Origin of the sequence: Streptomyces paromomycinus (assembly GCF_003865155.1) — a bacterium.
Classification (GTDB): Bacteria; Actinomycetota; Actinomycetes; order Streptomycetales; family Streptomycetaceae; genus Streptomyces; species Streptomyces chrestomyceticus.
In genome coordinates this window covers 3,083,558-3,141,228 of the sequence record NZ_BHZD01000001.1, presented here as the reverse complement: position 1 = coordinate 3,141,228, position 57,671 = coordinate 3,083,558, and the positions used below count along the sequence as shown (strand labels likewise).

At 72.4% G+C, this 57,671-nt stretch carries 46 protein-coding genes (1 of these 46 cut by a window edge); 32 read left to right on the top strand and 14 right to left on the bottom strand.

What is annotated here, in order from left to right:
* The 7 genes from OEIGOIKO_RS12670 to OEIGOIKO_RS12640 all read left to right on the top strand — a co-directional run.
* A protein-coding gene (locus OEIGOIKO_RS12670; RefSeq protein WP_125054130.1) for an ABC transporter substrate-binding protein crosses the window boundary here: on the top strand, positions 1 to 1,620 show its 3' portion. Its footprint begins 129 nt before the window's first position; the window shows 1,620 of its 1,749 coding nt (coding positions 130–1,749); its start codon lies off the left edge, out of view; its stop codon occupies positions 1,618 to 1,620.
* A gap of 77 nt (positions 1,621 to 1,697) precedes the next feature.
* Positions 1,698 to 2,708 carry an ABC transporter permease gene (locus OEIGOIKO_RS12665; RefSeq protein ID WP_125054129.1) on the top strand — a complete coding sequence of 337 codons (1,011 nt, stop codon included), beginning with the start codon at positions 1,698 to 1,700 and terminating at the stop codon, positions 2,706 to 2,708.
* A 137-nt stretch (positions 2,709 to 2,845) separates the two neighbouring features.
* The gene (locus OEIGOIKO_RS12660; RefSeq protein WP_125058657.1) at positions 2,846 to 3,940 is read left to right on the top strand and encodes an ABC transporter ATP-binding protein; all 1,095 of its coding nucleotides are present in this window, start codon (positions 2,846 to 2,848) and stop codon (positions 3,938 to 3,940) included.
* On the top strand, positions 3,937 to 5,028 hold the full coding sequence (locus OEIGOIKO_RS12655; protein ID WP_125054128.1) for an ABC transporter ATP-binding protein: 1,092 nt from the start codon (positions 3,937 to 3,939) through the stop codon (positions 5,026 to 5,028). The genes OEIGOIKO_RS12660 and OEIGOIKO_RS12655 overlap by 4 nt, the downstream gene beginning before the upstream one ends.
* A 165-nt stretch (positions 5,029 to 5,193) precedes the next feature.
* Positions 5,194 to 6,033, top strand: coding sequence for a class I SAM-dependent methyltransferase (locus OEIGOIKO_RS12650; protein ID WP_125054127.1), 840 nt, complete (start codon positions 5,194 to 5,196; stop codon positions 6,031 to 6,033).
* Between the two features lie 121 nt (positions 6,034 to 6,154).
* Positions 6,155 to 7,558 (top strand): M1 family metallopeptidase, encoded by a 1,404-nt coding sequence (locus OEIGOIKO_RS12645; RefSeq protein WP_125054126.1) that lies wholly within the window; start codon positions 6,155 to 6,157, stop codon positions 7,556 to 7,558.
* 121 nt (positions 7,559 to 7,679) lie between these two features.
* Positions 7,680 to 8,741 carry an alpha/beta hydrolase gene (locus OEIGOIKO_RS12640; RefSeq protein WP_125054125.1) on the top strand — a complete coding sequence of 354 codons (1,062 nt, stop codon included), beginning with the start codon at positions 7,680 to 7,682 and terminating at the stop codon, positions 8,739 to 8,741.
* Positions 8,742 to 8,748: 7 nt separating this feature from the next.
* Here OEIGOIKO_RS12640 and OEIGOIKO_RS12635 read toward each other — a convergent pair whose 3' ends face one another.
* Entirely contained in the window at positions 8,749 to 9,042 is a 294-nt protein-coding gene (locus tag OEIGOIKO_RS12635) for a hypothetical protein (protein ID WP_125054124.1), read from the bottom strand.
* A 164-nt stretch (positions 9,043 to 9,206) separates the two neighbouring features.
* Between OEIGOIKO_RS12635 and OEIGOIKO_RS12630 the strand changes: the two genes are divergently transcribed.
* The gene (locus tag OEIGOIKO_RS12630; RefSeq protein ID WP_125054123.1) at positions 9,207 to 9,593 is read left to right on the top strand and encodes a DUF6191 domain-containing protein; all 387 of its coding nucleotides are present in this window, start codon (positions 9,207 to 9,209) and stop codon (positions 9,591 to 9,593) included.
* On the opposite strand, the gene OEIGOIKO_RS12625 is transcribed toward OEIGOIKO_RS12630, so the two are convergent.
* Entirely contained in the window at positions 9,577 to 10,194 is a 618-nt protein-coding gene (locus tag OEIGOIKO_RS12625) for a trimeric intracellular cation channel family protein (RefSeq protein ID WP_125054122.1), read from the bottom strand. The two genes, OEIGOIKO_RS12630 and OEIGOIKO_RS12625, sit on opposite strands and share 17 nt — an antisense overlap.
* Positions 10,195 to 10,319: 125 nt before the next feature.
* Here OEIGOIKO_RS12625 and OEIGOIKO_RS12620 point away from each other — a divergent pair, with 125 nt between their 5' ends.
* The 5 genes from OEIGOIKO_RS12620 to OEIGOIKO_RS12600 are packed head-to-tail and all read left to right on the top strand — an operon-like array spanning position 10,320 to position 20,377.
* Entirely contained in the window at positions 10,320 to 11,180 is an 861-nt protein-coding gene (locus OEIGOIKO_RS12620) for a thioesterase family protein (RefSeq protein ID WP_125054121.1), read from the top strand.
* A 53-nt stretch (positions 11,181 to 11,233) separates the two neighbouring features.
* On the top strand, positions 11,234 to 11,674 hold the full coding sequence (locus OEIGOIKO_RS12615) for a CU044_2847 family protein (protein ID WP_125054120.1): 441 nt from the start codon (positions 11,234 to 11,236) through the stop codon (positions 11,672 to 11,674).
* Between the two features lie 22 nt (positions 11,675 to 11,696).
* Entirely contained in the window at positions 11,697 to 14,033 is a 2,337-nt protein-coding gene (locus OEIGOIKO_RS12610) for a VMAP-C domain-containing protein (RefSeq protein ID WP_246177323.1), read from the top strand.
* Between the two features lie 57 nt (positions 14,034 to 14,090).
* Complete coding sequence (locus tag OEIGOIKO_RS12605; protein ID WP_125054118.1) at positions 14,091 to 15,110, top strand: AAA family ATPase; 1,020 nt, start codon at positions 14,091 to 14,093, stop codon at positions 15,108 to 15,110.
* Positions 15,107 to 20,377 carry an SAV_2336 N-terminal domain-related protein gene (locus OEIGOIKO_RS12600; protein WP_125054117.1) on the top strand — a complete coding sequence of 1,757 codons (5,271 nt, stop codon included), beginning with the start codon at positions 15,107 to 15,109 and terminating at the stop codon, positions 20,375 to 20,377. The genes OEIGOIKO_RS12605 and OEIGOIKO_RS12600 overlap by 4 nt, the downstream gene beginning before the upstream one ends.
* A 12-nt stretch (positions 20,378 to 20,389) precedes the next feature.
* On the opposite strand, the gene OEIGOIKO_RS12595 is transcribed toward OEIGOIKO_RS12600, so the two are convergent.
* Positions 20,390 to 21,223, bottom strand: coding sequence for an alpha/beta fold hydrolase (locus tag OEIGOIKO_RS12595; RefSeq protein ID WP_125054116.1), 834 nt, complete (start codon positions 21,221 to 21,223; stop codon positions 20,390 to 20,392).
* A 152-nt stretch (positions 21,224 to 21,375) separates the two neighbouring features.
* Here OEIGOIKO_RS12595 and OEIGOIKO_RS12590 point away from each other — a divergent pair, with 152 nt between their 5' ends.
* The gene (locus tag OEIGOIKO_RS12590) at positions 21,376 to 22,545 is read left to right on the top strand and encodes a cysteine desulfurase family protein (RefSeq protein WP_125054115.1); all 1,170 of its coding nucleotides are present in this window, start codon (positions 21,376 to 21,378) and stop codon (positions 22,543 to 22,545) included.
* A gap of 39 nt (positions 22,546 to 22,584) precedes the next feature.
* Here OEIGOIKO_RS12590 and OEIGOIKO_RS12585 read toward each other — a convergent pair whose 3' ends face one another.
* Together OEIGOIKO_RS12585 and OEIGOIKO_RS12580 are read right to left on the bottom strand one after the other, a co-directional pair.
* Positions 22,585 to 23,148: a PhoPQ-activated pathogenicity-related family protein gene (locus OEIGOIKO_RS12585; protein ID WP_246177322.1), complete on the bottom strand. Its 564-nt coding sequence runs from the start codon at positions 23,146 to 23,148 to the stop codon at positions 22,585 to 22,587.
* Between the two features lie 57 nt (positions 23,149 to 23,205).
* Positions 23,206 to 23,895, bottom strand: a complete 690-nt coding sequence (locus OEIGOIKO_RS12580) for an N-acetylmuramoyl-L-alanine amidase (RefSeq protein WP_125054114.1) — start codon at positions 23,893 to 23,895, stop codon at positions 23,206 to 23,208.
* Positions 23,896 to 23,949: 54 nt separating this feature from the next.
* On the opposite strand from OEIGOIKO_RS12580, the gene mnmA reads away from it, so the two are divergent.
* The gene (gene mnmA, locus OEIGOIKO_RS12575; RefSeq protein ID WP_125054113.1) at positions 23,950 to 25,071 is read left to right on the top strand and encodes a tRNA 2-thiouridine(34) synthase MnmA; all 1,122 of its coding nucleotides are present in this window, start codon (positions 23,950 to 23,952) and stop codon (positions 25,069 to 25,071) included.
* A gap of 51 nt (positions 25,072 to 25,122) precedes the next feature.
* On the opposite strand, the gene OEIGOIKO_RS12570 is transcribed toward mnmA, so the two are convergent.
* Positions 25,123 to 26,181, bottom strand: coding sequence for an aldo/keto reductase (locus OEIGOIKO_RS12570; RefSeq protein WP_125054112.1), 1,059 nt, complete (start codon positions 26,179 to 26,181; stop codon positions 25,123 to 25,125).
* 204 nt (positions 26,182 to 26,385) lie between these two features.
* On the opposite strand from OEIGOIKO_RS12570, the gene OEIGOIKO_RS12565 reads away from it, so the two are divergent.
* Positions 26,386 to 27,198: a VC0807 family protein gene (locus tag OEIGOIKO_RS12565; protein ID WP_125054111.1), complete on the top strand. Its 813-nt coding sequence runs from the start codon at positions 26,386 to 26,388 to the stop codon at positions 27,196 to 27,198.
* On the opposite strand, the gene murJ is transcribed toward OEIGOIKO_RS12565, so the two are convergent.
* Entirely contained in the window at positions 27,164 to 28,732 is a 1,569-nt protein-coding gene (gene murJ / locus OEIGOIKO_RS12560) for a murein biosynthesis integral membrane protein MurJ (protein ID WP_125054110.1), read from the bottom strand. The genes OEIGOIKO_RS12565 and murJ overlap by 35 nt on opposite strands.
* A 330-nt stretch (positions 28,733 to 29,062) precedes the next feature.
* Here murJ and gdhA point away from each other — a divergent pair, with 330 nt between their 5' ends.
* From gdhA to gatB, 10 genes are all read left to right on the top strand, one after another.
* Positions 29,063 to 30,445 (top strand): NADP-specific glutamate dehydrogenase, encoded by a 1,383-nt coding sequence (gdhA, locus tag OEIGOIKO_RS12555; RefSeq protein WP_125054109.1) that lies wholly within the window; start codon positions 29,063 to 29,065, stop codon positions 30,443 to 30,445.
* Positions 30,446 to 30,525: 80 nt separating this feature from the next.
* On the top strand, positions 30,526 to 31,068 hold the full coding sequence (locus OEIGOIKO_RS12550) for an LOG family protein (protein ID WP_125054108.1): 543 nt from the start codon (positions 30,526 to 30,528) through the stop codon (positions 31,066 to 31,068).
* Positions 31,069 to 31,158: 90 nt separating this feature from the next.
* Positions 31,159 to 31,848, top strand: coding sequence for an SDR family oxidoreductase (locus tag OEIGOIKO_RS12545; RefSeq protein WP_125054107.1), 690 nt, complete (start codon positions 31,159 to 31,161; stop codon positions 31,846 to 31,848).
* Positions 31,849 to 31,968: 120 nt separating this feature from the next.
* The gene (locus OEIGOIKO_RS12540; RefSeq protein WP_246177990.1) at positions 31,969 to 32,931 is read left to right on the top strand and encodes a methionine synthase; all 963 of its coding nucleotides are present in this window, start codon (positions 31,969 to 31,971) and stop codon (positions 32,929 to 32,931) included.
* A 31-nt stretch (positions 32,932 to 32,962) separates the two neighbouring features.
* Entirely contained in the window at positions 32,963 to 35,179 is a 2,217-nt protein-coding gene (gene ligA, locus OEIGOIKO_RS12535) for an NAD-dependent DNA ligase LigA (RefSeq protein WP_125054105.1), read from the top strand.
* Between the two features lie 156 nt (positions 35,180 to 35,335).
* A complete protein-coding gene (locus tag OEIGOIKO_RS12530; protein ID WP_125054104.1) occupies positions 35,336 to 37,453 on the top strand; it encodes a putative bifunctional diguanylate cyclase/phosphodiesterase in 2,118 nt (705 codons plus the stop codon).
* 306 nt (positions 37,454 to 37,759) lie between these two features.
* Positions 37,760 to 38,056, top strand: a complete 297-nt coding sequence (gatC, locus tag OEIGOIKO_RS12525) for an Asp-tRNA(Asn)/Glu-tRNA(Gln) amidotransferase subunit GatC (RefSeq protein ID WP_003984986.1) — start codon at positions 37,760 to 37,762, stop codon at positions 38,054 to 38,056.
* Between the two features lie 5 nt (positions 38,057 to 38,061).
* The gene (gene gatA / locus OEIGOIKO_RS12520; RefSeq protein WP_125054103.1) at positions 38,062 to 39,555 is read left to right on the top strand and encodes an Asp-tRNA(Asn)/Glu-tRNA(Gln) amidotransferase subunit GatA; all 1,494 of its coding nucleotides are present in this window, start codon (positions 38,062 to 38,064) and stop codon (positions 39,553 to 39,555) included.
* Positions 39,552 to 39,794, top strand: coding sequence for a hypothetical protein (locus tag OEIGOIKO_RS12515; RefSeq protein WP_030018300.1), 243 nt, complete (start codon positions 39,552 to 39,554; stop codon positions 39,792 to 39,794). The genes gatA and OEIGOIKO_RS12515 overlap by 4 nt, the downstream gene beginning before the upstream one ends.
* Before the next feature lie 24 nt (positions 39,795 to 39,818).
* Positions 39,819 to 41,327, top strand: a complete 1,509-nt coding sequence (gene gatB / locus OEIGOIKO_RS12510; protein WP_125054102.1) for an Asp-tRNA(Asn)/Glu-tRNA(Gln) amidotransferase subunit GatB — start codon at positions 39,819 to 39,821, stop codon at positions 41,325 to 41,327.
* A 77-nt stretch (positions 41,328 to 41,404) separates the two neighbouring features.
* Here the strand turns inward: gatB and OEIGOIKO_RS12505 are convergent, their stop codons facing one another.
* A complete protein-coding gene (locus OEIGOIKO_RS12505; protein WP_125054101.1) occupies positions 41,405 to 43,153 on the bottom strand; it encodes a chitinase in 1,749 nt (582 codons plus the stop codon).
* 344 nt (positions 43,154 to 43,497) lie between these two features.
* On the opposite strand from OEIGOIKO_RS12505, the gene OEIGOIKO_RS12500 reads away from it, so the two are divergent.
* The 3 genes from OEIGOIKO_RS12500 (at position 43,498) to OEIGOIKO_RS12490 (ending at position 47,829) form a co-directional block, all read left to right on the top strand.
* Positions 43,498 to 45,144 (top strand): FAD-binding protein, encoded by a 1,647-nt coding sequence (locus OEIGOIKO_RS12500; RefSeq protein ID WP_125054100.1) that lies wholly within the window; start codon positions 43,498 to 43,500, stop codon positions 45,142 to 45,144.
* Positions 45,145 to 45,463: 319 nt separating this feature from the next.
* A complete protein-coding gene (guaD, locus tag OEIGOIKO_RS12495) occupies positions 45,464 to 46,900 on the top strand; it encodes a guanine deaminase (protein ID WP_125054099.1) in 1,437 nt (478 codons plus the stop codon).
* Positions 46,897 to 47,829, top strand: coding sequence for a hypothetical protein (locus OEIGOIKO_RS12490; RefSeq protein WP_125054098.1), 933 nt, complete (start codon positions 46,897 to 46,899; stop codon positions 47,827 to 47,829). Before guaD ends, OEIGOIKO_RS12490 begins: the two co-directional genes overlap by 4 nt.
* Positions 47,830 to 47,901: 72 nt before the next feature.
* On the opposite strand, the gene OEIGOIKO_RS12485 is transcribed toward OEIGOIKO_RS12490, so the two are convergent.
* The 4 genes from OEIGOIKO_RS12485 to OEIGOIKO_RS12470 all read right to left on the bottom strand — a co-directional run bounded on the left by OEIGOIKO_RS12485 (position 47,902) and on the right by OEIGOIKO_RS12470 (position 50,374).
* Complete coding sequence (locus OEIGOIKO_RS12485) at positions 47,902 to 48,195, bottom strand: hypothetical protein (RefSeq protein WP_125054097.1); 294 nt, start codon at positions 48,193 to 48,195, stop codon at positions 47,902 to 47,904.
* 139 nt (positions 48,196 to 48,334) lie between these two features.
* A complete protein-coding gene (locus OEIGOIKO_RS12480; protein WP_125054096.1) occupies positions 48,335 to 48,610 on the bottom strand; it encodes a DUF7848 domain-containing protein in 276 nt (91 codons plus the stop codon).
* Entirely contained in the window at positions 48,607 to 48,882 is a 276-nt protein-coding gene (locus OEIGOIKO_RS12475; RefSeq protein WP_246177320.1) for a hypothetical protein, read from the bottom strand. The genes OEIGOIKO_RS12480 and OEIGOIKO_RS12475 overlap by 4 nt, the downstream gene beginning before the upstream one ends.
* A gap of 322 nt (positions 48,883 to 49,204) precedes the next feature.
* On the bottom strand, positions 49,205 to 50,374 hold the full coding sequence (locus OEIGOIKO_RS12470) for a helix-turn-helix domain-containing protein (RefSeq protein WP_125054095.1): 1,170 nt from the start codon (positions 50,372 to 50,374) through the stop codon (positions 49,205 to 49,207).
* A gap of 220 nt (positions 50,375 to 50,594) precedes the next feature.
* Between OEIGOIKO_RS12470 and OEIGOIKO_RS12465 the strand changes: the two genes are divergently transcribed.
* From OEIGOIKO_RS12465 to OEIGOIKO_RS12455, 3 genes are all read left to right on the top strand, one after another.
* Positions 50,595 to 52,733: a phosphocholine-specific phospholipase C gene (locus tag OEIGOIKO_RS12465; protein ID WP_125054094.1), complete on the top strand. Its 2,139-nt coding sequence runs from the start codon at positions 50,595 to 50,597 to the stop codon at positions 52,731 to 52,733.
* Between the two features lie 245 nt (positions 52,734 to 52,978).
* Positions 52,979 to 55,246: an MMPL family transporter gene (locus tag OEIGOIKO_RS12460; RefSeq protein ID WP_125054093.1), complete on the top strand. Its 2,268-nt coding sequence runs from the start codon at positions 52,979 to 52,981 to the stop codon at positions 55,244 to 55,246.
* Positions 55,247 to 55,423: 177 nt separating this feature from the next.
* Positions 55,424 to 56,062, top strand: coding sequence for a hypothetical protein (locus OEIGOIKO_RS12455; protein ID WP_125054092.1), 639 nt, complete (start codon positions 55,424 to 55,426; stop codon positions 56,060 to 56,062).
* A 53-nt stretch (positions 56,063 to 56,115) separates the two neighbouring features.
* Here OEIGOIKO_RS12455 and OEIGOIKO_RS12450 read toward each other — a convergent pair whose 3' ends face one another.
* Positions 56,116 to 56,298, bottom strand: coding sequence for a DUF6191 domain-containing protein (locus OEIGOIKO_RS12450; protein WP_125054091.1), 183 nt, complete (start codon positions 56,296 to 56,298; stop codon positions 56,116 to 56,118).
* Between the two features lie 117 nt (positions 56,299 to 56,415).
* Positions 56,416 to 57,591, bottom strand: coding sequence for a PQQ-dependent sugar dehydrogenase (locus OEIGOIKO_RS12445; protein ID WP_125054090.1), 1,176 nt, complete (start codon positions 57,589 to 57,591; stop codon positions 56,416 to 56,418).
* Positions 57,592 to 57,671 lie beyond the last annotated feature (80 nt).

The window sequence follows — 57,671 nt, the reverse complement described above, 5'->3', positions numbered from 1 at the left end:
AACGCCTCGGACGAGAAGGGCGGCACGCTCACGTACGCGATGAGCGACGCCCCCGAGTCCTACGACCCGGGCAACACGTACTACGCCTACGTCTGGAACTTCAGCCGTCTGTACGCGCGTCCGCTCACCACCTTCAAGCCGGGACCGGGCCCCAAGGGCAACGAGCTGGTGCCGGACCTCGCGGAGTCGATGGGCAAGTCCAGCGACGGCAACAAGACCTGGACGTACAAGATCCGCAAGGGTCTGAAGTACGACGACGGCAAGCCGATCACCTCGAAGGACGTCAAGTACGCGGTGGAGCGCAGCAACTTCGCGCGTGACGTCCTCTCGCTGGGCCCGAACTACTTCCAGACGTACCTCAAGGACAACGAGGGCGGCTACAAGGGCCCGTACAAGGACTCCAGTCCGGAGGGGCTGAAGTCCATCGAGACGCCGGACGACCAGACCATCGTCTTCCGCCTCAAGCAGCCGTTCGCGGAGTTCGACTACCTGGTCAGCGCCCCGCAGACGGCCCCGGTGCCGAAGGCCAGGGACAAGGGCGCGGACTACACCAAGAACATCGCCTCCTCGGGCAGCTACAAGTTCGACACCTATGAGGAGGGCAAGAAGGTCGTCCTCGTCCGCAACCCGCACTGGGACGCCAAGACCGATCCGCTGCGCAAGCAGCTGCCGGACAAGATCGTGCTGAACATGAAGGTCGCCCAGTCGACGATCGACAAGGACCTGAAGGCCGGCAACACGCACATCGACATGGCCGGCCGCGGGGTGGACGCCCAGACCCAGGCCCAGCTCCTGACGAGCACCAAGGAGAAGGCCAACACCGACAACGCGCTCGGCCAGCGCCTGTCGTACGTGGCGATCAACCCCAAAGTCGCGCCGTTCGACAAGGTCGAGTGCCGCCGGGCCGTGCAGTACGCGGTCGACAAGAAGGCCGTGCAGACCGCGCAGGGCGGCCCGATCCGCGGTGACGTCGCCACCACCGTGCTGCCCACCGACCTCGCCGGGTACCAGAAGTTCGACCAGTACCCGCAGAAGTACAACGGTGAGAACCTCGACCTGACCGAGGCGAAGAAGCAGTGGGAGGCGTGCGGCGCCGGCAACGTGAGCACCACCATCAGCGCCCGCAGCGACCGGCAGGACGAGGTGGACGCGGCGACCTCGGTGGTCGGCTCGCTGAAGAAGATCGGCATCGACGCCAAGATCCAGACGTACCCGAGCGGCAAGTACTTCTCGGACTACGCGGGCGTGCCGGCGTTCACCAAGAAGAACAACATCGGTCTGATGATGATGCAGTGGGGCTCGGACTACCCGACGGGCTTCGGCTACCTGAACCAGATCGTCAACGGCAAGGCGATCCAGAAGTCCGGCAACTCCAACCTCTCCGAGCTGGACGACCCGGCCATCAACAAGCTGCTCGACGAGGCCATCGCCACCAGCGACAAGGGACAGCGCGAGAAGGACTACGCGGAGATCGACAAGAAGACGATGGAGCAGGCGGTCATCGTCCCGCTGACCTACTTCAAGATCCTGCTGTACCGCTCGCCGAAGGCCACCAACCTGGTGTCCACCTCCGCCTACAGCGGTGAGTACGACTACCTCAACGTCGGCGTCAAGAAGTAGCAGCCCCGGAAGGCAGGTGAAGGCATTGGTGTCCGCGGGCCGGCCGGTCCGGTCCGCGGCACCGACGCCGCAGTCCCGTGTTCGCGTACATCATCCGCAGGTTGATCAGCGCTGTGATTCTGCTGCTGATCGTCAGCGCGGTCACCTTCGGCATCTTCTTCGTGCTGCCGAAACTGGCCGGACAGACCGCTGACCAGTTGGCCGCGCAGTACATCGGAAAGGCCCCATCGGCCGCGGACCTCGCCGCGGTGAAGGCGAATCTCGGCTTCGACAAGCCGGTCTTCGTACAGTACTGGGACTTCCTGAAGGGCATCTTCGTCGGGGTCGACTACAAGTTCGGCCCGGACGCCGCCACATGCAACGTGCCGTGCTTCGGCTACTCCTTCAAGACCCACCTGGAGGTCTGGCCGGAGATCCAGACCCGGCTCCCGGTGACCGTCTCGCTGGCCGCCGGCGCGGCCGTGATGTGGCTGGTCTCCGGCGTCGCCACCGGCGTGCTCTCCGCGCTGCGCCCCGGCTCGGTCTTCGACCGGGTCGCGATGAGCATCGCGCTGGCCGGTGTGTCGCTGCCCATGTTCTTCACCGGCGCGCTGGCGCTGGCCCTGTTCACCTACCAGTGGCCGATCATCGAGCGCAGCGACTACGTGCCGCTGTTCGAGGACCCCTTCATGTGGGCCCAGACGCTGGTGCTCCCCTGGATCACCCTGTCCTTCCTCTACTCCGCCCTCTATGCACGCCTGACCAGAGCGGGCATGTTGGAGACGCTGAGCGAGGACTACATCCGTACCGCGCGCGCCAAGGGGCTGGGCGAGCGCAAGGTCGTGGTGCGCCACGGTCTGCGTGCCGCGCTCACCCCCATCATCACGGTGTTCGGCATGGACGTGGGCCTGCTGCTCGGCGGTGCGCTCATCACCGAACAGGTCTTCTCCCTCAAGGGGGTCGGCGCGTTCGCCGTCGAGGCGATCAACGCCAACGACCTGCCGAACATCCTCGGCGTCACCTTGCTCGCCGCGTTCTTCATCGTCATTTGCAACCTGGTGGTGGACGTTCTGTACGCCGCCGTCGACCCGCGGGTGAGGCTCTCGTGACCGACTCCCCAGACTCCACCACCGGCCCCGGCCCCGGCCCCGGTCCCGTCGGCTCCGGACCCGCCGGCCCGGACACCGCCACGCCGGACACCACTGCGGACGCCGCCCCGGCCGGGCCGCCCGCCGCCGCGTCGGACCTGACGAAGACGGGCGCCGCCGTCGGCGAACCGGCCGCGGCCGGCTCGGGAGCGCCCACCGCCTTCCTCGAAGTGCGCGACCTGAAGGTGCACTTCCCCACCGACGACGGCATCGTGAAGTCCGTGGACGGCCTCTCCTTCACCCTGGAGAAGGGCCGCACCCTCGGCATCGTCGGCGAGTCCGGCTCCGGCAAGTCCGTCACCTCGCTCGCCGTCATGGGCCTGCACCGGGCCTCCCGGCAGCAGCGCGCCAAGGTGGACATGTCGGGGGAGATCTGGCTGGACGGCAAGGAGCTGGTCGGCGCCGACCCGGACGAGGTGCGCAGGCTGCGCGGCCGCGAGATGGCGATGATCTTCCAGGATCCGCTGTCCGCGCTGCACCCGTACTACACGGTCGGCAACCAGATCGTGGAGGCGTACCGGGTCCACCACGACGTCGACAAGAAGACCGCGCGCAAGCGGGCGGTCGAGATGCTGGACCGGGTGGGCATCCCGCAGCCCGACAAGCGGGTGGACGACCACCCGCACCAGTTCTCCGGCGGCATGCGCCAGCGCGCGATGATCGCCATGGCGCTGGTCAACAACCCCGAACTGCTGATCGCCGACGAGCCGACCACCGCCCTGGACGTGACGGTCCAGGCGCAGATCCTCGACCTCATCCGCGACCTCCAGAAGGAGTTCGGCTCGGCGGTCATCATCATCACCCACGACCTGGGGGTGGTCGCCGAACTGGCGGACCAGCTGCTGGTGATGTACGGCGGCCGCTGCGTCGAGCGCGGCCCGGCGGAGAAGGTCTTCTACGAGCCGCAGCACCCGTACACCTGGGGCCTGCTGGGGTCGATGCCGCGCATCGACCGCGAGCAGACCGAGCGCCTGATCCCGGTCAAGGGATCACCGCCCAGCCTGATCAACGTCCCCGGCGGCTGTGCCTTCAACCCCCGCTGCCCGTACGCGGACCTCCCCAAGGACAACGTCACCCGCACGGTCCGCCCCGAACTGCGCGAGGCCGGCGGCGGAGGACACTTCGCCGCGTGCCACCTGGCGCAGGAGGAGCGGGAGCGTATCTGGACCGAAGAGATTGCGCCGAAGCTGTGACCGAGACTGAAGAGACCGGCGTCGCCGCCGGCACGACGGACGGGACCGACGGGAGCGCGGACGCCGCGCCGCTGCTGAAGGTGCGCGGCCTGACGCGGTACTTCCCGATCACCAAGGGCCTGCTGAAGCGGCAGGTGGGCGCGGTGCAGGCGGTCGACGGCATCGACTTCGACGTCCGGCCGGGGGAGACCCTGGGCGTGGTCGGCGAATCCGGCTGCGGCAAGTCGACGATGGGCCGGCTGATCACCCGGCTGGACGAGCCGACCGGCGGCTCCATCGAGTTCGAGGGCCGGGACATCACCCATCTGTCGCCGGGGCGGTTGCGCCCGATGCGCCGCGACGTACAGATGATCTTCCAGGACCCGTACGGCTCGCTGAACCCGCGGCACACCATCGGCGGCATCGTCGGCACCCCCTTCCGCCTCCAGGGCATCGAGCCCGAGGGCGGGGTGAAGAAGGAGGTGCAGCGGCTGCTGGAGCTGGTGGGCCTGAGCCCGGAGCACTACAACCGCTATCCGCACGAGTTCTCCGGCGGCCAGCGGCAGCGCATCGGCATCGCGCGGGCGCTGGCCCTCAAGCCCAAGCTGGTGGTGGCCGACGAGCCGGTCTCCGCCCTGGACGTCTCGATCCAGGCGCAGGTCGTCAACCTGATGGACGACCTCCAGGACGAACTGGGCCTGACCTACGTCATCATCGCGCACGACCTGTCCGTCATCCGGCACGTCTCGGACCGGATCGCGGTGATGTACCTCGGCAAGATCGTGGAGCTGGCCGACCGGAAGTCGCTGTACGACACGCCGATGCACCCGTACACCAAGGCGCTGCTGTCGGCCGTTCCGGTGCCCGACCCCAAGCGGCGCACCCAGCGCGACCGCATCCTGCTCACCGGTGACGTGCCCTCGCCGATCAACCCGCCCTCGGGCTGCCGGTTCCGTACCCGCTGCTGGAAGGCGACCGAGGTGTGCTCGACCACCGAGCCGCCGCTGGTGGCGCTGCGCGGCGGCCACAAGGTGGCCTGCCACCACCCGGAGAACGTGCCGGAGAGCGTCGGCGCGGGCACCCCGGGCGCCGCGGGGAGCGGCGGCTGAGCCGGCGGACACCCAGGCGTACGGGCCGGTACGGAGCGGGCGGTAAGGCCGCCTCCGTACCGGCCTCCGCGCGTCCGGGGCCGCCCTTGACCGGCCGGTTTTGCCGACCATAGATTCAGCGGCGCCCCGGCGGCGCCCGCCGGCCGGTCCCCTGGAGGTAGTGCCTTGTCCGCGCAGCAGGAAGCCCACGACGCCGACGCCACGGCCCCCGACCCCGCACTGACCGCCTACGCGGCGGTCGCGGCGGACTACGACACCATCGTCGAGGACCCGTACCTGCTGCGCTGGGTCACCTTCTACGGCAAGCTCGTCGAGCGGTACGGGCCGGCCGGCAAGCGGCTGCTGGACGCGGGGTGCGGCACCGGACGCGGCACCCTCGCCCTGCGGGACCGCCTCGGGTACGCGGTGACCGGCTGCGACCTGTCGCCGGAGATGATCGAGGCCGCCCGCGCCAAGCCGGAGGCGGCCGGCACCCCGTTCTTCGTCGCCGACCTGCGGGACATGCCGGACCTCGGCTCCTTCGACGTGGTCACCTGCATGGGCGAGCCGCTGGCCTACCTGGCCGGCGAACAGCTCGCCACCGCCTTCGCGGGCCTGGGCCGGCAGCTCGCGGACGCAGGCATCGTCGTCTTCGACATGACCACGCTGGGCAGCTTCCGGCGCGACTACGCGGTGACCAAGGTCGTGGACCGGGACGGCCGGTTCGACGTATGGCGGGGCGGGCCCGTACCGGTCGAGCCGGACGGGGTCGTGGACGTCACCCACGACTACTTCGCGCGTACGGGTCCGGGGGGTCCGGGTGACGACACCTGGCGCCGGGTGTCCTCCCGGCACCTCTACCACCACCACTCGGACGCCACGGTGCGCCGGGAGCTGGCCGCCGGGGGGCTGCGGCTGATCGCGGCGCACGGGGTCGAGGGCCGCAAGCTGACCGACATCCCGGACGAGGATGCCTGCCGCAAGATCCTCTATGTGGCCGGAAAGCAGGAAAAGCAGTCCGATTGAGACGCCAACTGGCCAGCGTGGCATGACAAGTTGGCAAAGTTCCAAGTGAAAACCGACAGCAGAGTGCAGAGTCGGCGCGGTTGTTCACCAGACGGCATCCGTGTGTTCGAAGGGACGGCTCATGGCACTCTCCCGTTCAGCACGTCGCCCCGCTCGTCTGCTCCCGCTGGCCACCGCGGTGGCCGCCGCCTTCTCCATCGCCGCGGCCCCCGCCGCCTCGCCCGGCGCCCCGGGCGTCGGCGACCCGTACTTCCCGAACCTCGGCAACGGCGGCTTCGACGCCCTGCACTACGACCTCGGCGTCCGCTACGAGCCCGCCACCGGCCGCCTCGACGGCCGTACGGAACTGACCGCGCGCGCCACCCAGGGCCTCAGCTCCTTCCACCTCGACCTCCAGAAGCTGGCGGTCACCTCGATCGAGGTGGACGGCAGACGCGCGAAGTTCAGCCGCTCCGGCGACGAGATCACCGTCACGCCCGAGCGGCCCCTGGAAGAGGACGAACGATTCACCGTCCAGGTCGTCTACGGAGGCGTGCCGCTGCCGCTCAGCGGGCCCATCGTCTTCGGCTCCGACTACGGCTGGATGAAGACCGACGACGGAGTCTTCGTGGCCTGCGAGCCCAACGCCGCGTCCACCTGGTTCCCCTCCAGCGACCACCCCGGCGACAAGGCCACGTACGACATCCGCATCGACGCGCCCGAGGGCCTGACCGGCGTCTCCAACGGGCGGCTGGTCGACCGGTACGACGAGGACGGGCGCTCGCACTTCCACTGGCGGGAGCGCAAGCCGATGGCGACGTACCTGGCGACCGCCACCATCGGGAAGTTCGACGTCCGTACGGGCACCACCCCCGGCGGCGTCCCGATCTACGTCGCCACCGACCCGAAGCTGCCCACCGGGACCGTCGACGTCTACGGCGTCACCGCCGCCGCCACCGACTACTTCGCGCGGGTCTTCGGCCCGTACCCGTTCGAGGAGACCGGCGCGATCGTCGACGACATGCCGCAGGCGAACTTCTCCCTGGAGACCCAGACCAAGCCGGTCTACTCGGCCGTCCGCAGCGAGTCGACCATCGCCCACGAGGTCGCCCACCAGTGGTTCGGCGACTCCGTCACGCCGCGGAACTGGCAGTACATCTGGCTCAACGAGGGCTTCGCCTCGTACGCGCAGTGGCTGTGGGACGAGCACAAGGGCACCCGCACCGCGGCTGAGGCCTTCCGCGCGGCCCACGCGGCCCGGCCCGCCGAGTCGGACTTCTGGAAGGTGAAGGTCGGCGACCCGCAGCGGGACACCATGTTCGCCTCGGCGGTCTACACGCGCGGCGCGATGACGCTCCAGGTGCTGCGCGAGCGGATCGGCGACCGGGCGTTCTTCAAGCTGCTGCCCGCGTGGACGAAGCAGCACCGCTACGGCAACGCGGACACCCGGCAGTTCATCGCGCTGGCGGAGAAGATCTCCGGCCAGCGGCTCGGTGGCCTCTTCCACACCTGGCTCCACACCACCGGCAAGCCGGCGCTGCCCTGACGCACCGCGCACCGGCGGGCCCGCGCGGCGGAAACCTTCCGGCGCGCGGGCCCGCCCGCACGGCGCGGCGGATCATGTCACGTACCGTCGAAAGTGGTACGAGCGACGGAAGGGGAGGCGGATGAGCCTGACCGGAACCCCGTTCTTCGTGGTGCTGGTGATCGCGACGGTGCTCGCCGTCCTCGCCACGCTGCTGCTGTGGGGCAGAGTCCGGGGGCCGCATCCCCTGCGCTGGCTGGCCAGAATCCTCCTGATCGGCCTGTGCCAGCTCACCGCGATCTGCGTCGTCGCGGTCGCCATCAACAACAGCTACGGCCTCTACGCCTCATGGGACGACCTGCTCGGCACCGAGCAGGACGCGATCGCCATGCCGGGGCCGCCGGTCGGGCGCGCCAAGTTCAACGACGGTCCGAACGGCATCAAGGACACGTACTTCCGCGGGGCGAAGTCCCAGCTGTCCGGCCAGGTGATGGTCTGGACACCGCCGCAGTACGACGACCCGGCGTACCGGAAGACCAGGTTCCCGGTCGTGATGCTGCTGCACGGCGTGCCCGGCTCACCGCAGTCCTGGCTCGAACAGGGCGGTATGCCCGGCGACCTCCAGCAGCTAGTCGACGGCGACGCGGCGCACCCCTTCATCCTCGCCATGCCCGTCGTCAACCCCGGCAGCGTGGACACCGACTGCTCCGACACCCCGCACCGCAAGACCGCGACCTGGATGGCGACCGACGTCACGGACCTGATCCGCCACCACTTCCGTACCGCGCCGGGGCCGAAGAACTGGGGACTCCTGGGCTTCTCCACGGGCGGGTACTGCGCGGCCAAGCTGCCGCTGCAGTACCCGAAGACGTTCGGCGCGGGTGTGGCCTTCGACCCCGACCCGCTGACCGGCGACCCGGACGTGCTCACCGATCCGGCGCTGCGGCAGCGCAACAGCCCGCAGTGGCTGGTCCGGCACGCCAAGGCCGACGTGGGGCTGTTCCTGGCGACCTCGGCACAGGACCCGATCAGCCCGCCCGCCAACATCGAGCGCTTCAAGAACGCCGCCGAAGGCTCCAGGACCCGGGTCAAGACGCTGGTGCTGCCGACCGGCGGGCACAACTACGGGACGTGGACGCGGATGTATCCGGCGGCCTTCGGGTGGCTGAGCCAGGAGCTGGAGGCGCCGCGGCCGGCGGCGTAATACGGGGTCAGCGGTGCTGCCCGGTGCGGCGGACGTGCACCGTTCCGCTGTCCAGGTCCACCCGCACGGGCGGGTCCTGCGCCGGCCTGACGTTCTTGCGCACGCGTTCCTGTTCCATGGCGCGCTTGACGGCCTGGGCCCCGGGGGAGGCCTCCTGGACCAGGTCGGCGCCGATGGACGACAGACGCTTGGTCTTGCGCCAGTAGATCCAGCCCCGGGCTTCCATCGCCAGCAGCACACGGTCCGCCAGGAACACCGCGGGGATCACGAGCAAGACCGAGAACGGTAAGAACGCACTCATGGGCAGGAGCCTACGTCGATGTCCCCCCGCGCGGCGCCTCCGCCGTATGGGGGAGGCGGATCGTCCTCCGGTCCGATCCCCGTGTGCCGCGGACCCGGAACAGTGGTCCCCATGAAGATCAGCGGAACGCGTGCGACTGCGGTGCGGACGGCGGGGGGCCGCCCGTGACGGTCTGGCTCCTGTCGTTTCCGGCCTTCGCGTGTCTGCTGGCCCTGTCCGCCCTGGTGGAGAGCGCATGGCGGTGGCTCACCGGGCTGGGCGTGCTGCCGTGGCTGCGCAGGCGCTCGGGGCCTTCGCTGTCGAGCATCGCCTTCGACGAATTCACGGCGGTGGTGAACGGGAACAAGGCGGCGGAGCTGGAGCAGCGGCGGGTGGAGCTGCTGCGGCGGGACGACGAGAGCGACGGCGCACCGCCCTGCTCCCGTATCGACCTGACCGGGGGCACGGCGTTCATCGTGGTGCCGGAGGAAGCAGCCGGCCCGGGCGCTGGCCGGGACGGTGCCCGCGGGGGCCCGCGCGCCAGCCGGGCCCGCCCTAATTCCGCGGCTTGAGCTGCTGCGGGCGCGGCAGGTGGAAGCCGAAGTAGACCGCCGCCATCCGGAGCGCGAAGACCAGTCCGGCGCAGACCACGGCGGCGATGTCGGCGCGCACCTGGAGGTGGTGCAGGCCCAGGTAGGAGGCGGCGCCGGCGAGCGCCGCGATGGCGTAGACGTCCTCGCGCAGCAGCAGCGGGGGGAACTCGCCGCACAGCACGTCGCGGATCACCTCGCCCGCCACGCCGCTCATCACCGCGAGGATGATCACGGCCAGCGGCGTCGCGCCCGCCGCGATGGCGGCGCGGGCGGCGATGACGGTGACGACGGAGAGCCCGACCGCGTCGACGACCAGCAGCGACTTGCGGGGCAGCTGCCAGTACCGCAGATAGATGATGGTGCCGACGCTGACGCAGACGATCAGCGTGAGCAGGACCCAGTCGTGGGTCCAGTACAGCGGATGGTCGTCGAGGATCAGGCTGCGCAGGGTGCCGCCGGAGGTGGCGGCGGCGAAGGCGAGCACCAGGCCGCCGAACGGGTCCATGTTGGCGCGGTACGCGGCCAGCACCCCGCTCGCGGCGAAGGCCGAGATGCCGACCAGGTAGAGCACGTGAAGCATGGGCCCATGATCTCAGGCCGCCGGGGTGCGGCGCGCGGGCCGGACATGACCAGGGGCGCGGCCCGTGAGCGGTTGAAGGAAAAAGGGTCTACCGGTCAGTAACAAATCCGTGTAGCGTGCCGCGCATGGCACAGGTGACCATAGGTAACAGCGAATTCGACCGTGACACGGCGGTCGTCCGCCGGGCCCCCGGCCACTACGAGGCGGACCTCTCCGCAGGCTGGACGATCATCCACGCGGTCAACGGCGGCTACCTGCTCGCCCTGATGGGCCGCGCCCTCGGCGACGCCCTGCCGCACCCGGACCCCTTCTCGGTCACCGCGCACTACCTGACCGCCTCGGTCCCCGGCCCCGCCGTCATCCGTACCGAGGTCGTCCGCACCGGCCGCACCATGTCCACCGGTACCGCCACCCTCGTCCAGTTCGAGGAGGACGGCAGCGAGGTCGAGCGGCTGCGGGTGCTCGCCGCGTACGGCGACCTCGACACCCTCACCGACGACGTACGGACCACCGCCAAGCCGCCCGCCATCCCCCCGTACGAACACTGCCTGGGCACCGAGAACGCGCCTGGAGGGCAGCCCGCCGTCCCCGGCAGCACCGCCATCGCCGACCGCCTCACCATCCGGCTGGATCCGGCCACCTGCGGCTGGGCCGTCGGCGCGCCCTCCGGCAACGGCGAGATGCGCGGCTGGTTCGGCCTCGCCGACGGCCGCGACCCCGACCCGCTGTCGCTGCTGCTGACGGTCGACGCGCTGCCGCCCACCGCCTTCGAGATCGGCCTGACCGGCTGGGTCCCCACCGTCGAGCTGACCACCCACATCCGCCGCCGCCCGGCCCCCGGCCCGCTGCGCGTCGCCATCACCACGCGCAACCTGGCGGGCGGCTTCCTGGAGGAGGACGCGGAGGTCTGGGACAGCGCGGACCGACTCGTCGCCCAGTCCCGCCAACTCGCCCGCGCTCCCAGGTCCGCCTCCACCCTGGCCTGAACCGCTCTTCCAAAGGGGGCGCGGCGGCCCCGGTGACGTGCCAGACTGATCACATGGGGGACATGGCACTGAGCATCGACGAAGGCACCGGTGAAAAGACGGTCGTCTGGCTGCACTTGGCCCCGGCCGGTGCCCACGGTACGAACGGCGCGGCGCGGCCCGCGGAGCCCGAGAAGCCCGAGGAGGGTGACGACGCCGGACTGGAGCTGCCGGACGGCTTCGGCCACTCCCGCCCGGTCAGCGTGGACGGACGGGTCGCCCGGGCGCTGACCCGGGGCGGCGAGACGCTGGAGGGCGCCCTGCGGCCGCTGGGCGCCGTCCTGGGCAGCATCCACCGTTCGCTCGCCGCCGGCGACCACCGGCCGGACGAGGTCACGGTGGAGTTCGGCGTCACCCTCGGCTCGGACCTGAGTCTGGGGGTCTTCTCCGGCCAGGGCGAGGCCAGCTTCAAGGTCTCCGCCACCTGGAACCTCGGCAGCGGCAGCACGACCTGAGGACGGCATGGTGGTGTCCGGCGTGGATCAGCCGCTGTTCCGCTCCTTCGTCTCGGTACGCGACACCGGAAGGGCCGTGGGCGCCGGCGTCCTGCTCGCCGACGACGCCGTGCTCACCTGCGCGCACGTCGTCAACAGCGCGCTGGGCCGGAACCGTTACGACCAGACGCCGCCCGGCCCGGGCCAGGCGGTCCGCGTCCGGCTGCCGCACGTCGCGCCCGACCGGGACCTGACCGCCCGGGTGGAGCCCGCCCTGTGGAGCCCGCCGCGCGCGACGGCGGCGGCCGGCAGCGGACCCGTACCGCCCGGCGCGCACCTCCACCACGGCGACCTGGCCGTGCTCCGCCTGCCGGGCCCCGCGCCCGCCGGGGCCGAGCCCGCCCCCTTCCTCCCGCACGCCTACGGCAACGAGGTCATCGCCCTGTGGGCCAGCGGCCATCCGCTGCCCACCGTGCGCGCGGTGCCCCGGGTCTCCGCGCCGCCCTGGGTGGCGCTGGACGTGGTCGGCGGCACCGAGGTCAGGGAAGGGTTCAGCGGCGGACCGCTGTGGGACCGCGACCGGCAGGCCGTCGTCGGACTCGTGGTGGCCGATCTCCAGACCCCGGCCGGCGCCCGGCAGCCCCAGGCCGCCGCCACCCTCTACGCGATCAGCGTCCCGGCGATCGAGGCCGAGCTGCCCGAGCTGCCGCCGCCCCTGGTGCCCACCGCCCGGCGCGGCGTCCAGCAGCTGCTGGCCGTCCTGGAGACGATTCTGACCACCCCGGACGCGGTCCGCGGCTGCGAGGAGCTGCTCGCCTCCCGGCTGCTGCGGCCGTCCCTGGGCCCCGGCGCCGACCTCGACCGGCTGGTCGGCCTGGCCGTGGGCGTCCGGCGCGGCGTGCCCGAACTCCTCCAGGCCGTACGGGAGATGATGCCGGCGGGCAGCGGGCCGCAGTGGGAGCGGCTGCGCAGGGTCGCCCGCGCCGTCAGCCCCGGCGAGTCCCTGACCCGCAAGCAGCAGCGCGACCTGAACGGCCTGCTGGCGCACTGCGGCCGTACGGACCCGCGCCAGCTGCTCGCCGACGTCCTGCCGCACGCCATCGAACTGCCCGCGGTCACCGGGCTGGCCGACACCCTCGACGTCCTGGAGGGCTTCGAGGCCCAGGGCGCGCAGCCCATGCCGCCGCTGCTGCAGGGCGTGGTGCGGATCGGGGTCGACGAGAGCGAGGCGGGCGCGTACCCGGCCGAGGACCTGGCGGCCTGGACGGAGCGGACCGCCCTGCGGCTGGGCGTCGACGTGGCCGCCGTACGCCAGTACACGGCCGATGTACGGGGCTACCGCGCGGAACGGGCACGGGCCGCGGCGGAACACCACACCCGCCGGTCATCGCATCCCACGGACCACCACGCCGCCCGTAACGCGGCTCACCACGACACGCGGCCGCCCGCCGGCTGGGCGGGCGTCGGGAGCGCCGCGGTGGGCATGGCGCCGCTGGGCACGGCACCGGTGGAGGCGGGTCCGGCGGACCCGGCTCCGGTGGGCCCCGCCCCCTCGGCGAACGGCAGCCGCCCGTCCCGGTACGGGACCGAGAGCGGCGCGCGGCTGTCGGAGGTGCCGCGCGTCCAGGTGGAGCTGCTGCCCACCGCCACCGGGCGGCACTACACGTACCAGGTCTGGGCGTGGAGCGGCGGCGACGCCCCGCACCACCTCGTCCTCGCCCGGGACACCGAGGTGACCAGCGAACAGGTCGTGGACGACATCCACCGGGTGCTGGTCGAGGAGATCCGCGAGGACCCCGAACCCGCCCTCGTCGAGTTCTTCCTGCCCGCCGCCTGGCTCGGGCTGCCGGTGGACCGCTGGGAGTCCTTCGACAGCGACGAGGACGGCCCCTTCGGACTGGGGTTCACCCGCCGGGTGGTGATCCGCACCGCCCGGCGTTCGCGGGAGAGCTACGCCGGGTGGAAACGGCGCACCGCCGCCCTGGACACCGCCCGCAGCCTCGTCCTGGACCACGGCAGCACCGACCGCAAGGTGGCCCGCGCCCGCCTGGAACTGCAGCCCGAGGTGGGCACGGTGATCGTCTGCTGCGAGCCCCGGCACCACGGGGCGCTGCTGCGCCAGTGCGTCCAGGCGGGCGTCCACACGGTCCTGTGGCACCGCGAGGAGCACGGCGAGAGCGTCGCGGCGGGCCTGCTCGAACTGGTCGAGGGCGGGCACCACACCCAGCTCCCCGAGACCGTACGGCTGGAGCGGGCCAAGGCGGTCGCCGAGGCCGCGTCCACCGGCCACCGGGGACGCCAGCTCTCCCTGATGTACGACGCGCCCGACCACCGGCCACCGCAACTGGCCCCGGACGCCTGGGTACTGACCCAACCATGACCCACCGGTGACCCAGACGTGACGCAGCAGCTGAGCAAGGACGAAGGAGAACGACCCGTGGCCCGACAGAGCACACCCGACCACGGCCCGGAAGCCGGGCCGGAGCCCGAGGGCTGGTGGGTGTTCCGCGGTCCCGCGCCGCTGCCGGCGGCGCCCCCGTGGCGCTACTTCGCCGCCGCCCGCAGGCGGGCCGAGGCGCCCGCGCCGTACCTGATGGACCGCAACGAGGTGTCCGTCGTCAACGCCGCCCTGCACCTGCACCGCCCGCTGCTGGTCACCGGCCGCCCGGGCACGGGCAAGAGCTCGCTGGCCCGCGCCGTCGCCGCCGAGCTGGGACTCGGCGACGTCCTGCGCTGGTCCGTCAACTCCCGCTCCACCCTCGCCGACGCGCTCTACCGCTACGACGCGGTGGGCCGGCTGCGCGAGGCGTCGCTGCGCCGCGAGCGGGAGGCGGCCCGTACGGCGCCGCGCCGGCTCAAGGACCACCGCGGCTCCTTCACCACCGACATCGGCCACTACCTGCGGCTGGGCCCGCTCGGTACGGCGCTGGCCGCCACCGACCGGCCCCGGGTGCTGCTCGTCGACGAGCTGGACAAGTCCGACATCGACCTGCCCAACGACCTGCTGGTGGTGCTGGAGGAGGGCGAGTTCGAGATCCCGGAGCTGGCGCGGCTGTCCGAGCAGCACCAGGACGTGCACGTACTGACCGACGGCAGCCGGGAGCGGGTACGGGTGCACCGCGGCGTGGTGTCCTGCGCGCACTTCCCGGTCGTGGTGATGACGAGCAACGGCGAACGGGAGTTCCCGCCCGCCTTCCTGCGCCGCTGCGTCCGTCTGGACCTGCCCGACCCGACCCCCGAGCGGCTGCGCCAGATCGTCGCCCACAACCTGGGGCCGCAGGCGCTCACCGAGGCCGAGGACCTCATCGACGGCTTCCTCCAGCGCTCCAAGACCGAGACGCTCGCCACCGACCAGCTGCTGGCCGCCGTCCACCTGCGGATCACCGGTGCCGACCTGACCAAGGACGAGCTGCTCGCCGCGGTCATGCACCGCCTGGACGAACCCATGTCGCCATGATCGACCGGCTGCGGCAGCTCCTCGCGGGCCAGGGCTACGACCTCGACGCGGGCGAACTGCTGGACGTCCTGTGGCTGGCCCGCGCGGTGCGCGAGGGCGAGCGCCGCTCCGCGCTGCCCGCACCGGAGTCCGCGCGGGACACCGGACCGGATGCGTCCTCGGACGAGCCCGGTCAGGCGGACCCGGCGGGCGCGCCCGAAGATGCTTCCGGCGGTGGTCCGGGGGAGGCGGGCGGTACGGACGGGCCGCGCGCGGACGGTGCGCCCGGCGGCCTGCCCGGCGGCGCCCCCGCGACCGTACTTCCGTCGCAGCGTTCCCTGTACGCGATGGGCAGCGAGGGCGGCAGCGCGCTCAGCCGCCGGGCCCGGCCCGCCCGCGCGCCCGGGCGCCGCGCGCTCGCCAGGCCCCAGCACCTGTCCCGGGCCCTGCGCCCGCTGCGCAGGTTCGAGCCGCACCCGCACCGCCGCGTGACCGACGTGGAGGCCACCGTCCGGCTCGCCGCCGAGACCGCGCTGTTCGACGTCGTCTCGCGGCCCGACCAGGAACGCCGCTGGTCCGCCGTGCTGCTGGTGGACGAGGCGCCCTCGATGCAGGTGTGGAGTCAACTGGCCGGTGAGCTGCGGTCGGTGCTGGACCGGGGCGGCATCTTCCGCAGCGTGCGGGTGTGTGCCTTCGACCCGCGGGACATGGCCGTCCTGGGCCGGCTGCCGTGGGCCGCGGGCCCCACCCTGACCTTCGTCCTCACCGACGGCACGAGCCCGGGATGGCGGACTCCGGACGCGGCGCGTGCCGTACGCCGCTGGGGCCGTTACGGGCCGGTGGCGGTGCTGCACCCGCTGCCGCGGCGGCTGTGGCGGGGCACCGCGCTGGACGCCCAGCCCCGGCTGCTGACCTCCCCGGTGGAGTTCGCCGGCGCCGACCGGACCAGTGTGCTCGACCCGCTGACGGGCGAGCCGGACCCCGAGGCCGAGGAGCCGGGCACGGTGGCGCTGCCCGTCGTCCCGCTGACCCCCGGCGGGCTCGGGCAGTGGGCCGCGCTGCTGACCCGTCCCGGCGTCCCGCACCTGATCGACACGGTGCTGCTGGGCGAGGAACCGGAGCAGGACCCGCCACGGCCCGCCGGCTCCGCCGAGGACCTGGTCGCGCACTTCCGCGGCGCGTTCTCGCCCGAGTCGTACCGCCTGGCCGTACGCCTCTCCGCCATCAACCCGCTCACCGTCCCCCTGATGCAGCTGGTGCGCGCCGCCACGATGAGCGACGCCGGACCCACCCAGGTCGCCGAGATCCTCCTCGGCGGCCTGCTGGAACGCGTCGCCGCCCCGCGCGGGGCGCGGTCCCTCGGCGGGTTCGGCGGGCCGCTGGGCACCGGCTCCGGCCAGCCCGTCTACGACTTCCGGCCCGGCGTGCGCGAACTCCTCTTCAGCGGTCTCGGTACCCAGCAGTCGCTGGCCGTCGTGGAGGCGGTCGGGCGTGCCCTGGAGCCGTACATGGGCCGGCTGCCCGACTTCCCGGCCCTGGTCGCCGACGACACCGGGGAGATGCGGCTCCAGGAGTCGGCGCAGGCGTTCGCGGTGCTCGCCAGCCCGGTGCTGGAGCGGCTGGGCGGCAGTGTGCCGGGGGTGCCGGAGGCAGGCGGTACGGCTCCGGGGGCCGAGGACGGGCTCCCGGACAGCCGTGGCGGAACAGCCGAGGTGGGCACGTTCGCCGACGCCGCCTTCGTGGCGGGGGGTGAGGAGCCCGCCGCCGGGGACACGCTGCCCGCCGAAGACGGTCCGCCCGCCGAAGAGCCCTCCGGTGCGGAGCCGGAGCCCGCCGCGTACCCGTCGGGCGCCCGGCCCGCCCCCGTACTGCCCGCCGAGGAACTGCGCGAGCCGCTGCGCTTCACCGTGCTCGGGCCGGTCGGGCTGTGGCGCGGCGACCAGCGGATCGACATCGCCTCCCGCCTGGACCGGGCCCTGCTCGCGGCCCTCCTGCTGCGCCACGAAGGCGTCGCCTCCGAGGCCGAGCTGCTCAACGCGCTCTGGGGCGGCGACCCGCCGCGCAGCGCCCGTTCGATGCTGGACCACAGCATCGCGCGGCTGCGCAAGGCCCTCGGCGAGGACGAGCACGTCCTGGTCCGCGAGCGTGTCGGCTACGCTCTGCGCGCGGACGCCGGGACCGACATAGACATGGACCTGGAACGTGCCGAGGGGTACGAACGCGCCGCCCGCGCCGCCCGGGACGCGGGGGAGTGGGAGCGCGCCCGCATGCTGCTCGACGCGGCCCTCGGCCTGTGGCGCGGCGAGCCGCTGGCCGGACTGCCCGGCCCGTACGCGCAGTCCGAGCGGCTCCGGCTGACCGAGTGGCGGCACACCCTGGCCGAGGACCGCATCGAGTGCGACCTGTGGCTCGGCCGGTACGACGAGGCCCAGACCGAGCTGTCCGAACTGCTCGCCCGCTCCCCGTCCCGCCCCCGCCTGCGCGAACTGCTGGCGCTCGCCCGCGACCAGGGCCGCACGGGACGGACCGACTCCGCCCCGCGGCCCCCGCGCGAACCGCTGCGCATCACCGTGCTCGGGCCGGTGCGCATGCTGCGCGACGGGGTGGACCTGGCCACCGGCTCACCGCAGCAGCGCGCGCTCCTCGCCGTACTGGTCCTGCGCGCGGGCCGCGTCATCTCCGAGGACGACCTGATCGACGCCCTGTGGGGCGACGACCCGCCGAACGCCGCGCACGCCGCCCTGCGCACCTACGCCTCCCGGCTGCGCAAGGCCCTCGGGCCGGACGCGGACGTCCTGGTCGCCGAGGACGGCGGCTACGCGCTGCGCCGGACCGCCAGGACCGACCTCGACGTGGACCTGCGCCGGGCCGACGACCTGGTCGCCGTGGCCCGCGACGCCCGCGCGGCCCAGGACTGGGACAGCGCCAGGGACCTGCTGGACGCGGCCGTCGCCCTGTGGCGGGGCGGTCAGCCCCTGACGGGCCTGCCGGGGCCGTACCTGCGTGCGGAGTCCCGGCGGCTGGCCGACCGGCGGCGCACCCTGGTCGAGGACCGCACCGAACTGGAACTGCGCCTGGGCCGGCACGCCGCCGCGGAAGAGGCGCTGACCTGGCTGCTGTACCTGGACCCGGCCCGCGAGCGCACCCGCGAACTCCTCGCGCGCGCCCTGGCCCACGACGAGCCGGTCTCCCCGGGGCTGCGCAGCCTGCTGCGGGCCGGCCGGTACGGGCCCCGGCAGGACCGCGCGGGCGGCGGCCGGACGGCCGAGCTGGGACGGCTGGCAGATCACCTGACGCGGCAGCGGCCCACGGTACGCAACGTCGGCGTCATCTCCGGGGGTGCGGGCGTCGGCAAGACGAGCCTGGCGGCGCGGGTGGCCGACGCCGTGCAGGACCGGTTCCCGGACGGGCGGCTGTACGCGATCATGCCGGCGGACGGCGATCCGGAAGCCGCGGTACCGCGCCTGGCCGCCGTACTGCTGCGCCAACTCGGCTACCAGGACGAGGAGATCCCCGCCGACGGCGCGGAGCGGGTGGCGTTCTACCGGTCGGCGATCGGCGCGCTGCGCCTCGTCGTCGTCCTGGACGAGGTGCGCGCGATCGGGCCCTTGCTGCCCCTGCTCCCGGATGCCACGGGCGCCGCGCTGGTCGTCGGCCGCGACCGGCCGCCGGCCGGCCTGACCGGTGTCCTCTCCCTCCACCTGGAGTCCCTGAGCACCAGCGACGCGCTGGAACTCCTCGCGCTGCGGGTGGGCGAGGAACGGGTCGCGGCCCGCCGCGCGGTGGCCCGCGCGGCGCTCGAAGCGTGCGGCTGTTCGGAGGCCGCGGTCGAGGCGGTGGCGGCGGAACTGATGCTGGACGGTCCGGCGGACCGTACGGCGGCCGAAGTCATGATCAACAACACCGCGCTGCGCCTCACCCACGACCTCGCCCCGCCGGCGCTCGCCGCCTTCCGGCTGCTGGCGCTCCCGCACGGCCCCGACCTGCCGGCCGCCGCCGTGGCCGCCCTGACCGGCACCGAACCCGCCGTCGCCCAGGCGCACCTGGAGACCCTGGTGCGCACCGGCCTGCTCAAGACCCCGGCCCCCGGCCGCTACCGGCACCGTGAGGCGCTCGCCCCGCTCGCGTACGAGGAGCTGACCCGCCACACCGCGCAGGAGGACCGCGACGCCGCGCTGTCCCGGCTGCTCGACTGGTACCTCGTCACCGCCCACCGGGCGTACGGCCTGGACGCGCCCGGCGCTCTGCTGCTCGACCGGAGCGCCGCTCCCGCGGAACCCGTGACGGCCCTCCCGCTCGCGGACCGCAGGGCGGCGTCGGAATGGTGGGCGGCGGACGGGACCGGAGCGCTGGCCGTCGTCCGGCAGACGGCGGGACTGCGGTCCGGCTCCTACGTCGCCCGGTGCGCCGACACCCTGCTGCTCCTCGAACCGCTGCTGGGCACCGGGCTCTTCACGGGCCGGTACGAGCAGGCCGCGGTGGCGGTGATCGCCCGGGCCGGCACCGGACGCGACAACAAGCGCGCGGAGGCGCGGGCCCGGCTGGCCCGCGCCCGCGCCTGCCTGGCGGCCGACCGGTTCGCCGACGCGGAGGACGAGGCCCGCCGCGCATACCGGCTGGGCCTCGACGCGGGCGACCCGGTGACCAGCGGCCGGGCACCGCTGGTACGCGGCAGCACCGCGGTCGCGCTCCAGCGGCCCGACGCCGAGCAGCACTTCACGCTGGCCAGGAGCCACTGCCAGGTGCAGGGCGACCGGCTGGGCGAGGCCGCCGTACTGGTGGAGCGCTCCCGGCTGTGCGTCCGCGACCGGAAGGCGGAGCAGGGCGTCGGGCTCGCCCGGCAGGGCGTGGACATCTACCGGGCCGCGGGCCAGGGACAGCGCCTCGGTACGGGGCTGTACTTCCTCGCCGTCGCCCAGGCCGAGGCGGGCCGCCACGAGGAGGCGCTGGCCGCTCTCCAGGAGGCGCTGCCCCTCCTGAACGAGGCCGGGCAGCGGCTCTGGGCGGGCCTGGCCCAGCTGCGTACCGCCGAGTCCTGTCTGGCCACCGACTGGGCGGACGGCGCCGTACGGGCGGCGGAGGAGGCGGTACGCCTGTTCGCGGTGGCGGACGGCGGACGGCGGGCGGCCGACGGGCTGAGCCTGCTGGCGCACGCGCTGGAGGCCCAGGGCCAGCAGGCCCGGGCCCAGGAGCGCTGGAGCGAAGCGCTCAGCCTGTACGAGACGCTGAACGTGACCGGCCTGGACGGACCGCGGTTGCGGCCGCCGCTGGAGCCGGGCGGGGCGTAGGGGTACGCGGTCCTACGCCGTGAACGCCGTGAGCAGCGCCGTCAGTTCCGCGGGCGCGTCCTCCTGCACGAGGTGCCCGGCCCCGTCGACGAGACGCAGGCGGGCGCCGGGGATCATCGCCGCGAGGTCGTGGGCCAGCGTGGCGGGGTTCCACGCGTCCTGCGCACCCCAGGCGACCAGCGTCGGCACCGAGACCTTGCGGTACTCCTCCTGCGTGAGGTCCGCGGTGGCGTCCAGCCCGTTCTGCTCGATCTGCCGGTAGAAGGCGGGCTGTCCCTGCTCCGTGCACCACGGTTCGACGAGCTGCTCCAGGACGGCCGGGTGCATGCCGGGGCTGCTCGCCGACGAGATGTACTCCGTCACCAGCGCCCGGTGCAGGGCGGGAGGCAGCTGCGCGAAGACATCGGGGTGCTCGCCGAGCAGGCGGTACGTGGGGGAGCCCCAGCCGGGCAGGGTGGTCGGGCCGACGAGCGCGAGGCGCCGGTAGCGCGCGCCGTGCACCAGGTGGGCCCGCAGGGCCACGTAGCCGCCGAAGTCGTGGGCGACGACGATGGGTTCCCGGTCGGTGCGCCCCCAGTGGGTGAGCAGTTCCGTGAACACCTCCGCCTGCCGGGGCAGGGACACGTCCTGGCCTGCGGCTTTCTCGGACGCTCCGTAGCCCGGCAGATCCCAGACGTACACCTGGAACCGTTCGGACAGCGCCCGTGCGACACCCCGCCAGACGTAGGAGGAGAACGGTGTCCCGTGCAGCAGGACCAGGGGCGGTGCCCCGTCCTCGCCGAGCGTGGTCCAGCGCACTTCGCCGGAGGTACTGCGGTACGTACGGTCCAGAAGCCACTGTGTCATGACCGTAAGCGTAGACACTCCTTACTGGGGTGTCGAGGGGTGTCGAGGGGTGTGCGGGGCGGAGGCGACGGACGCCGAAAGCCGGGGAGTGCGGCCGAGCCCCCACGCGCCCGGCATGCGCCCCCGCGCCTGCTCGTAGAATCGTTCGCACCATGGTTTACCTCGACCACGCCGCCACCACCCCGATGCTCCCGGAGGCGGTGCAGGCGATGACCGCCCAGCTGACCGTCACCGGCAACGCGTCCTCGTTGCACGCCGCCGGCCGGCGGGCCCGGCGCACCGTCGAGGAGGCGCGGGAATCCCTCGCCTCCGCGCTCGGCGCGCGCCCCAGTGAGGTGGTCCTCACCGCGGGCGGCACCGAAGCCGACAACCTCGCGGTCAAGGGCCTGTACTGGGCCCGCCGGGACGCCGACCCGGCCCGTACCCGCGTCCTCGCCAGCCCCGTCGAGCACCACGCCGTCCTGGACGCCGTGGAGTGGCTCGCCGAGCACGAGGGCGCGCGGGTCGAGTGGCTGCCCGTCGACGGGTACGGACGGGTGCACGCCGACGCCTTCCGCGCGGCGGTCGCCCGCAATCCCGACGACGTCGCGCTGGCCACCGTCATGTGGGCCAACAACGAGATCGGCACGGTCATGCCGGTCCGGGAACTGGCCGAAGTCGCGGCGGAGTTCGGCATTCCGCTGCACGCCGACGCGGTCCAGGCGTTCGGGCAGCTGGAGGTCGACTTCGCGGCCTCCGGCCTGGCCGCGATGACCGTCTCCGCGCACAAGATCGGCGGACCGTACGGCGTCGGCGCGCTGCTGCTGCGCCGCGAGTACGCGCCCGTACCCGTCCTGCACGGCGGCGGCCAGGAGCGGCAGGTGCGCTCCGGCACGCTGGACACCCCCGGCATCGCCGCGTTCGCCGCCGCCGCGCGGTACGCCGTCGAGCACCGCGAGGAGTTCGCCCGCGACATCGGCGCCCTGCGCGACGACCTGGTCAAGGCCGTACGGGCCGCCGCCCCGGACGCCGTCCTCGGCGGCGACCCCGACCCGGCGGGCCGCCTCCCCGCCAACGCGCACTTCTCCTTCCCCGGCTGCGAGGGCGACTCCCTGCTCCTCCTCCTGGACGCCCAGGGCATCGCCTGCTCCACCGGCTCCGCCTGCACCGCGGGTGTCGCCCAGCCCAGCCACGTCCTGCTCGCCGCGGGCATGGACGCCGACCTCGCGCGCGGCACGCTGCGCTTCTCCCTCGGCCACACGACCACCGAGGCGGACGTGGCGGCGGTGGCGGAGGCGATCGGTCCGGTGGTGGAACGGGCGCGGAGCGCCGGGCTGAGCTGAGGGCCGGGTTTGCGGGCCGAGGTCCGGACCTCGGGCCCGTCAGATCAGGTCGAGCGCGGCCTGGAGCAGCAGCCGCCAGGTCGGCTCGGCGCCGGTGCCGAAGGCCGCGGCGAGGGTGTAGCCGATCGCGGCGTCCTCCCGCAGCGGCGGTGCCACGTCCGGATGCCAGTCGGCCCAGACGTGGCCGGTGCCGTCCGAGGAGAAGTCCGCGATCCGGCGGCCCTCCTTGACCAGCCGGCTTCCGTTGGGCGAGTCCGGGAGGAGCCGGTAGACGGCGCCGCCGTAGATCACCTCCACCCGGTGGGAGCGCCGGGTCAGCCGCCCCTTGGCAGGGGTGAGGTGCGCGGGACGGCCGTCGACGGACAGATGGAGGTACGCGCCCGCGCGGGTGCCGACCGGCACGTGCGCGGCGGCCGGTGCGCCCGGCGCGCGCCGCAGCTCGGCCGTCGCCACCCGGTCGCCCCGCACCGTGAGCAGGCCGGCGTCACCGACCAGGTCCAGCTGGACACGGCCGAAGACGCGGTCCTCGGCGAGGCCGGGCCGCCGCCCGGTGGCTGTGTTCCGGCCGGTCGGCCGGGTGACCGGGGCTCTGTCGTACGCCATGAGGGGTCCGTTCCACGAGGGGCGCCGCGTGGCGCCCGGACGCCCCGGCGGCCCGCGTCACGCCCCCGGCGTGGGGGCCGGCCGGCGCAGCTCGGCGCGCACCAGGTCCAGGTACAGCTTCCAGTTCCAGTGTGGTCCGGGATCGGTGTGATCGGTGCCCGGTACCTCCACATGGCCCACGATGTGCTGCCGGTCGGCGGGGAAGCCGTAGCGGCGGCAGATCCCGGCGGTCAGCCGCGCCGATGATGCGTACATGGCGGCCGTGAAGGAGGCCGGGCGGTCCACGAAGCCCTCGTGCTCGATGCCGATGCTGCGCTCGTTGTACGCGCGGTTGCCCGCGTGGTACGCCACGTCCAGCTCGCGGACCGTCTGCGCCACCGCGCCGTCCTTGCGCACCACGTAGTGCGCCGCCGCGCCGTGCAGCGGGCTCTGGAAGACCCGCAGGGCGTCCGTGTAGCCGCCCTGGACGACGTGGATGACGACCCGGTCGATGGTGTAGTCGTCCGGGCGGTCGGCCTGCCGCCAGTTCGCCGGGGCGGCCGGGACCCAGCGCGCGCCGCCGTAGTCCACGGCCCCGTCGGTGCGCGGCTTCTTGCGGCCGGGCAGCCGCCACCACCAGCGCAGCAGGTCGTCGTGGACCGCGTACGCGGCGGCGCCCGCCAGGGCCGTGCCCGCGCCGCCGAGCAGCAGGGCCCGTCTGCTGAAGCCCTGGCCGGCTGATCGCCCGGATTCCCCCGCGTCTCCCATGCGCTGCACAACGCTTGGGAGCCTGTCGGTGGTTCCGTCTACCCTGGAAGGGTTATGACGACTGACGCTCCCCGCCGCCTCCGCGTGCTCGCCGCCATGTCCGGCGGTGTCGACTCCGCCGTCGCCGCCGCCCGTGCCGCCGAGGCGGGCCACGACGTGACCGGCGTGCACCTCGCGCTCTCCGAGAACCCGAAATCCTTCCGCACCGGAGCCCGGGGCTGCTGCACGATCGAGGACTCGCACGACGCGCGCCGCGCCGCCGACGTCATCGGCATCCCGTTCTACGTGTGGGACCTCGCCGAGCGCTTCCGTGAGGACGTCGTCGAGGACTTCTTCGCCGAGTACGAGGCCGGCCGCACCCCCAACCCCTGCCTGCGCTGCAACGAGAAGATCAAGTTCGCCGCGCTGCTGGACAAGGCGCTCGCCCTCGGCTTCGACGCGGTCTGCACCGGCCACTACGCCACCGTCGTGGAGCACCCGGACGGCAGCCGTGAGCTGCACCGCGCCTCCGACATGGCCAAGGACCAGTCGTACGTCCTCGGGGTCCTCGACGACCAGCAGCTCGCGCACGCCATGTTCCCCCTCGGCGACACCCTCACCACCAAGGCCGAAATCCGTGCGGAGGCCGCCCGGCGCGGCCTGTTCGTCGCCAAGAAGCCGGACAGCCACGACATCTGCTTCATCGCCGACGGCGACACCCAGGCGTTCCTCGCCAAGCGGCTCGGCACGGCCGAGGGCGACATCGTCGACGAGTCCGGCGCGAAGCTCGGCACCCACGAGGGCGCGTACGGCTTCACCATCGGCCAGCGCAAGGGTCTGCGCATCGGCACCCCCGCCCCGGACGGCAAGCCGCGCTACGTCCTCGACATCTCCCCGGTCGACAACACGGTCACCGTCGGCCCCGCCGAGGCCCTGGACGTGACCGCGCTCACCGCCGTCCGCCCCCGCTGGTGCGGCGCCGCGCCGTCCGGCCCCGGCACCTACACCGCGCAGCTGCGCGCCCACGGCGGCGAGACCGAGGTCACCGCCGAGCTGGTAGACGGCGAGCTGCGCGTCGCCTTCGCCGAGCCGGTCCGCGGCGTGGCTCCCGGCCAGGCCGTCGTGCTGTACGACGGCACCCGGGTGGTCGGCTCGGCGACGATCGCGACGACGGACCGGGCGCGCGCGGTCGCGTAGCGACCATGGCGCTCACCGCGCGCCGCGCGGTGAGCGCCATGGGCCGCCGGGTCAGAGCACCCCGCGCACCGACCGCCGGTAGCCGGACCGCCGGTCCTCGATGGCGGTCCAGCGGTCGCCGTACACGTTCTGGGTGATCCCGGGGTCCGCCAGGAAGTCGTGCGGGAAGCCCAGCGGTACGGCGCTCACCTCGTCCAGCCGCCGCAGCGCGGCCGCGTCCAGCTCGACGTCCACACTCGCGAGGTTGTCGGCGAGCTGGCTCTCCTTGGTGGCGGCGATGACCGGGATGACGTTCCCGGGCTGCTGCCGCAGCCAGGCCAGCGCCACCTGGGCCGGGCTCCAGCCGCCCTGCTCGGCGATCTCCAGCACCGCCGAGATCGTCGCCTCCTCGTTGTCCGGGGTGCCGCCGACGTTCCCGACGACGTCCAGCCGGCCGCCCTCGCCGCGCCGGTACTTGCCGGTCAGCTTCCCGGCCGCCAGCGGGGCCCACGCCAGGACGGCCAGGTCGAAGGCGCGCGCCTGGGGCAGCAGCTCGCGCTCCGGCGTGCGCTCCAGGAGGCTGTAGCGCAGCTGCGAGCCCGCGAACGCGGTCCAGCCGCGCAGCTCGGCCAGGGTGTTCGCCTGCGCGATCTCCCAGGCGGGCCAGTCGGACACCCCGACGTACAGCACCTTGCCCGACCGTACGACGTCGTCCAGCGCCCGCATGGTCTCCTCGACGGGCGTGAAGTGGTCCCGCGCGTGCACCCAGAGCACGTCGAGGTGGTCGGTGCGCAGCCGGGCGAGGCTCTGCTCCACCGACCGCACCAGGCTCTTGCGGTGGCTGCCCGCGGCGTTGGGGTCGCCCGCGCGGAACGCGCAGGTGTACTTGCTGGCGAGCACGAAGCGGTCCCGGCGGCCTTCGAGGAGCTTGCCGAGGATCTTCTCGGAGCTGCCGTCGGTGTAGTTGTTGGCGGTGTCGATGAAGTTGCCGCCCGCGTCGTCGTACGCGTCGACGATCCGCGCGCTGGTGTCCTCGGGGGCGCCCCAGCCCCAGTCCGAGCCGATGGTCATCGTTCCCAGGCTCAGTTCGCTCACCCGCAGACCGGTCCTGCCGAACAGTGTGTACCGCACGAAGAGTTCCCCTTCAGTGGTCGGGTCGTGCGTCAGACGCTAAGAGCTGGAGGGCGCTTCAACGCAAGCACCGGGCCGGGCGCTCGCACGCGGCCTGACAAATGTCACGGCGATGTGGTTACACCCGGGCCTGCCGGGACGCGGGGGCGCGCGGCGAGGCTGTAAGCGCAAGGACGGACGGGCGCACAGCGACACGGAGGACCCATGAACAGCCAGGCCCCGCACGGCACGACGGCCGCGACCGGCACCGGTACCGGCACCGGTACCGGCACCGGTGAGGCGGCCGGGCCCGACAAGGCCGCCGGGTCCGGCAAGAAGCTGGAGGGCCCCCGGGCGCTGCTCCTGGACGCCGGTGTCCCGATCGCGTCGTACTACGTCCTGACCGGGGTCTTCGGTCTGAGCACCCTGGCCGCACTGGCCTGGAGCGGCGCCCTGCCCGCCGCGCGTTCCGTGTGGAGCCTGGTCAGGGAGCGCCGTTTCAACGCCATGGCGACGGTGATGACGGTGACCAACGTCGTCGGTCTGCTGCTGAGCCTGATGGCGGGTGACGAGCGGCTGATGCTGGCCAAGGACAGTGCCGTCAGCAGCACCTTCGGCCTGGCGGTGCTGGTGTCCGCGCTCATCGGACGGCCGATGCTGGTGCCGACGCTCAAGCCGTGGCTGACCCGGGGTGACGCGGCCAAGGGCGCCGCGTGGGACCGGCTGACGGCCCGGTCGGCGCGGTTCCGCCGGGTGCAGAACCGGCACTCCGCCGTGTGGGGCGCCGCCCTGCTGGGCGAGTGCGTGGCGCGGATGATCGGCGCGTTCACGCTGCCGGTGGACACCATGGTGTGGCTGGGGACGGTGATGCTGGTCGTGGCCATCGTCGTCGCCACTGTGGTCAGCGGGGTGGTCGGCGTCCAGATGATGGAGCGGATGCTGGCGGCCGAGGTGGCGGCGGACACGGCGGCCGGAGCGGCGGTCACCGCCCCGGCCGGTTCCGTCAGCGCAGCCCCGGCAGGGACCGCAGCTCGCTGATCCGCAGGGCGCGCGCCAGCAGCAGGAAGAGCAGCGCCATGGTCGCCGCCCCGGCGGCCAGGGCCAGCGCCGTGGACCAGAAGGCGTCCCCGGTGGCACCGGCACAGGCGTGTGCCGCCGCCCAGCCCACCGCCCCGGAGGCCAGCGCGGCACCGGTGAGCTTGCCGTACGTACGGCTCAGCCGGTGCCCGTCCAGCCGCCCTTCCAGGCGGCGGCGCAGCAGGTACGCGCTGGCCAGCAGACCGACGCCGTACGCAACGGCGTACGCGGCGGCCATGCCGACGACCGCCCACCGGGCCGGCAGCAGCAGGTGGCAGGCGGTGGCGAGCGCGATGTTCGCACCGGAGATGCAGGCGGCCATCAGGAACGGTGTACGGGTGTCCTCGAAGGCGTAGAAGCCGCGCAGCAGCAGCGACTGGGCGGAGAACGGGATCAGACCCAGCCCGAGTGCCTGGAGCATCTGCCCCAGCGGCACGGCGGATTCGGCACTGGCGGCGCCGTGCGCGTACAGCAGCTGTGCCATCTCCGGGCCGAAGGCCACGAAGAACACGGCGGCCGGGACGATGACCGTGCCACTGATTCGCAGCGCGCGGGAGAGGTCGTTCCGCAGGTCGTCCAGGCGCTGTTCGGCGACCGCCCGGGTCATCCGGGGCAGCAGCGCGGTGATCAGCGAGACGGTGACGATCGACTGCGGCAGTCCCCAGATGTTCTGGGCGTAGGTGTACGAGGAGAAGCCGACGCCGGCCTTGGGCAGTTCCTGGTCGGCGGCCGTCGCGTAGTGCGTGACGACGGTCATCGAGACCAGGTTGACCAGCACGAACAGCAGCGTCCAGCGCGCCGCGTCGGCACTCTTGCGCAGCCCGGTGCCGCGCCAGTCGAAGCGCGGCCGGAAGCGGAAGCCCGCCTCGCGCGCGTAGGGGATCAGGGCGAGCGCCTGCAGGGCGATGCCGATCGTGGTGCCCACACCCAGCATCCGCACCTGCGCGTCGGTGATGTCCGCCACCGTCTCCGGAACGGTCAGCAGGCCCACGTACGCACCGAACATGGCGATCAGCACGACGTTGTTGAGCACCGGCGTCCACATCATCGCGCCGAACTTCCCGCGCGCGTTGAGCACCTGCCCCAGGATGCCGTACACCCCGTAGAAGAAGATCTGCGGCAGCAGGAACCGGGCGAAGACGACGGTCAGTTCGTAGGCGGCGTGATTCTCCGGCGTGTCCGTCGTGTACAGGCTGACGATCTCGGGCGCGGCCCACACCGCGAGCAGTGTGCCGACACCGAGGACGGACAGGACGAGCGTGACCAGCCGCTGTTCGTGCGCCCGGCCGCCGTCCGGGTGCTCCGCCCGGGCCCGTACGAGCTGCGGCACGAGCACGGCGTTGAGCGCGCCGCCGATCAGCAGTGTGTACAGGCTCATCGGGACGAGGTTGGCGGTGTTGTACGTGGTGGCCAGCAGGCCCGTACCGAGGGCGGCGGCCTGGAGGACGCCCCGGAACAGGCCCGTCGCGCGGGAGACGACCGTGCCCGCGGCCATCAGGAGGGAGGAGCGGCGCAGGCCGCCGGAGGCAGGCCCGTCACCCTTCGCCGTTCTTCGCTCTGTTTGTCCGTGACTGCCCGCCCCTGCTGTTAATTCCGTCTCGGCCCTTGAATGCGCATCGGGACGCGTTTCCTCCACCATGGCCGCAACCTAAACCCAAAGGTTTACGCATCGCGACTTCCGCCCCGGTGGCCCCCGGCGGCCCGCGGGCCCCTAGGCTCGGCGGTAGCGACGGGACGCACAGGGGCCGCCCGGCCGGGTGCGGCGCCGTGCGCGTGGTCCCGGTCGACCGGTGGTCCTTCGTCGGCGACGAAGGGGAGAGAAGACATGTCGACAGTTCATGCCGGTATCGGTACGGCCGGACGGAACTCAGCGGTCTCGCTGGAAGCGCTGCACCAGGAGCTGATCCGGCGCAACCCCGGGGAACCGGAATTCCACCAGGCCGCCCTCGAAGTGCTGCAGACCCTCGCCCCGGCGCTGGCGGCCCGCCCCGAGTACGCCGAGGCCAAGATCCTGGAGCGGATCTGCGAACCCGAGCGCCAGATCCTCTTCCGCGTGCCGTGGCAGGACGACTCCGGAGCCGTCCACATCAACCGCGGCTTCCGGGTGGAGTTCAACAGCGCCCTCGGGCCCTACAAGGGCGGGCTGCGCTTCCACCCCTCCGTCAACCTCGGCATCGTCAAGTTCCTCGGCTTCGAGCAGATCTTCAAGAACGCCCTCACCGGACTGAACATCGGCGGCGGCAAGGGCGGCAGCGACTTCGACCCGCGCGGCCGCTCCGACGCCGAGGTGATGCGGTTCTGCCAGTCCTTCATGACCGAACTCCACCGCCACCTGGGCGAGCACACCGACGTACCGGCGGGCGACATCGGCGTCGGCGGCCGGGAGATCGGCTACCTCTTCGGCCAGTACCGGCGGATCACCAACCGCTGGGAGGCCGGGGTGCTGACCGGCAAGGGGCTCGGCTGGGGCGGCTCCACGGTCCGTACGGAGGCCACCGGCTACGGCAATGTGCTCTTCACCGCCGAGATGCTGCGGCAGCGCGGTGAGGACCTGGACGGCCAGCAGGTCGTCGTCTCCGGCTCGGGCAACGTCGCCGTCTACACGATCGAGAAGGCCCAGGCACTCGGCGCGAATGTGCTGACCTGCTCGGACTCCGGCGGCTACGTGGTCGACGAGAAGGGCATCGACCTCGGTCTGCTCAAGCAGGTCAAGGAGACCGAGCGGGGCCGCGTGCAGGACTACGCGGACCGGCGCGGCGCCTCCGCCCGGTACGTGCCCGGCGGCCGGGTCTGGGACGTGGCCTGCGACGTCGCGCTGCCCTCCGCGACCCAGAACGAACTGGACGCCGACGCCGCGCGCATCCTCGTGCGCAACGGCGTCAAGGCCGTCTCCGAAGGCGCCAACATGCCGACGACGCCCGGCGCGGTGGCCCTCTTCCAGGAGGCGGGCGTGGCCTTCGGTCCCGGCAAGGCGGCCAACGCGGGCGGCGTGGCCACCAGCGCCCTGGAGATGCGGCAGAACTCCGGCCGCGAGTCCTGGGACTTCGAGCGCACCGAGGGCGAGCTGGCGGCGATCATGCGCGGTATCCACGACACCTGCTACGAGACCGCGGAGCGTTACGGCCTGCCGGGCGACTACGTCACGGGCGCGAACGTCGCGGGCTTCGAGCGGGTGGCGGAGGCGATGCTGGCGCAGGGGCTGATCTGACGGGCTGACCCGGGGGGCGGTCCGAGGGCCCGCCCCCGGCGTCCGGCCCGCTGTCGGTGGCGGCTCGTAGAGTGGCCGTCATGAACATCTGTGTCTTCTGCTCCGCCGCCGACCTCGACGCCCGCTACACCGCACCCGCCCGCGAGTTCGCCGAGCTGATCGGCAAGGGCGGCCACGCCATGGTGTGGGGCGGCTCGGACAGCGGACTGATGAAGGTCATGGCGGACGGCGTGGAGGCGGCGGGCGGCCGGCTCGTCGGCGTCTCCGTGGACTTCCTCGCGCACAAGGTGCGTCCCGGGGTGGACGACATGGTGGTCACCAAGGACCTCGCCGAGCGGAAGGCCGAGCTGCTGGCGCGCGCCGACGCGATCGTCATCATGGTCGGCGGCACCGGCACGCTCGACGAGGCCACCGAGATCCTGGAGCTGAAGAAGCACGGCCTGCACACCAAGCCCGTGGTGCTCCTGAACGCCGCCGGTTTCTACGACGGCCTCAAGGAGCAGTTCCAGCGCATGGACAAGGAGGGCTTCCTGCCGCTGCCGCTCACGGAGCTGGTCTTCTTCGCGGAGGACGGCGCCGGGGCGCTGGCGTACCTGGAGGAGCAGGCGGGCGTCCAGGGCTGAGCCCGGGACCGGCGCCGGAGCGGAATGAACCATTCCGCTCCGCGCGGACGCGCCCGCGCCGCCCCGGTCGGCGTCGTTAGGATCGGGACCATGGGTACGCACTTGATCACGGGCGCAGGATCGGGCATCGGAGCGGCGGTCGCGCGGCGGCTCGCCGACCGCGGCGAGGAGCTCTGGCTGCTGGCGCGCGACGCCGGCCGCGCCAAGGAGCTGGCCGGGCAGTTCCCCGGCGCCCGCACGGTGGTCGGCGACCTCGCCACCCCCGAGAAGCTGGACTGGGCCTTCGGCAAGCAGTCGCTCCCCGACCGGCTGGACTCCCTGATGCACATCGCGGGCGTCGTCGAGCTGGGTTCCATCGGCGACCTCGGCCCCAAGGCGTGGCAGCGCACCATCGCCGCCAACCTCCTCGCGCCCGCCGAGCTGACCCGCCAGTTCCTCCCGCAGCTGCGGACCGCCAAGGGCCACGTGATTTTCGTCAACTCGGGCGCCGGCCTGAACGCGGGCCCCCAGTGGGGCGCGTACGCCGCCAGCAAGCACGGCCTGAAGGCGCTGGCCGACTCGCTGCGGGCCGAGGAGCACGGCAACGGCGTCCGGGTGACGTCCGTCTACCCGGGCCGCACCGCCACCCCGATGCAGGAGAGCGTCTTCCGCCAGGAGGGCCGGGAGTACGACGCGAGCCAGTGGATCGACCCGGAGTCGGTGGCCACGACCATGCTGACCGCGCTCGACCTCCCGCGTGACGCGGAGATCAACGACCTGACGGTCCGCCCGGGTCGGTAGCCCCGCCCACCCGGCCCGCCACGGCCGACGGCCACTTACCCTCGACAGGTGACCGAGAACAACGCCCCCACCCGCCTCGCCGGCCACGCCGGCACCGGCACGGCCACCGGTATCGGTTCGATGCCCGGCGGCGACGCCCGCGAGGCCGCCAAGACCGTCACCGGCTCGCTGGAGTCCCTGCCGTACCTGCCGGAGCTGCCCGCCCGGGGGCCCGGCGCCGACATGATCGGCCGGACCGCCGGGCTGCTCGTCGACGTGTACGCGCACGTGGAGCCGAGCGGCTGGCGGATCAGCGACCGGCCGGGCCGGGACACCCGGCGCGCCCGTTCCTGGATGGGCGAGGACCTGGACGCGCTGGAGGAGTTCACCCAGGAGTACGAGGGTGACCTGAAGGTCTCGGCGGTCGGCCCGTGGACCCTGGCCGCCGCGCTGGAACTGCGCAACGGCGAGGCGGCCCTCAGCGACCCCGGCGCCTGCCGGGACCTGACGGCGTCGCTGGCCGAGGGGCTGCGCGCGCACCTCGCCGACGTACGGCGGCGGGTGCCCGGCGCGCGTCCGGTGCTCCAGCTGGACGAGCCGTCGCTGACCGCCGTCCTCCAGGGCCGGATCAAGTCCGCGAGCGGCTACCGCACGCACCGCGCCGTGGACCGGGCCGTCGTGGAGGGCGCCCTGCGCGACCTGGTCGGCGTGGCCGGGGAGGCGGGCGCGCCGGTGGTCGTCCACTCCTGCGCCCCCGGCGTCCCGTTCGCCCTGCTGCGGCGCGCCGGCGCGCACGGCATCTCGTTCGATTTCGGACTGCTCACCGAGCGTGAGGAAGAAGCGATCGGCGAGGCGGTCGAGGGCGGTACGACGCTCCTGGCGGGCGTGGTGCCGGGCGTGGACGGCCCATTGTCAGACCCTGCCGGTAGCGTCATGGGTGTCAGGACGCTGTGGCGCAGGCTGGGGCTGGCGCCGGGGACTCTCGCGGAGTCCGTGGTGGTCACCCCGTCGTGCGGGCTGGCGGGTGCTTCGCCCGCATATGCCCGCTCGGTGCTCACCCACTGCGTCCGGGCCGCGAGATCGCTCGCAGACAACCCTGAGTGACGGCACTCAAGGACCACGGGAGGACGTAACGGTGGCCGGCGAACAGCACACGGCGGGGCACGCGGTGCCCGCGAAGGCGCGGGAAGAGCACGACCGTCTGGCCGAGCAGATCGAGGAGCACCGCTTCCGCTACTACGTGCGGGACGCCCCCGTCGTCAGCGACGCGGAGTTCGACAAGCTGCTGCGGTCCCTGGAGGCGCTGGAGGAGAAGCACCCCGAGCTGCGCACCCCGGACTCGCCGACGCAGAAGGTCGCCGGGCAGTACGAGACCGAGTTCACCGAGGTCGCGCACCGCGAGCGGATGCTCTCGCTGGACAACGCCTTCGACGACGAGGAGCTGGCGGCCTGGGCCGAGCGGCTGGCGACGGAGCTGGGCGGCGACCCGAAGAGCGCCGGCTACCACTTCCTGTGCGAGCTGAAGGTCGACGGCCTCGCGGTCAACCTGACGTACGAGAAGGGCCGGCTGACCCGCGCCGCGACCCGCGGTGACGGCCGTACGGGCGAGGACATCACGCCCAACGTCCGCACGATCACCGAGATCCCGGACCGGCTGAAGGGCGACCGCGTCCCGGAGCTGGTGGAGGTGCGCGGCGAGGTCTACTTCCCCATGGAGAAGTTCCTGGAGCTGAACGAGCGGCTGGTGGCCGACGGCAAGCCGCCGTTCGCCAACCCGCGCAACGCCGCCGCCGGTTCGCTGCGCCAGAAGGACCCGAAGGTCACCGCCACCCGCCCGCTGCACATGGTCGTGCACGGCATCGGCGCCCGCGAGGGCTTCGACATCGACTGCCAGTCGCACGCGTACGACCTGCTGCGCGAGTGGGGCCTGCCGACCGCCGACCACAACGAGGTCGTCGACTCCCTGGAGGCCGTGCGCGGCTTCATCAAGCGCTACGGCGACCCGGAGACCCGGCGCACGGCCGTCGCCCACGAGATCGACGGCGCCGTGGTCAAGCTGGACGAGATCGCCCTCCAGGGCCGTCTCGGTTCGACCTCGCGCGCCCCGCGCTGGGCGATCGCGTGGAAGTACCCGCCGGAGGAGGTCAACACCAAGCTGGTGGACATCCGCGTCGGCGTCGGCCGTACGGGCCGCGTGACGCCCTACGCGGTCGTCGAGCCGGTCACGGTGGCCGGCTCCGAGGTCGAGTTCGCCACGCTGCACAACCAGGACGTGGTCAAGGCCAAGGGCGTCTACATCGGCGACACGGTCGTGCTGCGCAAGGCGGGCGACGTCATCCCGGAGATCCTGGGGCCGGTGGTGGACCTGCGGGACGGCAGCGAGCGGGAGTTCGTGATGCCCGCCGAGTGCCCCGAGTGCGGTACGGCACTCCAGCCCGCCAAGGAGGGCGACGTCGACCTGCGCTGCCCCAACGCCCGCTCCTGCCCCGCCCAGATCCGCGAGCGGCTGTTCTACCTGGCCGGCCGCAAGTCCCTGGACATCGAGAACTTCGGCTATGTGGCCGCCACGGCGCTCAGCCAGCCCCTGGAGCCCGCCGAGCCGCCGCTGAAGGACGAGGGCGACCTGTTCGACCTGTCCATCGAGCAGTTGCTGCCCATCAAGTCCTACGTCCTCGACCCGGACAGCGGTCTGCCCAAGCGCGACCCGAAGACCGGCGAGGAGAAGGTCGTCACCTTCTTCGCCAACCAGAAGGGCGAGCCGAAGAAGAACGCCCTGGCGATGCTGGAGAACATCCAGGCGGCCAAGGAGCGTCCGCTGGCCCGCATCCTGACGGGCCTGTCGATCCGTCACGTCGGCCCGGTGGCCGCCCAGGCGCTCGCCATGGAGTTCCGTTCGCTGGACCGGATCAGGGACGCGAGCGAGGAGGAGCTGGCCGCCGTCGAGGGCGTCGGCGCGACCATCGCCGCCTCGCTCAAGCAGTGGTTCGCCGAGGACTGGCACCGTGAGGTCGTGGAGAAGTGGCGGGCCGCCGGGGTCCGGATGGAAGAGGAATCCTCAGGAGACGAAGGCCCGCGGCCACTTGAAGGCGTCACCGTCGTTGTAACGGGCACACTTCAGTCACACACCAGAGATGGCGCGAAAGAAGCCCTGCAGCGTCTCGGAGCGAAGGTGACCGGTTCCGTTTCGAAGAAGACCGGTTTCGTGGTGGTGGGAGACAATCCTGGTTCGAAGTACGACAAGGCCATGCAGTTGAAGGTGCCTGTGCTAGACGATGACGGCTTCGCGGTGCTGCTGGAGCAGGGTCCCGATGAAGCACGAGCGGTAGCTGTCACTCCGCCTGAGGGCGAGTGAGGAGTCACCTCATCGGCGCATAGCAGATGGTTCCGGATGGCCGGGTCGCATTCGGGCAACCGCTGCCGATCGCTGCCCGCGGCGGCCTTCTGCGGCCTACTGTTGAGGTGTGCGCCTGCCGTGGCGCGGGCACAGCCGGCTGTGAGAGGTATCGGAATGAAACCGACCGACAGCGCCGCTCCGGCGTCGCGGCTCCGCCGGCTCGTCGTGCCCGCGCTGCCCGCGGCCGTCGTGCTGGTGGCGGGCACCGCGCTCGCGGCGGGAGTGATCCGCACGCTCGGCGCCGGCCGGGCCCTGTTCCCGGAAGGCGCCGTCGGCTGGGCCCTGGCGATCCTGACCGGCGTCATCGTGGGCCACCTGGTCGCCCTCGGCCGCGACCGCTGGTGGGGCGGCACGGGCTCGGGCGCGGCACTGGCCCTCGCCGTCCTGCTGCTGTACGGCTGGGTGCCCGCCGTCCTGGTGAGTGTCGCCGTCGTGCTGCTGGTCGGCGCCGCGCGGCGGCACCGCTGGCGACAGGCCCTGCTGCACGGCGCGGTGGACATCCTCGGGATCGGCGCCGCGGCACTGGGCCTCGCCGCCTTCCACGTCGTACCGACCGTCGAACACCCCTGGCAGCCCGCCGCCTGGGACCTGTCCGTACTCCCCGACATCCTGGTCGCGGCCGCCGCCTACCTGGTCGTCACCCGCGCCCTGCTGTGGTTCACGATGGCGTCGCGCAGCGGCAGCCTGCCCACCGTCGCCCGGACGGCGCTGGCCCGCCAGGCCCTGGTCGGCGTGGCGCTGCTCGGCATCTCACCGCTGATCGTGGTGGCCGCCGTGCACGCGCCGTTCCTGCTGCCGATGTTCGCCGTACCGCTGATCGCCCTGGACTCCACCCTGTGGATCGCCCGCGCCCGCGCCGAGGAGCAGCTGCGCGACCCGCTGACCGGCCTGCCCAACCGGCAGTGGCTGCTGGAGCGCACCTGGACCGCGCTGGACGACGCCGAGCGCATCGGCGCCCGTTCCGCCCTGGTCCTGATCGACCTCGACCGCTTCCGTTCGGTGAACGACACCCTCGGCCATCTGGCCGGCGACCGGCTGCTGCTCCAGATAGCCGACCGGCTGCGGCACGCGCTGCCGCGCGGCGCCGAGGTCGCCCGGCTCGGCGGCGACGAGTTCGCGGTCCTGCTGCCCACCGCCGACTCCCTGACCAGCGCCCAGCGGGTGGCCCGCAACCTGGTCGCGGCCCTCGGCTCGCCGCTCGACCTGGACGGCCTCACCCTCGTACTGGAAGCCAGCGCGGGGGTCGCGGTCTTCCCCGACCACGCCCTGGACGCCGAGGGCCTGCTGCGCCGGGCGGACGTCGCCATGTACCAGGCCAAGCGGGACCGCAGCGGCGTCGAGGTGTACGAGGCCAAGCGGGACGGCAACACTCCCGACCGGCTGGGCCTCCTGGGTGATCTGCGCCGCGCGCTGGACGCCGGCGACGTGGAGCTGCACTACCAGCCCAAGGTCGGCTTCGACGGGCACGTGGCCGGGCTGGAGGCACTGGTCCGGTGGGTCCATCCGGAGCGCGGCAGGGTCCCGCCGGACGAGTTCATCGCCATCGCCGAGTCGTCCGGGCTGATGCCGCGCCTGACGGAGTACGTCCTGGAGACCGCGCTCGCCCAGGTGGCCCGGTGGCGCGCGTCCGGCCTGGAGGTACCGGTCGCGGTCAACGTCTCGCCGCGCGACGTGCACACCCCCGGCTTCGCCGGCGCGGTGGCCGCGCGGCTGGCCCGCCATCAGGTGCCCCCGGGCTCACTCCAGTTGGAGATAACGGAACACGTCCTGCTGGAGGATCCGCAGCGGGCCGCCGACACGCTCGCCGGGCTGACCGGCCACGGCGTCAAGATGTCCCTGGACGACTTCGGCACCGGCTACTCCTCCCTCGTCCACCTGCGCCGCCTGCCGGTCAGCGAGCTGAAGATCGACCGCTCCTTCGTCGCCCGGCTCGCCGTGGACAACGAGGACGCCGAGATCGTCCGCTGCACCCTGGACCTGGCCCACTCGCTCGGTCTGCTGGTGGTCGCCGAGGGCGTGGAGGACGACGAGACCTGGGAACGGCTGCGCGACCTGGGCTGCGACGCCGTACAGGGCTGGCTGGTCGCCGCCGCGATGCCGCCGGACGAGACCACGGCCTGGCTGCGGGCCCGCGGCGAGCGCGGGTGGCAGCGCGAGGCGGAGCGCCCCGCCGCCGAGCCCCAGCACGAGCGCGCCACGGCGGTCGAGGAAGCCGACCAGCGCGTCATCTGATCTCTGACCGGCGCGTCGTCCGACCAGGCCCGGCCGCCCCGGCCCAGGCCCGGCCGCCCCGGCCCAGGCCCTGCCGCCCTCGCGGCGCACCGCCCCACGACCCCCACCCCCGTCACGGCGCGCCGCCCCGCACCCCCGCCGTCCCACGGCCTCGCAGTTCCCATCGCCCCGCCGTCCCACGGCCCCCGCCGCCTTCCGGGCGCCCCTCCGCCGGGCCCTCCGGGAATGCGTTTCGGACCCCTGTCGGCTACGCAATAGGATTGGCCCGGACAACACAGCCAAGACACTCACCCTGAGGATCGCTGCATGCCTGGCATCACGCGCGAGGAGGTTGCCCACCTCGCCCGGCTGGCGCGCTTGGAGCTGAAGGACGAAGAGCTCGATCACTTCGCCGGACAGCTCGACGACATCATCGGCGCGGTCGCCCGCGTCTCCGAGGTCGCCGACCAAGACGTACCGCCGACCTCCCACCCGCTGCCCCTGACCAATGTCATGCGCCCGGACGTGGTCCGTCCGTCGCTGACGCCCGAGCAGGCGCTGTCCGGCGCCCCGGCCCAGGAACAGCAGCGTTTCAAGGTGCCGCAGATCCTGGGGGAGGAGTGACCGACATGGCAGATCTGATCAAGCTCACCGCCGCCGAGATCGCGGCGAAGATCGCCGCCGGCGAGGTCACGGCCGTCGAGGTCACCGAGGCGCACCTGGCCCGCATCGAGGCCGTCGACGAGAAGGTGCACGCCTTCTTGCACGTGGACCGCGAGGGCGCCCTCGCCCAGGCCCGTGCGGTGGACGCCAAGCGCGAGCGGGGCGAGAAGCTGGGCCCGCTGGCCGGCGTCCCGCTCGCCCTGAAGGACATCTTCACCACGGAGGGCATTCCCACCACCGTCGGTTCGAAGATCCTCGAAGGCTGGATCCCCCCGTACGACGCGACGCTGACCAAGAAGCTGAAGGCCGCCGACGTCGTCATCCTCGGCAAGACCAACATGGACGAGTTCGCCATGGGGTCCTCCACCGAGAACAGCGCCTACGGCCCGACCGGCAACCCCTGGGACCTCACCCGCATCCCCGGCGGCTCCGGCGGCGGCTCCTCCGCCGCGCTCGCCGCCTACGAGGCCCCGCTCGCCATCGGCACGGACACCGGCGGCTCCATCCGCCAGCCCGCCGCCGTCACCGGCACCGTCGGCGTCAAGCCCACCTACGGCGCGGTCTCCCGCTACGGCATGGTGGCGTTCTCCTCGTCCCTCGACCAGGGCGGGCCCTGCGCCCGTACGGTCCTGGACGCGGCCCTGCTGCACGAGGCCATCGCCGGCCACGACGAGCTGGACTCCACCTCCATCGACGCGCCGGTCCCGCCGGTCGTCGAGGCGGCCCGCAACGGCGACGTCAAGGGGATGCGCGTCGGCGTCGTCAAGGAGTTCTCCGGCGAGGGCTACCAGGCCGGCGTCATGCAGCGCTTCAACGAGTCCGTCGAGGTGCTGCGCGAGCTGGGCGCGGAGATCGTCGAGATCTCCTGCCCGTCCTTCGACCTCGCCCTGTCGGCGTACTACCTGATCGCGCCGTCCGAGTGCTCCTCGAACCTGGCCCGCTTCGACGCCATGCGCTACGGCCTGCGGGTCGGCGACGACGGCACCCGGTCGGCCGAGGACGTCACCGCCCTGACCCGTGAGGCCGGCTTCGGCCCCGAGGTCAAGCGCCGCGTGATGCTCGGCACGTACGCGCTCAGCTCCGGCTACTACGACGCGTACTACGGCTCGGCGCAGAAGGTCCGCACCCTGATCACCCAGGACTTCGAGAAGGCCTTCGAGCAGGTCGACGTGCTGATCTCGCCGACCACGCCCACCACGGCCTTCCCGATCGGCGAGCGCGCCGACGACCCCATGGCGATGTACCTCGCCGACCTGTGCACGATCCCGACGAACCTGGCAGGCAACGCGGCCATGTCGCTGCCCTGCGGCCTGGCCCCCGAGGACGGGCTGCCGGTGGGGCTGCAGATCATCGCCCCTGCCATGGCCGACGACCGGCTCTACAAGGTCGGTGCCGCGGTCGAGGCCGCGTTCACCGCCCGTTGGGGGCACCCGCTGCTTGAGGAGGCACCGTCCCTGTGAGTGGAAAGCTTGCGAAGGCCAAGGGCTTCAAGAAGTCCAAGGCCGGTACGTATCTGTCCATCGGCACCACGCTGTTCGGTGCGGTGAGCGTCGTGAAGCAGGCGAAGGCGGCCAAGGGTGAGCAGGACCGGCTCCAGCTCCTGGACGCCGTCGTCTCCGCCGCCGCCATCGCCACCGGAGTCGCGCTGCTGATCCGCGATCTGCGTCGTCTCGGCGACGACGACGTGCTCGCGGGCTGAGCGGGACTGAGAGGTTAGTTTTCCGTGACCGTCACTGAACTGGTGTCGTACGAGGACGCGCTGACCACCTACGACCCTGTGATGGGTCTTGAGGTGCACGTCGAACTCGGCACCAAGACCAAGATGTTCTGCGGGTGCTCGACGTCCCTGGGCGCCGACGCCAACTCGCAGACCTGCCCCACCTGCCTCGGCATGCCCGGCTCGCTGCCGGTCGTCAACGCGGTCGGCGTCGAGTCCGCGATCAAGATCGGCCTGGCGCTGAACTGCTCGATCGCCGAGTGGTGCCGTTTCGCCCGGAAGAACTACTTCTATCCGGACATGCCGAAGAACTTCCAGACGTCGCAGTACGACGAGCCCATCGCCTTCGACGGGTACCTGGACGTCCAGCTGGAGGACGGCGAGATCTTCCGCGTGGAGATCGAGCGCGCCCACATGGAGGAGGACACCGGCAAGTCCACCCACGTGGGCGGCGCGACGGGCCGTATCCACGGCGCCTCGCACTCCCTCCTGGACTACAACCGCGCCGGCATCCCGCTCATCGAGATCGTCACCAAGCCCATCCAGGGCGCGGGCGAGCGGGCCCCCGAGGTCGCCAAGGCGTACGTCGCCGAGCTGCGCGAGCTCATCAAGGCGCTGGGCGTGTCCGAGGCCCGCATGGAGATGGGCCAGATGCGCTGCGACGTGAACCTGTCGCTGCGCCCCAAGGGCACCGAGAAGTTCGGCACCCGCTCCGAGACGAAGAACGTCAACTCGCTGCGCAGCGTCGAGCGGGCCGCCCGCTTCGAGATCCAGCGGCACGCGGCCGTGCTGTCCTCGGGCGGCACGATCATCCAGGAGACCCGCCACTTCCACGAGGAGGACGGCTCCACCACCCCCGGCCGGGTCAAGGAGGAGGCGGAGGACTACCGCTACTTCCCCGAGCCCGACCTGGTGCCGGTGGCCCCGTCCCGCGAGTGGGTCGAGGAACTGCGCAAGGGCCTGCCCGAGCTGCCGCGCGTACGCCGTAACCGGCTGCGCGAGGAGTGGGGCGTCTCCGAGCACGACATGCAGTCGATCCTGAACGCGGGCGCCGTGGACCTGATCGTCGCCACCACCGAGGCCGGCGCGGACTCCGCCGCCGCCCGCAAGTGGTGGATGGGCGAGCTGGCCCGCCGCGCCAACGAGGACGGCACCGACCTTGCCGCCCTGCCCATCACTCCGGAGCAGGTCGCGCGGGTCGCGGCGCTGGTCGCGGAGGGCTCCCTCAACGACAAGCTGGCGCGCCAGGTCATCGAGGGCGTCCTCGCGGGCGAGGGCGACCCGGACACCGTCGTCGAGAAGCGCGGCCTGAAGGTCGTCTCGGACGAGGGCGCGCTGGGCAAGGCGGTCGACGAGGCCATCGAGTCCAACGCCGCCATCGCCGACAAGATCCGCGGCGGCAAGGTCGCGGCGGCCGGCGCGCTGGTCGGCGCGGTCATGAAGGCCACCCGCGGCCAGGCCGACGCGGCCCGCGTCCGCGAGCTGATCTTGGAGAAGCTGGGCGTCGAGGGCTGACACCCGGTACGCGAGGGGCGGCACACCACCGGTGTGCCGCCCCTCTGCATGCCGCCGCTAAGGCCTGCATGCCGCCGTTACGGCAGGTTGTGCACGTGCGGCCCGACCGCGTTGGACCAGGCGTTGCCGGTCGCCGCGTCCCAGTTGGTGGACCAGGTCATGGCGCCGCGCAGGGACGGGTAGGTCTTGGCGGGCTTGAAGGAGCCGCAGCTTGTGCCCTTGGTGAGGCAGTCCAGCGCGCTGTTGACGACGCTGGGCGACACGTAGCCGCCGCCGGCGGCGCGGGTGGAGGCCGGGACGCCGAGGCCCACCTGGGACGGGTCGAGGCCGCCTTCCAACTGGATGCAGGCCAGGGCGGTGAGGAAGTCCACCGTGCCCTGCGAGTAGACCTTGCCGTCACAGCCGAGCATCGAACCGCTGTTGTAGTACTGCATGTTGACGACGGTGAGGATGTCCTTGATGTTCAGCGCGGTCTTGAAGTAGCCGCCCTGGGTGGACTGCATGTCGATGGTCTGCGGGGCCATGGTGATGACGAGCTTGCTGCCCGCCTTCTGGGACAGCGAGCGCAGGGCCTGCGACATGTAGGTGGGGTTGATGCCGTTTTCGAGGTCGATGTCGACGCCGTTGAAGCCGTACTCCTGCATCAGGGCGTAGGCACTGTTGGCGAAGTTGTTCGCCGAGGCGGCGTCGTTGACGGAGATGGTGCCCTTCTCACCGCCGACGGACAGGATGACGTTCTTGCCGGCCGCCTGCTTGGCCCTGATGTCGGCCTTGAACTGTTCGACCGTATAGCCGCCCAGGCCCGCCGAGTCGAGGTTGAAGGTGATCGCGCCGGGCGTGGTGGTGGCGTCGGCGAACGAGACCGCGATGATGTCGTAGTGGCCCGGCACATCGCTGATCTTCTGCACGGTCGCGCCGTTGTTGAAGTTCTGCCAGTAGCCGGTGACCGCGTGCTTCGGCACGGAGGGGCCGGGATTGCCGCCACCCGGGGACGTGGTGGCGGTGACCTCGGCGGACTTCGCGGACTCGCCCGCCGCGTTGGTCGCGGCGACCTGGAAGCGGTACGCGGTGGACGGGCTCAGGCCGGTCACGGTGGCCGACGTTCCGGTGACCGCCTGGACCTTGGCGCCGTCGCGGTAGACGTTGTACCCGGTGGCGTACTTGGCCGGGCTCCAGGACAGCGCTACGGAGGACGAGGTGACCGCCCCGGCGGCCAGGCCGGTGGGCGCGTCGGGAACCGGATCGCCCGGGTCGCCGTTACCGCCGCCGTCCGGTCCGAAGACGCTGATGTCGTCCGCGAAGTAGGCGGACTGCCCGTACCAGCCGTGGGTGTAGACGGTGACCGAGGTGGTGGAGGGGCCGGTGGTGAAGGTGGTCTTCAGCTGCTGCCAGGTGGTGGCACCGGGCGCCCAGGTGGACACGTCGGTGGTGCCGGTGCCGCTGGCCCCGAGGTAGACGTACGAGCCCTGGACGTACGCGCTCAGCGTGTACGTGGAGCCGGGCTTGACGGCCACCGTCTGCGAGCATCTGGCCTGGTCGGAGCCGGCCGGCGTGGCCTTCAGCGCCGAGGTGCCGCCGTGCACGGGGGAGGACACGGTGGACCCGGCGCCCGCCGAACACGTCCACCCGGACAGCCCGGACTCGAACCCGGGGTTCTTGGCGTTGTTGACGTCGGCGGCGGCACCGGCGGCGGCGTGGGGGGCCGCCGAGGCGCCGGCCGCGGTGCCGGTGACGGCGAGGGCGGCAGCGGCCAGCCCGGTGAAGGCGGTGGTGAGCCACCGTCTGTGGCGGGAGCGGGGGGTGCGGGACACGAGGGGGTGCGGCATGGCTGTCTCCAAGTCCGGGGCCCGGAAGGGCCGTCCGCCCGGCCCGGAGGCGGGGCAGGCGTTGCGCACAAAATGGTCCAGACCAATGCGGTTGTCAAGACTTTGTGAAATGTTCCGTCGGCGTCGGTGGCACCGTCCCGATGTCACGAACCGTTCTCCGGGAGGATGCGCGCCGCCCGCGTGCCCTCCTGAGGGAGGGGAGGCGGCGCACGGCGTACATCCTTCTCCCTAGGGAACAGGTGGTCACCGTGGACGATGAACCGACGCCCGGCGGGCCCGATGGTGGAGAGGTGCGACAACATCAACCACCGTCGAAGACAGCAGGGTTACGGGGGAGCGCGGCCATGGGTGAAGTGAAGCGCCGGAGCCTGCTCGCGGGAGCGGCGGCGCTGGGGGGAACGGCCGCGGCCCTGGCGGCGCCGGGCATCGCGGCCGCGGCGGGCTCGTCGGACGCGGCCTCCGCAGCCGCGGTCCGCCCGCCCGGCACCGGCTCCGGCACCGGCCCCGGCCTGGTCACCCTCGGCCCCGACGACCCGCGCTACGCCTCCCTGACCCGGCGCGGCTCCAACGGCCGCTTCGTGGGCAAACCCGACCGCGTACACGTCGTGAGCACCACCGAGCAGGTCGTCGCCGCGGTGCAGCAGGCCGTACGGGACGGCAAGCGCATCGCCGTACGCAGCGGCGGCCACTGCTTCGAGAATTTCGTCGACGACCCTTCCGTCCGCGCCCTGATCGACACCTCGCCCATGCGCGCGGTCCATTACGACGCCGCCCGGCGGGCGTTCGCCGTCGAGCCCGGCGCGCTGCTCGGCGAGGTCTACCGCGCGCTGTTCCTCGGCTGGGGCGTGTCCATCCCGGCCGGCGCGACCGCCGAGGTCGGCGTCGGCGGCCACGTCCTCGGCGGCGGGTACGGCACCCTCTCGCGGCGGTACGGGCTGTCCGTGGATCACCTGTACGCCGTCGAGGTCGTCGTCGTGGACCGCGACGGCAGGGCCCGCGCCGTGGTGGCCACCCGCGACCCCAAGGACCCCAACCACGACCTGTGGTGGGCGCACACCGGCGGCGGAGGCGGCAACTTCGGCATCGTCACCCGCTACTGGTTCCGCGACCCGCGGGCCCGGGGCGACAATCCCGCCCAGCTCCTGCCCAAGGCCCCGGCGTCCGTCCTCAGCTTCTCCGCGACCTGGAACTGGAAGGACGTCGACGAGCGCGCCTTCACCCGCCTGGTGCGCAACCACGGCACCTGGCATGAGCACAACAGCGCCCCGGACTCGCCCTCCACGGACATGTTCAGCGTGCTGATGCTCAACAGCCGCCACACCGGCACCCTCTCCCTGGTGGGACACCTGGACGCCACGCTGCCGGACGCGGAGCGGCGGATGCGCGCCTACGTGGATGCCGTCGGCAGCGGGACAGGCGCCGAGCCGGCCGTCCAGCACGCGGTCAGGCCCTGGCTGGCGGCGGTCGCCCTCGTACAGGAAACCGAGCCGGCCCCGTACAAGGTCAAGTGCGGCTACCTGCGCAAGGGGTACACGGAGCGGCAGCTCACCGCGCTCCACCGGCACCTGGCGGGCCCGGTCTCGGAGAACATCTCCGGGGCGCTGTGGCTGGTCTCGTACGGCGGGAAGGTCAACACCGTCGCACCGGACGCGACCGCCGTCGCCCAGCGGGACTCGATCCTCAAGGCGGTCTACATGACCAGCTGGGAGGGCGCGGAGGCGGCCGGGGCGAAGCCGCTGGCCTGGCTCCGCGCCTTCTACCGCGACGTGTACGCGGACACCGGCGGCGTCCCCGTGCCGGGCCCGGTCAGCGACGGCTCCTTCATCAACTACCCGGACCGGGACCTGGCCGACCCGGAGCTGAACACCTCCGGCGTCCCGTGGCACACGCTCTACTACAAGGACAACTACCCGCGGCTCCAGCGGATCAAGGCCCGCTGGGACCCGCGCGACGAGTTCCGGCACGCGTTGTCGGTGCGGCTGCCCGGGTGACGTGACCCGGGCCCGGAGCGGGCGCCGGGTCGGTGGTCCCGCTCCACTCGGGGCGATGAAGCCCCGAGTGGAGCCACCGCCCGCTCCTGCACGCCACGGCTCCGGCGGCGCACCCGGCGTGCGGACGGTGCGGCCCGTGCTTATGGTTGAGCTGTCGTTCCTCGCAGTAACTTGACCTGCGGTGATCCGTTTTCCCGCTGCCGGGTCCACCCGGGACCGAGCGCACCGCCATCGGCAGCGCGCTTCCCTGCCCGCGGCCGGCCCGGCCCCGCTCGGCACCCTCGTCTTGTGGCCGTTGCGCCGCTAGGAGTCAGCCGCCATGCGATCCTCATGCGCACCTGACGCCGCATGCCCGGACCGGCCCTCCGGCGGGCCCAGCGGGTGTCAGGGAACGACGGCGGTCCGGGGCCGCCTCGTGTGGTTCCGCGACGACCCGTTCCTGACGTCCAGCGACGAGGCGCTGGTGTACGTGGACGACGGGCTGCTGGTCTGCCACGACGGGAAGATCGTCGCCGCCGGGGACCACGGCCGTCTCGTTCGCGACCTCCCGCCGGGCGTGACCGTCGAGTCCTACCGCGACAAGCTGATCCTCCCGGGACTCGTCGGCTCCCACGCGCACTACGTCCAGGTGCGGATCATCGCCGAATACGGCGAGGAACTGCTCGACTGGCTCCGGGACTACGTCTACCCGGAGGAGCGGCGGTTCGCCGACGCCTCCTACGCCCGGCCGATCGCCGCCCTGTTCTGCGACGAGCTGCTGCGCAACGGCACGACGACGGCCATGGTCCACTGCGCCACCTCTCCGCAGTCGGTCGACGCGCTCTTCGAGGAGAGCGTGGGCCGCGGGATGCGGCTCGTGGCCGGGAAGGTCCTGATGGACCGCAAAGCCCCGTCCGACGTGCTGGACTCCTCCCCCGAGCAGGCCTACGAGGAGTCCAGGAAACTGATCGAACGGTGGCACGGGGTCGGCCGCAGCGTCTACGCGGTCACTCCGCGTTTCGCCTACACCTGTTCGTCCGAGATGCTGCGGGTCGCGGGCGCGTTGTGGCGCGAGCATCCCGGCACCCTCCTCCAGACCCACTTGGCGGAGAACCGCTGGGAGGTCGCCAAGGTGGCCGAGCTGTTCCCGCCCCCTCGGTACCGCGACTACGTCGACGTCTACGAGAAACACGGGTTGCTCGGCCCCGGCGCGGTCTTCGCCCACGCCGTCCACCTCCGCAAACGGGAGTGGGAGCGCCTGCACCACACCGGCAGCGGCGTGTCGCACTGCCCGACCTCGAACCTGTTCCTGGGCTCCGGCCTCTTCCGCATGAAAAGAGCCGCCAGACGGAGCCGGCGGGTCCCCGTCGGACTCGGCTCCGACGTCGCCGGGGGCACCAGCCTGTCCCTGCTCCAGACCGCGAGCGAGGCATACAAGGTCGGCGCGCTGCGCGGCTACCCGATGGACGGGGTCAAGCTCTTCTACCTCGCGACCGTGGGCTCGGCGACGGCGATGCGCCTGGACCACCTGGTCGGATCGCTGGAACCGGGCCACGAGGCCGACTTCGTCGTGCTGGACCCCGCCGCGACCCCGCAGCTGGACGCCCGCACCGCCGACGTCGACTCCGTCAACGACCTGCTGTTCTCCCTCGCGGTCATGGGCGACGACCGGGCCGTCCTGGCCACGTACCTCGCCGGACGGCTCGCACACCGGCGGGACGCCTGCCCCGGACCCCTGCCCGTTCGCCCGACCGACACACGAGGAGACCGATCATGACCACCAAGGCCGCCAAACTGCGGTACACCTCCTACGACAACAACCCCAAGGGCTGGACGCCGACCTCCGAGGTCCCCGGCGCCGAGTCGAGTTTCGCGCCCGCCGTCGAGGCGTACAAAGACCTGCTGTACTGCTTCCACCAGGACATGGCGGGCAGCTCCAGCACCCTGTGGTGGACCCACACCGCCGCAGACCCCGTCAAATGGCGGGACGACGAACCCGTCCACGACGCCGACGGCCGTACGGTGCCTTGCGCCGGCGCCCCCGCGGTGACGCATGCCAACGACTTCCTGTACTGCGTCAACCACCGGAGCAGCAAGGACGCCAGCCTGTGGTGGTCGCGCTACAACACGGAGGGCGAGGAAGCCGGATGGCGCAACTGGCAGGCGCTGGAGGACAGCGAACACAGCATCGTCCGCTCGTCGCTCCCACCCGAACTCACCGTCTACGACGGCCTCGTGTACTGCGTGCACGACGACGAGAACGGCCGGCTCAAGTGGATCACCTACGACACCCACGCCGGAACCTGGGGAGAGGACCGCCCGATCCCCGGCGGCATCCCCGTCAAGCGGGCACTCGCCGTCGAACGGTACAAGGGCCTGCTGTACTGCCTGCACGACGGCGCGGACGACTGCCTGTACTGGATCACGTATGACAGCAAGACGGGGGAATGGAGCCAGGACCAGCGCGTCAAGGACGTCCACGACAGGCCCGTCAAGGACGCCCGGACGCCCGGCCTCTCCCGGTACAACGACGGCCTCTACTGCGTCTACCACCGGGGCCCGGACTCCGGCCGGGGAAAACTCCACTGGATCAAGTTCCTCGACGGACGCTGGAGCACGGAACAGCCCGGCCCCTCCACCCAATCGGCCCCGGGCCTCGACACCGCGCCCTACTCCGGCCTCCTTCACCTGGTGTACCGGGGCTGAGACCGCACGGCCCGCACATCGGCCGGGCCCGGCCGGCCCGGCCGGACGGGTGGCCGGCGGATGCGCGGGCGGTCAGTTTCCGCCGGGCGGGATGATGAAACCCCGGGTGGGGCCGCCACCGTCAGCGCGCCGGGCGGGCCCCGGATCAGCTTCGGCTTCAGGCCCGGCTTCGGCTTCGGCTTTCCTGAACTGGACGACGACGGCCACCAACACATCAGGGGTGATGTCCTTCCGCCTCCCGAGATCCGGGCTGTCGTAGACCCGCCATGCCCCTGCCGCGCGCTCCGGATCCTCCGGCGCGACAATTCCAGCGACACCCAGCCGCCTCAGCACGGCCTCCACGTGCCGGGCTTCTTCCGCCTCCATACGCTCACCTTCTCTGCCGGGGTGCGGCAGCTCAGCTGCCCTGACCGCCGCCATGTGTCGCGCACTCTCCGGGGTTGATGGGACCGCAGCCGCCTGGCCTCGGGGTGTGCGAACAGTTCGCCGCGACCGGAACGGGGACTCAGTGGGGCGTCGGAAGCGGTGGAATGCCCGCTTGCCCCTCGTTCAGTTCCAGGCGGCGTACGAGCGCCACGTCCTCGTAGGTCCGGGCGAACGCCGGGTGGCCCGTCCGGCCCGTGTGCGTCATCATCGCCAGGTCGGCGGCCTTCAGGTCGGCGGTCGCCGCCAGCGTCCACCCGCATCCGCCGCTCAGGCAGTGCGCCGTAAGGGTGATTTCGCTCTGCGGGTGGGTGCCGATGGTGTGGCGTACGGCGCGGATCACGCTGCGGGCGCTCACGGGCGACCCGCCGGGGCGTCGACCGGCAGCCGTGTCACGCGCGGCTCGTGCGGGTGGTTGCGGATCTCCAGGGAGCAGTCCACGGCCGCCGACCGGTTCGTGTAGCCGTCCGCCGTGCCGTTTCCCGTCCGGTACGCCTGCCGCCATGCCGCGGCGTGCGCACACACCGCGCAGCCTTCGACCGGGGCCGGCTTCAGTGACGGGGCCCGCAGCGGGAGCTCGACCGGCGGTTCCGGACAGCTGCGGTGCGCCGGGAGGCAGGGGCGGCTCATGGCCGGCTCCCTACCGGGCGCGTCCAGGTGCGGGCCCGGGCGCGTTCTTCGTCAGTGGGTTCACGCAACTGGTCGCGCCCGACCTCCCACTCCGCACCGCCACCCGGCGGAACGAGGTACGCGGTCCCTTCGAGGAGTCTGCGTACCTCACCGATTCGGCGCCTGGTCGTGTCCACCGCGTACGTGCCCGTGGTGAGAGCCCAGTCATAGGCCATGGTTCATCGCCGTCCCCTCGCGTGGTCCGATGACTCAACGCTAGGAACGGCGACTCTCTGTTGTCTGTGGCACTTCGGAGACCCGCTTGGAGGAAGTGCCACAAGGGCTAGAGCGGCAGGCCCACCACGTCGGCCATGGCCCGCATGTCCGCCGTCAACGTCCGGCGCCCTTGGGCCACTCGGCCGAGGATGTCCCGGGCGTACCGCTGGTTCGGCAGCCACTCCGGACTGTCGGCCCGGATCTGCTCCAGCTTGCTGAACGCCTCGGCGTAGTCGCCGGTCTTCGCGTACGCGTCGGCCACGTCCAGCAGGTGGCGGTTGCGGTTGTTCGACGTGGGCTTGAGGCTGAAGACGGGCACGCGTTCGGCGATGCGGAGCACCATGTCGGGCCGGTCGATCACACTGGCGTTCTCCGCGGCCTTGAGCTTGACCGTGGTCGGCCCGAACGTGCGGAGGAAGTCGTTGTTCGGCGCGTGCTCACGCCCCAGCGCGACCGCTGCCGCCGTGGCCAGCTTCAGCGCGTCCTCCGCGTCGCCGGGCCGTGAGTTCCGTACGGCAGCAGCGGACACGCGCAGCAGCATCCAGCCCCATGTGCTCAGCTCCGCCGGGGTCGCGCGGGACATCCGGGGCTCGGTTTCGTCGGCCCACTTGACGGCCAGGTCGTAAGCCTTCGCCAGCTCGCCCTGCCGCAGCAGCAGCCAGCACAGCGTGTTGACGGTGGCAGCCCCCTCCATGCGATTCGCCGAGTCGTCCAGGGCTCGCTCCAGGGCCGTCTCGGCGACGTTGAACTGCCGGGTCTGGACCATGAGCCAGCCGGCGAGCTGCAGGAGCCGCACCCGTACCGCCCGGCCCTCCGTGCCCAGCGCGTCGGCATCCCGCAGCAAGGGCGGCAGCAGTACCGACAGCGCCGTGTACTGGTCGCCGGAGAACAGCGGAGCTGTGTCAGCCAAGGCGGCGCGTACTCCGCTGACGGTCGGCGGTTCGTCGTCCGGCCCGAGTACGGCGGGGGGACGCTCCAGCGCCTCCCGGACGGCTGACCACCGGTCCACTGTGTCCGCGCCGGCGCCCTCCGGTTCGGGTGCGCCGGCCAGACGCATCGTCGGCACCCTCAGCGCGTGCGCGAGCTTGCGCAGAGTCTCCAGGCGGGCGGTTTCCCGCTCTCCTTGTTCGAGTTTCCGGATGGCCGAGAGCGAGACTCCCGACGCGTCCGCCAGTTCACGCTGTGACAGCCCGCGACGCTTGCGGACTTCTTTGACCCTCTGCCCCGCAGTGCTCATGTTCCGAGCGTACGGCTCGGGCCCCGCCCCGGGTACGCGAAAGGACCCGGCTCCCCCCGCCTCGCTCATCCACAACCGGAACCGGAACCATCCGTTCTCGAAAACGTCACCCCGACACCTGTCGCCCGCCACCCCGCTCCACTACCGTCCCGCTCGCACCAGCCAATGGGCTGCATGTGAACCATTGCCCGACCGTGGGCAGTCGACTGGGAGGTCGAGCGTGGCATCCGAGGTATCTCGCAGACGGGTCATGGGACTTGGCGCGGCGACGGCCGGTGCGGCGGCCGCCGCTTCCCTGCTGCCGCCGTCGCTCCAGCAGGCGCTGGCCGCCGGGCCGGCCGCCGCCGAGCGCGGGCACGGGCACGGGCACGGCCGGGGTGGGCTCGGTGCCATCAAGCACGTCGTGGTGCTGATGCAGGAGAATCGTTCCTTCGACCATTATTTCGGGATGCTGCGTGGCGTACGCGGCTACGCCGACCGCAACGCCGTCCAGCTGCCCGGCGGCAACCGGAGCGTCTTCGAGCAGCCGGGCGTGGCCGGTGCCGGGACCGTGCTGCCGTTCTCCGTACGCGAGGCCGCGGCGGCCCAGAAGAAGGACCTCCAGTACATCGGGGCGCTCAACCACGAGTGGGGCGGCGGCGCCAAGGCCTGGCGTGACGGGTGGATGGACAACTGGGTCACCGCGAAGACGGCCGCCACCATGGCCCACTACGACCGCCAGGACGTACCGCTGCACTACGAGCTCGCCGACACGTTCACCGTCTGCGACGCGTACCACTCCTCGATCCACTCCTCCACCAGCCCCAACCGCAACCACCTGGTCAGCGGCTGGACCGGCTTTGAGCCGGGCTCCGGCAAGCGCGCGGTGGGCAACGACGCGTACGCGGAGGACACCCACACCGGTTACACCTGGCCCACGTACGCAGAGCGCCTGGAGAAGGCCGGGCGCAGCTGGCGCGTCTACCAGGAGTGGGACAACTTCACCGACAACAACCTGGAGTTCTACGCCACCTTCAAGGCCGTCATGAAGAAGGCGCTGGCCAAGGTGGGCGGCGGCGTGCAGAACATGACCGCGTTCTACGGGAAGATCGCGGCGGCGGGTGAGGCGGAGCGCAAGCGCTTGCAGGGGCTGCTGGAGGAGGGGGTGCGGGCGCTGAGTGCGGCGGATCGCAGTCTCTTCGAGCGCGCGCTGCGCCGCGGCGAGCCGGACTCCACGGCCACCGCCTTCGCCGCCGATGTCGCCGCGGGCAAGCTGCCAGAGGTGTCCTACATCGTCCCCTCCGCGGCGGACTCGGAGCACCCCGGCTCGTCCTCGCCGGTCGCCAGCGCCACCATCGTCTACAAGGTGCTGGACGCCCTCGGGAAGAACCCGGACGTGTGGCGGCACACCGCGCTGTTCCTGACGTACGACGAGAATGACGGCTTTTTCGACCACGTACCGCCGCCGGTGCCGCCGGCCGGTACGGAGGGCGAGTTCTGGGACGGCAAGCCGACCGGGCTCGGGATGCGCGTACCGATGCTGGTGATCTCGCCGTGGTCGGTGGGCGGTTACGCCTGCTCGCAGGTCTTCGACCACACCTCGATCGTCCGCTTCCTGGAGCGCTGGACGGGCGTGCGGGAGCCCAACATCAGCGCCTGGCGGCGTACCGTCTGCGGCGACCTGACCGCCGCTTTCGACTTCTCGCGCGGGCGCCGGCAGCCCGCCGTGGAGCGGCCCGGCGTGATCCCGCCGTTCAGCGGGCGCTGGTCGCCGCGCCCGCCGCGCGAGCAGCAGCTGCCGCGCCAGGAACCGGGCACCCGGCCCGCGCGCCCGCTGCCGTACCAGCCCGACGCGGACGGCGCGTACGACGCGCGGGCGGGGCGCTTCCGGCTCGCGGTGCGCAACGGGGGCCGGGAGAGCGCGCACTTCGCGCTGTACCCGTACGCGGGGGAGTACGCCACGCCGCAGCACCGTGACGTGCTGGGCCGGGCCGACTGGGAGGTGCCCGTCAAGGACGGCGCGTACCGCTTCACCCTCACGGGTCCCAACGGGTTCCGGCGCGAGCACGCGGGCACGGCCGCCGGCGCGGCCGCCGCGGTGCGGATCGGCACCCGCCTGGACGTGCACCGGCGGGAGCTGCACCTCACGCTCGTCAACAAGGGGCGCACCGACCTCACTTTCTCTCTGAAGCCGCTGGCGTACGGCGATGCCAAGGTGCGCGAGATCAAGGTCCGGGCCGGCAGCACCCGTACCGTCGCGCACTCCGCGGCACCGGCGCACGGCTGGTACGACCTGGACCTGTCCGTCGCACAGGACGCGTCCTTCCGCCGCCGCTTCATGGGGCACATCGAGAACGGGAAGGAGTCGGTCACCGGCTGACCGGAGACGGGCGGAACCGGCCGTCCGCGGTCACCGGCCGGGTTCCGCTTCCCGTTCCCGTTGTGGGGAAGTCCACAAAAGGGTCAATGGATCTTTTCCTGCTGTCACTCTGCAAGAGGTACGGGCCCGCCGCCCCTTCGTCGGCAGGCGGTGGTCCCGTGCTTCCCCCTCCATTACGCGTTCGGCACCACGGGTACACCCCGGGAGACATCGGCGCCTGACCCGGGAAGCAGACGAAGAGCTTGATGACCGCACTGACCCGGTGGTGCCTGCGGCGCCGCATCGTCGTGATCGTGCTCTGGCTCGCCGCCTTCGCGGGAGCCACCGCGGCCGCCGGAGCCGCCGGCTCCGCCTACTCCGACCACTACGACGTCCCCGGCACGGAATCGGGGCGGGCCGGAGCCCTGCTGGAGCGGGCCTTCCCGGACCGTTCCGGGGACCGCGACACGATCGTGTGGCACACGGAGTCCGGCACCGTACGCGCGGGCGCCGTCCAGAAGGATCTCCAGCAGACCCTCGACAAGATCGCGAGGCTGCCCGGCGTCGCGTCCGTGCACGGCCCGTACGGGCCGCAGGGTGCCGGGCAGATCAGCCAGGACGGGCACACCGCCTACGCGGACCTCGCCTTCGACGCGCCCGCCGAGGACCTGGACAAGGCCCAGGTCCAGCGCGTGGTGGACACCGCCAGGGCCGCATCGGCCGACGGACTCCAGGTGGAGCTGGGCGGCGCCGGCATCGCCGTCACCGAGGCTTCGGGCGCCCAGCTCGCCGAACTGATCGGACTCGGCGCCGCCGCCGTCGTCCTCTTCCTCGCCTTCGGCTCGCTGGCCGCCACGCTCCTGCCGCTCGTCACGGCGGTGGTGAGCGTCGGCACCGCCGCCGCGGGCATCACCCTGCTCGGCCACGCCATGACGGTGGCCGACTTCGCCCCGATGCTGGGCATGCTCATCGGCCTCGGTGTCGGCATCGACTACGCGCTTTTCATCGTGACCCGGCACCGCAGAGGGCTGAAATCCGGCCTCACCGTCGCGGAGGCCGCCGAGCGCGCGGTCAGCGTGTCGGGGCGCGCGGTGGTCTTCGCCGGGGCCACCGTCTGCATCGCCCTGCTCGGGATGCTCGTCCTGCGGCTGGGCTTCCTCAACGGCGTCGCCATCGCCGCCTCGCTGACCGTCGTCCTCACCGTCGTCGCTTCCGTCACCCTGCTCCCGGCCCTGCTCGGCGCCATCGGACCGCGGGCGCTGAGCCGGCGCGAACGGCGGCAGCTGGCCGCCGACGGGCCCAGCCCCGAGCCGCCGGCCGGCTTCGCGGCGTGGTGGTCCGGCTTCGTCGAGCGCCACCCCAAACTGCTGGGCGCGGCCGCGGCCGTCGTCATGTTGATCCTCGCGCTGCCCACCCTGTCCCTGCACCTGGGCACCTCCGACCAGGGCAACAACCCCGCCACGAGCACCACCCGGCAGGCGTACGACCTGCTCGGCGAGGGCTTCGGGGCGGGCTCCAACGGGCCGTTGACCCTGGTCGGCGACCTCGACGGGGCCAAGGACCGGCTCGCCTTCGACCGGCTGCCGGACGAGCTGCGCGGGACACCGGGCGTGGCGCGGGTCCAGGGGCCGGAGTTCGACGGCAGCGGCAGCACGGGCGTGATCACGGTCGTACCGGACGGCTCCCCGCAGTCCCGGCAGACCTCCGACCTGGTGGAACGGCTGCGCGCCGACGTCCTGCCGAAAGCCGGGGAGGGCACCAGCATGAAGGTCCACGTCGGCGGGGTGACGGCGAGCTACGACGACTTCGCCTCCGTCATCGTCGGCAAGCTGCCGCTGTTCGTCGGCGTCGTCATCGGTCTGGGCTGCGTCCTGCTGCTGCTCGCGTTCCGCAGCATCGGCATACCGCTGAAGGCCGCCGCGATGAACATCGCGGCCGTCGCCTCCTCCTTCGGAATCGTGGTCGCGATCTTCCAGTGGGGGTGGGGGAGCGAACTGCTCGGGCTGGGCAGCGCGGGCCCGATCGAGCCCTTCCTGCCCGTGATCATGGTCTCGGTGCTCTTCGGGCTGTCCATGGACTACCAGGTCTTCCTGGTCAGCCGGATGTACGAGGAATGGCGGCTGACCGGCGACAACCGCCGCGCGGTCCGCGTCGGGCTCGCCGAGACCGGCCGGGTCATCAACTCGGCCGCCGTCATCATGATCGCGGTGTTCGCGGCGTTCGTGCTCAGCGGTGACCGCATCATCGCGATGTTCGGCATCGGTCTGGCCGCCGCCGTCGCGCTGGACGCCTTCGTGCTGCGCACCCTGCTCGTCCCCGCCCTGATGCATCTGCTCGGTGGCGCGAACTGGTGGCTGCCGGGGTGGCTGGAGCGGCGGCTGCCGCGGATCAGCATCGAGCCGCCGGGGGAGGCGGGGGCGGGCGCCGACCCGGTTGCGGGCTCGGGCGCGAAGGGTGTGCCGCCGGTTCCGGTTGCGGTTCCGCTTGCTGTTCCGGGGGCGCGGCGGGGCGGCGAGGGGCTGGTACGGAAGTAGTGGCCGGGCGCGTCGGCGCCGTACGTCCCGCAGTCCGCCGCAGCCCGTCTCCGTACGCCTCGTACCCCGCCCCTCCGTACGCTCCGTGCGGCTCTCGCGTCCGCCGTCACGGCCGGTTTCCCCCGCGCCCCGGGAATTCTCATACGTCTCTCAGATCCGGCACCTACGGTCGCGCCCATGGACACCACCAAGACCGAAGAGCGCACCGCCGACACGAAGGCCGACGAGGCCAACGCGGCCACCGGGACGACGGAGGCCGACGGGGCGTCCGAGGCCGCCGAGGCGGACGGGAAGAAGCCGTCCGGTGCCGCGGCCGACGCGGGCACCGACGAGCAGCACGGGGCAGACGGGGCAGACGGGGCAGACGGGGCGGTCGGAGAGGAGACCGCGGACGCCGACGTGACGCCCGCCGCCACCGCGACCGCTTCGGTGGCGTCCGGCGCCGGCTCCGTCGTCGCCGCGGGACTGGGTCTCGCCTCGCTCACCGGCACCTGGGTCGGCACGGTGCTGGCCGAGCGCCAGACGCTGCTCGGCCAGATCAAGCTGCAGACCGGCAAGGCCACCGACCAGATCGGCACCGTCTACGGCGCCCCCTGGCACACCCACGCCCTCGTCAACGCGATCTTCGCGCTGCTCGCCGTCGTCGTCGCGGGCCTGGTCCTCCTGCGGCCCCGTCCGACCTGGGTACGGGCCGTGGCCTGGGGCGGACTCGCCCTCGGCGTCCTGGGGCTCATCGTCTCCGCGGGCATGTACTTCGACCTCTTCGCCAGCCTGCCCTCACTGCCCAAGGCGGGCGCCGGAACGCCTGGTTCCTGAGGGGCCGTACACGAGGCGGGTGTGCCGGAAACGCGTGTCCGGCCCGCCCGCCCTCAGGTGTGCCGCGACGGCTCCTGCTCCGGCAGGCGGACGGTGACCTTGCCCGAGGACAGGTCTATCGGTCCCTTGCCCGGATCACTGTCGCCGGTGTCGGTGACCACCAGGGTCAGCCGGCGCCGTTCCTCGTCGGTGTGCTTGCGCCCCGGCGCGAACAGCTCCTCCACCAGGTTGAACATCCTGCCCCCTGACGACGCGGACGGGTCCGTACGGCTCCGTACGACGAGTGTAGGCACCATCGAAGCGGAACGGGCGGTTCTGGCCGTACCTGTGCGGGCCTGTACGCGTTCCTCCCGTCAGCTCACGTCCAGCCGCAGGATCCGGTCGTCGCCCTGCTTCGGCTCCCCGCGCCCGTCGGTGTTGCTGGTGACCAGCCACAGCCCGCCGTCCTGGGCCGCCACGACCGTACGCAGCCGCCCGTACTCGCCCTGGAGGAACGCCTGCGGCGGCGCCGACGCCTGCCGCCCGGCGAGCGGGATCCGCCACAGCCGTTCGCCGCGCAGCCCCGCCATCCAGACCGAGCCCTCGGCGATCGCGATGCCGCTCGGTGAGGCGTCCGCCGTCTTCCACTGCGCCACCGGGTCCACGAACCGGGCGTCGCCCCGGCCCTTGCCCTCGACCTCGGGCCAGCCGTAGTTCTTGCCCGGCTCGATCAGGTTCAGCTCGTCCCAGGTGTTCTGCCCGAATTCCGCGGCCCACAGCCGCCCCTCGGCGTCCCAGGCCAGGCCCTGCACATTGCGGTGGCCGTACGTGTACACCACCGAGCCGGCGTCCGGGTTGCCGTGCACCGGCTCGCCGTCCGGTGTCATGCGCAGGATCTTGCCGCCCAGCGACGTCCGGTCCTGGGCGAGGCCGGTGTCGCCGGTCTCGCCGGTGCCCGCGTACAGCATCTTGTCCGGGCCGAACGCGATCCGGCCGCCGTTGTGGATCTGGCCCTTGGGGATGCCCTTCAGGACCGTGTCAGGGGCGCCCAGTTGACTGCCGGGCTGCTTCTTCGCGTCGTAGTTCAGCCGGACGATGCGGTTGTCGGACTCGGTGGTGAAGTACGCGTACACCTGGGGGGACCGGCCGAACGACGGTGCCACCGCGATCCCCAGCAGCCCGCCCTCGCCGCCCGGCGCGACCCCCGGCACCGTACCCAGCTCGGTCCTGCGGCCGCCGTCCGCCGCCACCCGGAAGATCTTCCCGGTGTCCCGCGAGGACACCAGCAGGTCACCTCCGGGCAGCGCGGCCACTCCCCAGGGTGAGGCGAGACCGGTGGTCAGGGTGCTGACGACCTTCACCGTCCCCTTGGCGGGCGGCGCGGAGGCGGACGGGGAGGCCGGGGTGCCGCCCGGGGACGAAGCGCCGGTCGGGGCGGCGGACGAAGCCGCGTGGGAGCCGGCCGGGCCGGGGGCGCCCCCGGAGGAGCACCCCGCCGCCAGCAGCAGCGAGGCAGCGGCCAACACGGAGGTCACGGAGCGTCGTTGCACGGCGAAGTCCTCTCGTCGACGGAACCCGCCTTACGACATCACACCGCACCCCTCAAGTCAGGCCCCCACTCCGGCCCGGC

Bases quoted from the DNA above. Each gene is read 5' to 3' on its own strand.
- OEIGOIKO_RS12645 (WP_125054126.1), top strand. From the start codon at position 6,155: ATGGCACTCTCCCGTTCAGCACGTCGCCCCGCTCGTCTGCTCCCGCTG.
- OEIGOIKO_RS12640 (WP_125054125.1), top strand. From the start codon at position 7,680: ATGAGCCTGACCGGAACCCCGTTCTTCGTGGTGCTGGTGATCGCGACG.
- OEIGOIKO_RS12635 (WP_125054124.1), bottom strand. From the start codon at position 9,042: ATGAGTGCGTTCTTACCGTTCTCGGTCTTGCTCGTGATCCCCGCGGTG.
- OEIGOIKO_RS12625 (WP_125054122.1), bottom strand. From the start codon at position 10,194: ATGCTTCACGTGCTCTACCTGGTCGGCATCTCGGCCTTCGCCGCGAGC.
- OEIGOIKO_RS12620 (WP_125054121.1), top strand. From the start codon at position 10,320: ATGGCACAGGTGACCATAGGTAACAGCGAATTCGACCGTGACACGGCG.
- OEIGOIKO_RS12615 (WP_125054120.1), top strand. From the start codon at position 11,234: ATGGGGGACATGGCACTGAGCATCGACGAAGGCACCGGTGAAAAGACG.
- OEIGOIKO_RS12600 (WP_125054117.1), top strand. From the start codon at position 15,107: ATGATCGACCGGCTGCGGCAGCTCCTCGCGGGCCAGGGCTACGACCTC.
- OEIGOIKO_RS12595 (WP_125054116.1), bottom strand. From the start codon at position 21,223: ATGACACAGTGGCTTCTGGACCGTACGTACCGCAGTACCTCCGGCGAA.
- OEIGOIKO_RS12590 (WP_125054115.1), top strand. From the start codon at position 21,376: ATGGTTTACCTCGACCACGCCGCCACCACCCCGATGCTCCCGGAGGCG.
- OEIGOIKO_RS12585 (WP_246177322.1), bottom strand. From the start codon at position 23,148: ATGGCGTACGACAGAGCCCCGGTCACCCGGCCGACCGGCCGGAACACA.
- OEIGOIKO_RS12580 (WP_125054114.1), bottom strand. From the start codon at position 23,895: ATGGGAGACGCGGGGGAATCCGGGCGATCAGCCGGCCAGGGCTTCAGC.
- mnmA (WP_125054113.1), top strand. From the start codon at position 23,950: ATGACGACTGACGCTCCCCGCCGCCTCCGCGTGCTCGCCGCCATGTCC.
- OEIGOIKO_RS12565 (WP_125054111.1), top strand. From the start codon at position 26,386: ATGAACAGCCAGGCCCCGCACGGCACGACGGCCGCGACCGGCACCGGT.
- murJ (WP_125054110.1), bottom strand. From the start codon at position 28,732: ATGGCCGCGGGCACGGTCGTCTCCCGCGCGACGGGCCTGTTCCGGGGC.
- gdhA (WP_125054109.1), top strand. From the start codon at position 29,063: ATGTCGACAGTTCATGCCGGTATCGGTACGGCCGGACGGAACTCAGCG.
- OEIGOIKO_RS12550 (WP_125054108.1), top strand. From the start codon at position 30,526: ATGAACATCTGTGTCTTCTGCTCCGCCGCCGACCTCGACGCCCGCTAC.
- OEIGOIKO_RS12545 (WP_125054107.1), top strand. From the start codon at position 31,159: ATGGGTACGCACTTGATCACGGGCGCAGGATCGGGCATCGGAGCGGCG.
- OEIGOIKO_RS12540 (WP_246177990.1), top strand. From the start codon at position 31,969: ATGCCCGGCGGCGACGCCCGCGAGGCCGCCAAGACCGTCACCGGCTCG.
- OEIGOIKO_RS12530 (WP_125054104.1), top strand. From the start codon at position 35,336: ATGAAACCGACCGACAGCGCCGCTCCGGCGTCGCGGCTCCGCCGGCTC.
- gatC (WP_003984986.1), top strand. From the start codon at position 37,760: ATGCCTGGCATCACGCGCGAGGAGGTTGCCCACCTCGCCCGGCTGGCG.
- gatA (WP_125054103.1), top strand. From the start codon at position 38,062: ATGGCAGATCTGATCAAGCTCACCGCCGCCGAGATCGCGGCGAAGATC.
- OEIGOIKO_RS12505 (WP_125054101.1), bottom strand. From the start codon at position 43,153: ATGCCGCACCCCCTCGTGTCCCGCACCCCCCGCTCCCGCCACAGACGG.
- OEIGOIKO_RS12500 (WP_125054100.1), top strand. From the start codon at position 43,498: ATGGGTGAAGTGAAGCGCCGGAGCCTGCTCGCGGGAGCGGCGGCGCTG.
- guaD (WP_125054099.1), top strand. From the start codon at position 45,464: ATGCGATCCTCATGCGCACCTGACGCCGCATGCCCGGACCGGCCCTCC.
- OEIGOIKO_RS12490 (WP_125054098.1), top strand. From the start codon at position 46,897: ATGACCACCAAGGCCGCCAAACTGCGGTACACCTCCTACGACAACAAC.
- OEIGOIKO_RS12485 (WP_125054097.1), bottom strand. From the start codon at position 48,195: ATGGAGGCGGAAGAAGCCCGGCACGTGGAGGCCGTGCTGAGGCGGCTG.
- OEIGOIKO_RS12475 (WP_246177320.1), bottom strand. From the start codon at position 48,882: ATGAGCCGCCCCTGCCTCCCGGCGCACCGCAGCTGTCCGGAACCGCCG.
- OEIGOIKO_RS12470 (WP_125054095.1), bottom strand. From the start codon at position 50,374: ATGAGCACTGCGGGGCAGAGGGTCAAAGAAGTCCGCAAGCGTCGCGGG.
- OEIGOIKO_RS12460 (WP_125054093.1), top strand. From the start codon at position 52,979: ATGACCGCACTGACCCGGTGGTGCCTGCGGCGCCGCATCGTCGTGATC.
- OEIGOIKO_RS12455 (WP_125054092.1), top strand. From the start codon at position 55,424: ATGGACACCACCAAGACCGAAGAGCGCACCGCCGACACGAAGGCCGAC.
- OEIGOIKO_RS12450 (WP_125054091.1), bottom strand. From the start codon at position 56,298: ATGTTCAACCTGGTGGAGGAGCTGTTCGCGCCGGGGCGCAAGCACACC.